Annotated in this window: 53 protein-coding genes, 1 tRNA gene and 1 rRNA gene; 24 read left to right on the forward strand and 31 right to left on the reverse strand. The window is 64.3% G+C overall.

The annotated features are described in order from the left end of the window. Positions 1 to 99: ribosomal RNA gene (gene rrf, locus P7F68_RS19975) — 5S ribosomal RNA — on the forward strand; the annotation flags it as partial. Positions 100 to 181: 82 nt separating this feature from the next. After that, the gene (locus P7F68_RS11145) at positions 182 to 763 is read left to right on the forward strand and encodes a DNA-3-methyladenine glycosylase I (protein ID WP_002937529.1); all 582 of its coding nucleotides are present in this window, start codon (positions 182 to 184) and stop codon (positions 761 to 763) included. Here P7F68_RS11145 and P7F68_RS11150 read toward each other — a convergent pair. The 9 genes from P7F68_RS11150 to amrB form a co-directional block, all read right to left on the reverse strand. After that, positions 756 to 2090 carry a M48 family metalloprotease gene (locus tag P7F68_RS11150; RefSeq protein ID WP_277833150.1) on the reverse strand — a complete coding sequence of 445 codons (1335 nt, stop codon included), beginning with the start codon at positions 2088 to 2090 and terminating at the stop codon, positions 756 to 758. The genes P7F68_RS11145 and P7F68_RS11150 overlap by 8 nt on opposite strands. Positions 2091 to 2149: 59 nt before the next feature. Continuing rightward, positions 2150 to 3115 carry a magnesium/cobalt transporter CorA gene (gene corA / locus P7F68_RS11155; RefSeq protein WP_277833152.1) on the reverse strand — a complete coding sequence of 322 codons (966 nt, stop codon included), beginning with the start codon at positions 3113 to 3115 and terminating at the stop codon, positions 2150 to 2152. Between the two features lie 21 nt (positions 3116 to 3136). After that, complete coding sequence (locus tag P7F68_RS11160; protein ID WP_277833154.1) at positions 3137 to 4906, reverse strand: putative bifunctional diguanylate cyclase/phosphodiesterase; 1770 nt, start codon at positions 4904 to 4906, stop codon at positions 3137 to 3139. 152 nt (positions 4907 to 5058) lie between these two features. Then, positions 5059 to 8511: a transcription-repair coupling factor gene (gene mfd, locus P7F68_RS11165; protein WP_277833156.1), complete on the reverse strand. Its 3453-nt coding sequence runs from the start codon at positions 8509 to 8511 to the stop codon at positions 5059 to 5061. Positions 8512 to 8621: 110 nt separating this feature from the next. Beyond that, a complete protein-coding gene (locus tag P7F68_RS11170; protein WP_277833158.1) occupies positions 8622 to 9332 on the reverse strand; it encodes a putative metalloprotease CJM1_0395 family protein in 711 nt (236 codons plus the stop codon). Between the two features lie 31 nt (positions 9333 to 9363). Then, positions 9364 to 10020, reverse strand: a complete 657-nt coding sequence (locus tag P7F68_RS11175; protein ID WP_002937515.1) for a dienelactone hydrolase family protein — start codon at positions 10018 to 10020, stop codon at positions 9364 to 9366. An 81-nt stretch (positions 10021 to 10101) separates the two neighbouring features. Next, complete coding sequence (gene amrS / locus P7F68_RS11180; protein WP_277833161.1) at positions 10102 to 11223, reverse strand: AmmeMemoRadiSam system radical SAM enzyme; 1122 nt, start codon at positions 11221 to 11223, stop codon at positions 10102 to 10104. After that, the gene (gene amrA, locus P7F68_RS11185; RefSeq protein WP_277833163.1) at positions 11220 to 11786 is read right to left on the reverse strand and encodes an AmmeMemoRadiSam system protein A; all 567 of its coding nucleotides are present in this window, start codon (positions 11784 to 11786) and stop codon (positions 11220 to 11222) included. The genes amrS and amrA overlap by 4 nt, the downstream gene beginning before the upstream one ends. Beyond that, entirely contained in the window at positions 11773 to 12597 is an 825-nt protein-coding gene (gene amrB / locus P7F68_RS11190) for an AmmeMemoRadiSam system protein B (RefSeq protein WP_277833165.1), read from the reverse strand. Before amrB ends, amrA begins: the two co-directional genes overlap by 14 nt. Before the next feature lie 85 nt (positions 12598 to 12682). Between amrB and ispD the strand changes: the two genes are divergently transcribed. The 3 genes from ispD to thpR are packed head-to-tail and all read left to right on the forward strand — an operon-like array spanning position 12683 to position 14450. Beyond that, positions 12683 to 13402, forward strand: a complete 720-nt coding sequence (ispD, locus tag P7F68_RS11195; RefSeq protein ID WP_277833167.1) for a 2-C-methyl-D-erythritol 4-phosphate cytidylyltransferase — start codon at positions 12683 to 12685, stop codon at positions 13400 to 13402. Continuing rightward, the gene (ispF, locus tag P7F68_RS11200; protein WP_277833168.1) at positions 13399 to 13890 is read left to right on the forward strand and encodes a 2-C-methyl-D-erythritol 2,4-cyclodiphosphate synthase; all 492 of its coding nucleotides are present in this window, start codon (positions 13399 to 13401) and stop codon (positions 13888 to 13890) included. Before ispD ends, ispF begins: the two co-directional genes overlap by 4 nt. A gap of 50 nt (positions 13891 to 13940) precedes the next feature. After that, entirely contained in the window at positions 13941 to 14450 is a 510-nt protein-coding gene (gene thpR / locus P7F68_RS11205) for an RNA 2',3'-cyclic phosphodiesterase (RefSeq protein WP_277833398.1), read from the forward strand. Between the two features lie 214 nt (positions 14451 to 14664). On the opposite strand, the gene P7F68_RS11210 is transcribed toward thpR, so the two are convergent. The 3 genes from P7F68_RS11210 to P7F68_RS11220 form a co-directional block, all read right to left on the reverse strand. Further along, positions 14665 to 15105: a host attachment protein gene (locus tag P7F68_RS11210; RefSeq protein ID WP_002928963.1), complete on the reverse strand. Its 441-nt coding sequence runs from the start codon at positions 15103 to 15105 to the stop codon at positions 14665 to 14667. Between the two features lie 216 nt (positions 15106 to 15321). Further along, on the reverse strand, positions 15322 to 15786 hold the full coding sequence (locus tag P7F68_RS11215; protein WP_277833171.1) for a flavodoxin family protein: 465 nt from the start codon (positions 15784 to 15786) through the stop codon (positions 15322 to 15324). Then, positions 15779 to 16561 carry a M90 family metallopeptidase gene (locus P7F68_RS11220; protein WP_277833173.1) on the reverse strand — a complete coding sequence of 261 codons (783 nt, stop codon included), beginning with the start codon at positions 16559 to 16561 and terminating at the stop codon, positions 15779 to 15781. The genes P7F68_RS11215 and P7F68_RS11220 overlap by 8 nt, the downstream gene beginning before the upstream one ends. Before the next feature lie 140 nt (positions 16562 to 16701). Between P7F68_RS11220 and P7F68_RS11225 the strand changes: the two genes are divergently transcribed. Then, positions 16702 to 18906: a RelA/SpoT family protein gene (locus P7F68_RS11225; protein ID WP_277833174.1), complete on the forward strand. Its 2205-nt coding sequence runs from the start codon at positions 16702 to 16704 to the stop codon at positions 18904 to 18906. Positions 18907 to 18911: 5 nt separating this feature from the next. Here P7F68_RS11225 and ppk1 read toward each other — a convergent pair whose 3' ends face one another. Then, positions 18912 to 20996: a polyphosphate kinase 1 gene (gene ppk1, locus P7F68_RS11230; RefSeq protein ID WP_277833176.1), complete on the reverse strand. Its 2085-nt coding sequence runs from the start codon at positions 20994 to 20996 to the stop codon at positions 18912 to 18914. 188 nt (positions 20997 to 21184) lie between these two features. Here ppk1 and ppx point away from each other — a divergent pair, with 188 nt between their 5' ends. The 8 genes from ppx (at position 21185) to P7F68_RS11270 (ending at position 29711) form a co-directional block, all read left to right on the forward strand. After that, positions 21185 to 22687 carry an exopolyphosphatase gene (ppx, locus tag P7F68_RS11235; RefSeq protein ID WP_002928970.1) on the forward strand — a complete coding sequence of 501 codons (1503 nt, stop codon included), beginning with the start codon at positions 21185 to 21187 and terminating at the stop codon, positions 22685 to 22687. A gap of 6 nt (positions 22688 to 22693) precedes the next feature. Beyond that, positions 22694 to 23824 (forward strand): MlaE family ABC transporter permease, encoded by a 1131-nt coding sequence (locus tag P7F68_RS11240; protein WP_277833179.1) that lies wholly within the window; start codon positions 22694 to 22696, stop codon positions 23822 to 23824. After that, positions 23821 to 24615: an ABC transporter ATP-binding protein gene (locus P7F68_RS11245; RefSeq protein ID WP_277833181.1), complete on the forward strand. Its 795-nt coding sequence runs from the start codon at positions 23821 to 23823 to the stop codon at positions 24613 to 24615. Before P7F68_RS11240 ends, P7F68_RS11245 begins: the two co-directional genes overlap by 4 nt. 1 nt (position 24616) lies before the next feature. Continuing rightward, positions 24617 to 25558 carry an MlaD family protein gene (locus P7F68_RS11250; RefSeq protein ID WP_277833182.1) on the forward strand — a complete coding sequence of 314 codons (942 nt, stop codon included), beginning with the start codon at positions 24617 to 24619 and terminating at the stop codon, positions 25556 to 25558. Between the two features lie 164 nt (positions 25559 to 25722). After that, entirely contained in the window at positions 25723 to 26253 is a 531-nt protein-coding gene (locus tag P7F68_RS11255; protein WP_277833184.1) for an ABC-type transport auxiliary lipoprotein family protein, read from the forward strand. Between the two features lie 56 nt (positions 26254 to 26309). Then, complete coding sequence (locus P7F68_RS11260; RefSeq protein WP_002937492.1) at positions 26310 to 27962, forward strand: acyl-CoA synthetase; 1653 nt, start codon at positions 26310 to 26312, stop codon at positions 27960 to 27962. A gap of 147 nt (positions 27963 to 28109) precedes the next feature. Continuing rightward, positions 28110 to 28910: an enoyl-CoA hydratase gene (locus P7F68_RS11265; protein ID WP_002928989.1), complete on the forward strand. Its 801-nt coding sequence runs from the start codon at positions 28110 to 28112 to the stop codon at positions 28908 to 28910. 30 nt (positions 28911 to 28940) lie between these two features. Continuing rightward, positions 28941 to 29711, forward strand: a complete 771-nt coding sequence (locus P7F68_RS11270) for a TatD family hydrolase (protein WP_277833188.1) — start codon at positions 28941 to 28943, stop codon at positions 29709 to 29711. A gap of 26 nt (positions 29712 to 29737) precedes the next feature. Here the strand turns inward: P7F68_RS11270 and P7F68_RS11275 are convergent, their stop codons facing one another. Then, complete coding sequence (locus P7F68_RS11275) at positions 29738 to 30328, reverse strand: TetR/AcrR family transcriptional regulator (protein WP_002937490.1); 591 nt, start codon at positions 30326 to 30328, stop codon at positions 29738 to 29740. 173 nt (positions 30329 to 30501) lie between these two features. On the opposite strand from P7F68_RS11275, the gene P7F68_RS11280 reads away from it, so the two are divergent. Genes P7F68_RS11280 through P7F68_RS11295 form a run of 4 tightly spaced genes read left to right on the forward strand, consistent with a single transcriptional unit; the run spans position 30502 to position 34719 of the window. Next, positions 30502 to 31251, forward strand: coding sequence for an electron transfer flavoprotein subunit beta/FixA family protein (locus tag P7F68_RS11280; RefSeq protein WP_002928997.1), 750 nt, complete (start codon positions 30502 to 30504; stop codon positions 31249 to 31251). A gap of 2 nt (positions 31252 to 31253) precedes the next feature. Further along, positions 31254 to 32183, forward strand: coding sequence for an electron transfer flavoprotein subunit alpha/FixB family protein (locus tag P7F68_RS11285; RefSeq protein ID WP_002937489.1), 930 nt, complete (start codon positions 31254 to 31256; stop codon positions 32181 to 32183). 27 nt (positions 32184 to 32210) lie between these two features. Next, positions 32211 to 32876: an energy-coupling factor ABC transporter permease gene (locus P7F68_RS11290; protein WP_083485756.1), complete on the forward strand. Its 666-nt coding sequence runs from the start codon at positions 32211 to 32213 to the stop codon at positions 32874 to 32876. A 46-nt stretch (positions 32877 to 32922) separates the two neighbouring features. After that, positions 32923 to 34719 (forward strand): acyl-CoA dehydrogenase, encoded by a 1797-nt coding sequence (locus P7F68_RS11295; RefSeq protein WP_002937487.1) that lies wholly within the window; start codon positions 32923 to 32925, stop codon positions 34717 to 34719. A 137-nt stretch (positions 34720 to 34856) separates the two neighbouring features. Here P7F68_RS11295 and P7F68_RS11300 read toward each other — a convergent pair whose 3' ends face one another. The 6 genes from P7F68_RS11300 to ompR are packed head-to-tail and all read right to left on the reverse strand — an operon-like array spanning position 34857 to position 39037. Then, positions 34857 to 35639: a peptidylprolyl isomerase gene (locus P7F68_RS11300; protein WP_002929003.1), complete on the reverse strand. Its 783-nt coding sequence runs from the start codon at positions 35637 to 35639 to the stop codon at positions 34857 to 34859. A 10-nt stretch (positions 35640 to 35649) separates the two neighbouring features. Next, positions 35650 to 35937: a BolA family protein gene (locus P7F68_RS11305; protein WP_002929004.1), complete on the reverse strand. Its 288-nt coding sequence runs from the start codon at positions 35935 to 35937 to the stop codon at positions 35650 to 35652. Then, on the reverse strand, positions 35934 to 36233 hold the full coding sequence (locus tag P7F68_RS11310) for a YciI family protein (protein ID WP_002929005.1): 300 nt from the start codon (positions 36231 to 36233) through the stop codon (positions 35934 to 35936). The genes P7F68_RS11305 and P7F68_RS11310 overlap by 4 nt, the downstream gene beginning before the upstream one ends. Then, positions 36233 to 36841, reverse strand: a complete 609-nt coding sequence (locus P7F68_RS11315; RefSeq protein WP_002937484.1) for a septation protein A — start codon at positions 36839 to 36841, stop codon at positions 36233 to 36235. The genes P7F68_RS11310 and P7F68_RS11315 overlap by 1 nt, the downstream gene beginning before the upstream one ends. Further along, positions 36838 to 38268 carry a sensor histidine kinase gene (locus P7F68_RS11320; RefSeq protein ID WP_277833192.1) on the reverse strand — a complete coding sequence of 477 codons (1431 nt, stop codon included), beginning with the start codon at positions 38266 to 38268 and terminating at the stop codon, positions 36838 to 36840. Before P7F68_RS11320 ends, P7F68_RS11315 begins: the two co-directional genes overlap by 4 nt. Positions 38269 to 38275: 7 nt before the next feature. After that, complete coding sequence (ompR, locus tag P7F68_RS11325; protein ID WP_002937482.1) at positions 38276 to 39037, reverse strand: osmolarity response regulator transcription factor OmpR; 762 nt, start codon at positions 39035 to 39037, stop codon at positions 38276 to 38278. A 335-nt stretch (positions 39038 to 39372) separates the two neighbouring features. Here ompR and P7F68_RS11330 point away from each other — a divergent pair, with 335 nt between their 5' ends. The 4 genes from P7F68_RS11330 to P7F68_RS11345 all read left to right on the forward strand — a co-directional run bounded on the left by P7F68_RS11330 (position 39373) and on the right by P7F68_RS11345 (position 41702). Next, positions 39373 to 39642: a hypothetical protein gene (locus P7F68_RS11330; RefSeq protein WP_002929012.1), complete on the forward strand. Its 270-nt coding sequence runs from the start codon at positions 39373 to 39375 to the stop codon at positions 39640 to 39642. Between the two features lie 66 nt (positions 39643 to 39708). After that, positions 39709 to 40401: a tRNA (adenosine(37)-N6)-threonylcarbamoyltransferase complex dimerization subunit type 1 TsaB gene (gene tsaB / locus P7F68_RS11335; RefSeq protein ID WP_002937479.1), complete on the forward strand. Its 693-nt coding sequence runs from the start codon at positions 39709 to 39711 to the stop codon at positions 40399 to 40401. 3 nt (positions 40402 to 40404) lie between these two features. Continuing rightward, entirely contained in the window at positions 40405 to 40851 is a 447-nt protein-coding gene (rimI, locus tag P7F68_RS11340) for a ribosomal protein S18-alanine N-acetyltransferase (RefSeq protein ID WP_277833193.1), read from the forward strand. 44 nt (positions 40852 to 40895) lie between these two features. Then, positions 40896 to 41702, forward strand: a complete 807-nt coding sequence (locus P7F68_RS11345) for a uracil-DNA glycosylase (protein WP_277833194.1) — start codon at positions 40896 to 40898, stop codon at positions 41700 to 41702. Between the two features lie 18 nt (positions 41703 to 41720). On the opposite strand, the gene lplT is transcribed toward P7F68_RS11345, so the two are convergent. Then, positions 41721 to 42971 (reverse strand): lysophospholipid transporter LplT, encoded by a 1251-nt coding sequence (gene lplT / locus P7F68_RS11350; protein WP_002937460.1) that lies wholly within the window; start codon positions 42969 to 42971, stop codon positions 41721 to 41723. A 185-nt stretch (positions 42972 to 43156) separates the two neighbouring features. Between lplT and P7F68_RS11355 the strand changes: the two genes are divergently transcribed. Together P7F68_RS11355 and radA are read left to right on the forward strand one after the other, a co-directional pair. Then, positions 43157 to 44074, forward strand: coding sequence for a LysR family transcriptional regulator (locus P7F68_RS11355; RefSeq protein WP_083485757.1), 918 nt, complete (start codon positions 43157 to 43159; stop codon positions 44072 to 44074). Between the two features lie 48 nt (positions 44075 to 44122). Continuing rightward, positions 44123 to 45532, forward strand: a complete 1410-nt coding sequence (radA, locus tag P7F68_RS11360; RefSeq protein ID WP_277833195.1) for a DNA repair protein RadA — start codon at positions 44123 to 44125, stop codon at positions 45530 to 45532. 8 nt (positions 45533 to 45540) lie between these two features. Here radA and P7F68_RS11365 read toward each other — a convergent pair whose 3' ends face one another. The 10 genes from P7F68_RS11365 to rfbB all read right to left on the reverse strand — a co-directional run bounded on the left by P7F68_RS11365 (position 45541) and on the right by rfbB (position 56274). Continuing rightward, positions 45541 to 46017 (reverse strand): hydrogenase maturation protease, encoded by a 477-nt coding sequence (locus P7F68_RS11365; RefSeq protein WP_037982429.1) that lies wholly within the window; start codon positions 46015 to 46017, stop codon positions 45541 to 45543. Between the two features lie 23 nt (positions 46018 to 46040). Further along, positions 46041 to 47507, reverse strand: a complete 1467-nt coding sequence (locus P7F68_RS11370) for a Ni/Fe hydrogenase subunit alpha (RefSeq protein ID WP_277833196.1) — start codon at positions 47505 to 47507, stop codon at positions 46041 to 46043. 55 nt (positions 47508 to 47562) lie between these two features. Continuing rightward, positions 47563 to 48105: an NADH-quinone oxidoreductase subunit B family protein gene (locus tag P7F68_RS11375; RefSeq protein WP_002937453.1), complete on the reverse strand. Its 543-nt coding sequence runs from the start codon at positions 48103 to 48105 to the stop codon at positions 47563 to 47565. Beyond that, the gene (locus P7F68_RS11380) at positions 48105 to 48827 is read right to left on the reverse strand and encodes a 2Fe-2S iron-sulfur cluster-binding protein (protein WP_002937452.1); all 723 of its coding nucleotides are present in this window, start codon (positions 48825 to 48827) and stop codon (positions 48105 to 48107) included. Before P7F68_RS11380 ends, P7F68_RS11375 begins: the two co-directional genes overlap by 1 nt. Further along, complete coding sequence (locus tag P7F68_RS11385; RefSeq protein WP_277833197.1) at positions 48824 to 50698, reverse strand: NAD(P)H-dependent oxidoreductase subunit E; 1875 nt, start codon at positions 50696 to 50698, stop codon at positions 48824 to 48826. Before P7F68_RS11385 ends, P7F68_RS11380 begins: the two co-directional genes overlap by 4 nt. A 148-nt stretch (positions 50699 to 50846) precedes the next feature. Next, the gene (locus tag P7F68_RS11390) at positions 50847 to 51032 is read right to left on the reverse strand and encodes a hypothetical protein (protein ID WP_277833198.1); all 186 of its coding nucleotides are present in this window, start codon (positions 51030 to 51032) and stop codon (positions 50847 to 50849) included. Between the two features lie 1648 nt (positions 51033 to 52680). Continuing rightward, a tRNA-Leu gene (locus P7F68_RS11395) sits at positions 52681 to 52765 on the reverse strand. A 78-nt stretch (positions 52766 to 52843) separates the two neighbouring features. Further along, entirely contained in the window at positions 52844 to 54292 is a 1449-nt protein-coding gene (locus tag P7F68_RS11400) for a mannose-1-phosphate guanylyltransferase/mannose-6-phosphate isomerase (protein ID WP_277833199.1), read from the reverse strand. Positions 54293 to 54310: 18 nt separating this feature from the next. Continuing rightward, on the reverse strand, positions 54311 to 55201 hold the full coding sequence (gene rfbD, locus P7F68_RS11405; RefSeq protein WP_277833200.1) for a dTDP-4-dehydrorhamnose reductase: 891 nt from the start codon (positions 55199 to 55201) through the stop codon (positions 54311 to 54313). Then, positions 55198 to 56274 (reverse strand): dTDP-glucose 4,6-dehydratase, encoded by a 1077-nt coding sequence (gene rfbB / locus P7F68_RS11410; protein ID WP_277833201.1) that lies wholly within the window; start codon positions 56272 to 56274, stop codon positions 55198 to 55200. Before rfbB ends, rfbD begins: the two co-directional genes overlap by 4 nt. Positions 56275 to 56441 lie beyond the last annotated feature (167 nt).

Here is a 56441-nt window from a genome sequence, read left to right on the forward strand (position 1 = left end):
TGTGTGGAACCACCCCTTCCCTTCCCGAACAGGACCGTGAAACGCACATGCGCCGATGATAGTGAGGTCCGCCCTCGTGAAAGTAGGTCATCGTCAGACTAACCCACAAAACAAAGCCCTGCTCTCAAAAGAAAGCAGGGCTTTGGCGCGTCAACGCGTAGTTGAGCCACAGGAGACCCCTATGACCGAGCGCTGTGCCTGGTGTGGCAACGATCCCATGTACGTCGCCTATCATGACACTGAGTGGGGCGTCCCCAGCCACGACGACCGCCACCTGTTCGAGATGCTGGTACTCGAAGGGGCACAGGCGGGGTTGAGCTGGATCACCATCCTGCGCAAGCGGGAGCATTACCGCCACGTGTTTGCCGATTTTGACGCGGAGCGGGTTGCACGTTACACCGACAACGACGTGATGCGATTGCTTGCCGACCCGGGCATTGTGCGTAATCGGCTCAAGGTGGCGTCTGCGATTGCGAATGCGCGCGCGGTGCTCGATGCGCGCGAACGCTTCGGCTCACTCGATGCCCTGGTGTGGCAGTTCGTCGATGGGGTGCCGCGCAATGACGTGCGCCGATCATTGGCCGACGTGCCCGCCGAGACAGCCGCGTCGCGAGCGATGAGCCGCGAGCTCAAGCGCCTAGGCTTCCGCTTTGTGGGGCCGACGGTGTGCTATGCCTTCATGCAGGCGGTGGGGATGGTGAACGACCACGTCGAGGGTTGCTTTCGCCAGCGCGAGATCGCCGCCGGGGGCAGCATCACTTGACCACGCCCCAGGCCTTGAGCCGGCTGTAGGAGTACTGCGCTGCATTGCCTTGCTGACTCTGGCGAAGGTAGGCGAGGTAATGCTGAGCTGCAGCCTGGCGGTTGCCAATGCCCTCTAGCGCGATGCCCTTGAGGAAAGTGGTGCCTGCATCGCCAGGCAGCAGGCGGTCGAAACGGTCAAGGTGCTCGAAGGCGCTGCCTGGATCGCGTTGCTGCAGCGCGAGCACCCCGGAGAGTTTGTGCGCCTGGGCCTCTTGCGGGTAGATCTCGCGGGCGACGCTGGCGTAGGTGCCGGCTCTGCCCGTCTCGCCCTGCGCCTGCAGGCACTGAGCCATGCGCAGGTTGCTGGCGTAGTCGCGCGGGGTCTTGGCGATTGCCGATTCGAACTCGACTTGGGCCATCGTGTATTGCTTGGCTGCCATCGCGGTTTCGCCGTTCTTGCAGGCGTTGATGGTGGGGCGGATGCGGCGCAGGCTGGCGGTGCTGTCCATGAAGCGTTCGCGCCGGGCGTCCTGGCTGTTGCTGACGTGGTACTGGTTGTCGGCGGCGGCCTGTGCGGCCTGCATGCGCTCGTGGCTCATCGGGTGGGTTGAGAACATGGTACGCAGTAGCGAGGGTGCAGCCTTTTCCTCATCAACCAGCAACTGGTGCAGGCGGACCATTCCGGTGGCCGGGTAGCCGGCCTTGACGAGGTAGGCCTGGCCCAGCGCATCGGCTTCGCGTTCGTGTTCGCGCGAGTAGCTGGCGAGCAGGGCGCTGGCGCCGATCTGTCCCCCAATGGCCATCACCCCGCCCCAGTTGGAGTCCTGCGCCGCGACGTTGAGCCCGGCGAGCGCAGCTTGCGCGATCAGGCTCTGGCCCTGGCGTTGGGCGGCATGGCGGGCGTTGACGTGGCCAAGTTCGTGGCCCAGAAGTGCGGCGAGCTGGGCCTCGTCGTCGAGCTCGGCAAGGATGCCACGGGTGATGCCCATGGCGCCGCCGGGGAAAGTGTAGGCGTTGACGTAGTTGGCGTTGAGTACCCGGTAGGAATAGGGCATCAGCGGACGGTGGGTCAACCCTCCCATGCGCTTGCCGAGTTCGGCCACGTAGCGGTTGACCGTTTCGTCCTGGATGGCGCCGAGGTCCTGGGAGAACTGGTGCGGCGCGACCTGGGCGTCGGCCAGTTTTTCCTGGGCCTCACTCATGCCGACCAGGATGGTCTTGCCGGTGACCGGCGATGCTGCGCAACCGGACAGCGCGGCCGTGCCGGCACCAAGCAGCCAGAGCGCCTGGCGTCGGGTGATGCGGTTGCGTTCAAGACTGCGAGCGAGGGCGTCGAAGCGGCTCATGACGTTTCGTCTGTGGAGTGGGGCGGGATTGGGTGGTCTGGCGCAGGTCGGGTCGCCGTCTATAGCCAGCCCGCCTTGCGGAAGCGCCACCACAGGAAGCTTGCGGCGCTGGCGATGACGCCCAGGCCGAAGAGGTAGCCGTACTCCCAAGTCAGTTCGGGCATGTGATTGAAGTTCATGCCCCAGATGCCGGCAAAGGCGGTGGCGACGGCAAAGATGCCCGCCCATGCGGCGAGGCGCTTGCTGATCTCGGTCTGGTCGATGGTAACCATGGAGAGGTTCACCTGGATGGCAGTGCCGATGGTGTCGCGGATGCCGTCGAGCGAGGCGTTGATGCGGGCGAGATGGTCATAGACGTCGCGGAAATAGTGTCGGCTCTTGGCGCAGACCTCGGGGACGCGGCCGCTGTGCAGCTTGCCGGCAGCTTCCATCAACGGCAGAACGGCATGGCGAAGCAGCGTGACCTTGCGCTTCAGGCGGTACAGGCGGCGGATGTTGGAGCGCGCCGCGCCGCGGGTGAAGATGCGTTCTTCCAGCGCCTCGACCTCGGTCTCGAGTTTTTCGATGAGCGGGAAGTAGCCATCCACCACGGCGTCCATGAGCGCGTAGAGCACATAGCCCGGGCCCTTGGCGAGCATCTTCGGCTCGCGCTCGCAGCGTGCGCGTACGCCGAGGAAGTCTCGTTCGTGGTTGTTGCGCACCGACAGGATGTAGTTCGCGCCGACGAAGACGTGCACTTCGCCCACCTGGAGCTTGCCTTCGCGCTCTTCGACGAGGTGCATGACAGCGAAGAGCTCATCCTCGTACTCCTCAACCTTGGGGCGTTGGTGGCGGTGGTTGGCATCCTCGATGGCGAGCTCGTGCAGGTCGAACTCGTTCTTCATCACCGCCAGTTCGTTGGCTGAGGGGTCCTTGAGTGCGACCCAGACGAAGGTGTCGGGTTGCTGCAAGGTGTCGCGGATGGCCTCGACCGGAATATCGGCCAGCTTGCGGCCGTGCTGGTAGGCGGTGCAGTTGATGAGCATCGTGTTGAGGCTGGGCGCAGTTCAGGCTGTGGCGATGCACTCAGCTTGCGAGGCGTCGATCGCCTTGGGGCCGGTGTCGGGAATGAAGTGACCAGGGTGGTTGATATCCTGCAGGATCAGCATTTCCGCCTGGGTCGCGGTGACCGGGCGCGAATACATGAAGCCTTGTACATGGCTCGCGCCAAGCGCGCGCAGTAAGGCCTCCTGCTCGATGCGCTCGACCCCTTCGCAGATGACCTCGAGTTTGAGCTGTTTGGCAAGGCTCAGGATGGTCTCGACAAAACTGCGGTCAGTCGGCCGGGTGTCGATGTGCTCGATGAAGGAGCGGTCGATCTTCAGCGCATCGATCGGCAAGCGGTGCAGATAGGACAGGGACGAATAGCCGGTGCCAAAATCGTCGAGCAAGAGCTTCAAGCGGGAGCGTTTGAGCGCTACGAAAAGCTCGATCGCCCGCTCGGCATCGTCCATCATCGCGCTCTCGGTGATCTCCAGCTTCAGATGGCGCGGGGCGAGACCGCTCTGACGCAGGCTCTGGCGGATGTCCTTGAGCAGGTTTGGATAGGCGATCTGGCGGGCGGCGAGGTTTACGCTGACGGTCAGTGCCGGTCGGCGAGGGTGGGTGTTTTGCCAGCGCTTCAGGTCGGTACAAGCCCGCTCCAGGATCCAGCGTCCGATCGGAACGATGAGGCCGCTTTCCTCGGCCAGCGGGATGAAGCGGGCGGGGGATATGAGGCCGCGTTCGGGGTGATTCCAGCGTGCCAGGGCCTCGAAGCCGACCAGCCGCCGGTCCCTGATCCGCACGAAAGGCTGGTAGTAAACCTCGATCTGGTTGCGTTCCAGGGCCCGCCGCAGATCGAGTTCGAGATCGAGCCGGTTGAATGCTTCCTCGTGCAGTTTGCGATCGAAGATGACATGAGCGCCGCCACCTTGAGTCTTTGCGCGCTTGAGGGCCATGCCCGCATCGCGCAGCATGGCATCGGCTTCGTCGTAGTCCGGTGTCGAGAGCGTCATGCCTGCCGACAGGCTCATAACGACCTCCTGCTCATGGAGCTCGAAGGGCAGGGTGCAATGTGCTTGCAGGCGCTTGATGACACGGATCGGCGAGGTTTCGTCACGGATATCCTCGAGCAGGATGCCGAACTCGTCGCCGCCGAGGCGCGCCACCATGTCGGTCGGTCGCGTCGAGCGGCGCAGCAAGTTGGCAAGCTCGACCAGCAGCAGATCGCCGATGCGGTTGCCGAGGCTGTGGTTGATGACGCTGAAGCGGTCGATGCCACAATGGATGACGGCAAATCGCAGCTCCGGATTGCGCCGTGCGCGCTGAATGGCGTGACCGATGCGGTCGACGAAGAGCCCGCGATTGGGCAGGCCGGTGAGGCCGTCGATCAAGACTTCCGGAAGTCCGCCCGCGTCGGTGCGCAGACGGACACCTGTTTCATGCGCGGAGACATAGTAGAGGTGATGCTCGCGGTCCAGATTGACGTTCCAGGCCAGCCCCACGTAGTGGCCGTCCGCGTGGCGGCATCGGCATGAGAACCTCAGGGTGCTCTTGTCTTCGCCGAGTTGTGCGAGGCGGTCGCGCACGCTGCTGCGATCGTCGTCGTGTATGAATGCGGCAAAGGGGCGCCAGCGCAGTGCTGCTTGGCCGACACCGAGGACATCTTGCCAGGCCTCGCTCATCATCTGGACGTTCCAGTCTTCATCCAGGACCATCAGCAAGGTGCCGGGCAACCTGAAGAAGGCGCTCTCTGTCGGGAAGGCTTGAGGTGGCTTGCGGTAAACCTTGATCATCGGGCGTGCCCAGATTCGTAGTGAGGCTGTAACGGCGGGATGTTAAGCGCTTCCTGTGGTGTCGGGCTAGTTGATGAGAGCGCGTAGAGGCGCAGCGATGACCGACACGCGCCGAGATGGCACTCGCCGCCGAGACGTCCGTGTCGGCCTCGCTATCCAGCCTTCACCGCATCGAGCAGGTCCTTCACGGCCTTCACCCTGTCCTTGAGATTGGGCAGGCTCACGCGGCGCACAAGCTTCTCGGGCCCGGCCATCTTGGTGCTGCGGTCCTTCTGGATCAGGAAGATGACCTTGACCGGGTCGATAGGGGCGTCCTTGGCGAACTGCACGCTGATCTGCGCGTCGGAGGCGTCGAGCTTGTTCACCCCGTAGTCTTTAACAAGCATGCGCAGGCGGTGGGTTTCGACGAGCGCTGCAGTTTGCGGCGGTACCTCGCCGAAACGGTCGATGAGTTCTTCCTGCAGCGCGCGCAGGTCTTCCTCCATCTCGCAGTTGGCCAGCCGCTTGTACAGCGTCAGGCGCTCCTGCACGTCGGGGCAGTAGTCAGTGGGCAGCAATGCGGGGGTGTGCAGGTTGATCTCGGACACGACCTCGAGCGGCTGCGACAGGTCGGGCTCCTTGCCGGCCTGGAGGTCCTTGACTGCGCGCTTGAGCATCTCGGTGTACAGGCTGAAGCCAACCTGCTGGATCTCGCCCGACTGATTCTCGCCCAGCACCTCGCCGGCGCCGCGGATCTCCAGGTCGTGCATGGCCAGGTAGAAGCCGGAGCCGAGATCCTCCATCATCGCAATCGCTTCGAGCCGCTTCTGTGCCTGCGCGGTGGGCTTTGCGCCGGGCATGGTCAGCAGGTAGGCGTAGGCCTGGTGGTGGCTGCGGCCGACACGGCCGCGCAACTGGTGCAGCTGCGCCAGTCCGAAGCGGTCGGCACGGTTGATGATGATGGTGTTGGCGGTGGGGATGTTGATACCGGTCTCGATGATGGTGGTGCACAGCAGCAGGTTGGCGCGCTGCTGGGTGAAGTCGCGCATCACGCGCTCGAGCTCGCGCTCGGGCAACTGGCCATGGCCGACGACGATGCGGGCCTCGGGCAGCAGCTCTTCGAGGTCGTTGCGCATGTTGTCGATGGTGTCGACCTCGTTGTGGAGGAAGTACACCTGGCCACCGCGCTTGAACTCTCGCAGCACCGCCTCGCGGATCACGCCGCGGCTGAAAGGCTGGACGAAGGTCTTGATCGCCAGGCGCTTCTGCGGTGCGGTGGCGATCACCGAGAACTCGCGCAGGCCTTCCATCGCCAGGCCGAGCGTTCGCGGGATCGGCGTGGCGGTCAGCGTCAGAATGTCGACTTCGGAGCGTAGCTGCTTGAGCGACTCCTTCTGGCGCACACCGAAGCGGTGCTCCTCGTCGATGATCACCAGCCCCAGGCGTTTGAACACCACATCCTTCTGCAGCAGGCGATGCGTGCCGATGATGATGTCGACCTTGCCCTCCGACAGTTGCTGCAGGGCATCGGCCTGCTCCTTGGCTGACTTGAAGCGCGACAGCTCGGCGATCCTGATCGGCCAGTCGGCGAAGCGGTCGGCGAAGGTCTGGTAATGCTGCTCGGCGAGCAGGGTGGTCGGACACAGCACCACCACCTGCTTGCCATCGGCCACGGCGATGAAGGCGGCACGCAGCGCGACCTCGGTTTTGCCAAAGCCGACGTCGCCGCACACCAGGCGGTCCATCGGCCGGCCGGACTTCATGTCGCCGACCACAGCGTCGATCGCGGCCTGCTGGTCGGGCGTGGTCTCGAAGCCGAAGCCTTCGGCAAAGGCTTCCAGGTCGTGCTGCTTAAAGTCGAAGCGGTGGCCGGGACGTGCGGCGCGCTGGGCGTAGAGGGCCAGCAGCTCGGCCGCAGTATCGCGCACCTGCATCGCCGCCTTCTTCTTGGCCTTCTCCCACTGGCCCGAGCCGAGGCGGTGAAGGTCGACTGCCTCGGGGTCGGCACCCGCGTAACGGGTGATGACATGCAGCTGCGACACCGGCACGTAGAGCTTGTCGCCACCGTTGTACTCCAGGTGCAGAAACTCGGTGTCGCCCTCACCCAGGTTCATGTGGATGAGCCCAAGGTAGCGGCCGATGCCGTGGGACACATGCACCACCGGGTCGCCGATCTTGAGTTCGGACAGGTCGCGCAGCCAACCTTCCATGGTTGCGGCCTTGCGCGCATCACGACGGACTCGGCTGCGCGCGGTGGCGGCATAGAGTTCGGTCTCGGTGAGCACCGCCAGCTTCGCCGCGGGCAGCACGAAGCCGCGCGCGAGCGGCGCAACGCCCAGCGCGAGGCGGGCATCGGTATCGAGGAAGGCGCCAAAGTCAGCGCTGGCCTCCGGCTTGACGCCGTACTCGGCGAAAAATTCGGCCATGGTCTCGCGTCGGCCAGGCGAGTCCGACAGCAGCAGCACGCGGCCGTCGAAGCTGTCGAGGAAGGCCTTGAGCTTGTGCAACGGGTCGGTGGCCTTGCGCTCGACAGCGACCTCGGGCGGCGGCAGGGCCAGTGCGCCGGCGGTGTCGGCGCAGGCTTCGACACCAATCAAGAGCTTCGGAAGGTTCTTCAGTGCGATGAAGAAGGCTTCGTCGCTCAGGAAAAGTTGGTCGGGTGCTAGCACCGGACGAGTGCGGTCGCCCTTCAGAAGGTCGTAGCGCGAGCGCGTGTCCTTCCAGAACTCCGCGATCGCCGCCGGCACGTCGCGGTGCAGCAGCACCGGTGTGTCGGCAGGCAGGTAGTCGAGCAGGGTCGCGGTGTCGTCGAAAAACAGCGGCAGGTAGTACTCGATACCGGCAGGCGCAATGCCGTTGGAGACGTCCTTGTAGATCGACGCGCGCGTCGGGTCGCCCTCGAAGGTCTCGCGGAAGCGGCTGCGAAAGCGCGTGCGGCCCTTGTCGTCGAGAGGAAACTCGCGCGCCGGCAGCAAGCGGATCTCCTTGGTCGGATACACCGTGCGCTGGGTGTCCGGGTCGAAGGTCTTGATGCTCTCGACCTCGTCGTCGAAGAGGTCGATGCGAAAGGGCAGCGGCGAGCCCATCGGGAACAGGTCGACCAGCCCGCCACGCACCGAGAACTCGCCCGGGCTCACAACCTGAGTGACATGCGCATAGCCGGCGAGCGCCATCTGTGCCTTGAACTGCTCGACATCGAGCCTCTCGCCCTGCTTGAGGAAGAAGGTGTAGGCGGCCAGGTAGGCAGGTGGCGCCATGCGATACAGCACGGTCGAGGCTGGCACCAGCACGAGGTCGGTCTCTCCGCGGCTGATCGCGTACAGCGTCGAAAGGCGCTCGGAGATGAGATCCTGGTGCGGCGAGAAGTTGTCGTAGGGCAGGGTTTCCCAGTCGGGCAGCAGGTGCGCGCGCAGGCCAGGGGCGACCCAGGCGATCTCGTCCTGAAGGCGCTGGGCGTCGAGCGGGTTGGCGGTGATCACCACCAGCATGCGGCCGCGGCCGGCGAGCTGGGCGATGGCAAGCGCGTCGGCCGAGCCGGCCAGTGCACCGGTCTCCAGCCGCGTGCCGGGCTTGGGAAGCACGAGCGTGGAAAGCGGGCGGAGCAGAGCGTCGAGGGATGTGGGCATGATGTTGTTGTTCGGTTGCTGCTTGAGGCGATTGGGGCGAGGCGGGGCCAGAAAACGCCAGCCATTGGCGCAGGCCGGCATTATCCCCGCAAAAATGCCTGTTGTTGTATTCAGGCCATCAGATCCAGTCCGGGCGGTCGTGCGGCCAGCGCCGACCCTGCCACGGTCTCGTAGGCCGAACGCGCCTGGCGCACGAGATAGGCGGACGGCGAGTCGGCCGCTGTTGCGGCTGCGGCGGCAGGCCTGCCGCCATCGACACCGTCGCCAGCCTCTTCAGGGGGGCTTGCTTCGCGCTCGAAGACCTGGCGGGCAAGCTCCATACGCGCCTCCATGGCCATGCGGGTGGCCTGTGCCGCGACCTGTCGATCTTGTGGCGAGGGGTCGGCCGGGGCGAGTGCGGCGGCACGGATCTGCTCGGCCTTGGCAAGCGTTTCCTCGGGTGTCCGTCCGGGCGAGGTATCGATGCTGACCTCGCCGCCGACTGCATAACGCTGTCCGTCGGGGCCCGTCTGGTAGGTGTAGCTTGCGCCTCGTGTGACCAGGCCGGCGCCTGCGGCGACGTGGGCCATCTCGTGTGCCCTGACCTCGCGGTCGCGCTGCTGGAGTTGCTGGAGTAGGCGCTGTTCCTGATCGGTAAGCGCAGATTCATCACGTGCGTAAGCGCCGCGACCGCCCTCGAGCGCGGTCTGCGGGTCGTCTGGCGTCACCTCGGCTGCGGTCGAGCCCGCGGCTTGGCTTCGATCCTGGCGGGTGGTGGTGGGCGCCGGGTAAATGGCCTGAGTGGATGCCCAGGCGGCAACGCCGGCAGCGGGAATGGCCATGCTGCAGGAATGCCTTGATTGAAAACGCCTTCTATTCTAGTGCAGCACTTTCCGTGGTGCCCAGATGTTGCGCCAGCCAGGCGCAGGCCGCCCGTGCCTGCAGACGTTCGTCTTCGCGCTCGTCGGCACCATCCGGTAGAGCCAGCCAGTGGCGGGGGCCTTTGAGCAAGGCATAGGCTTTCTCGAGGATGGCGCTGTCCGGACTACGTGGGGTGACGATGAAGCGTACCGGGCAGCGCAGTGCGCGCAGAGGCTCGGCGCCAGCGAGATCGGGGCGGCCGTTGAGGAAGACCAGGGCGGTGAAGCGTTCTGGGTCGCGTACCACGGCACGCACGGCGGCGGCGCAGCCGGTGTCCTGTGCGACCAGGCCGAGCCTGAGTGCCCCGATCGGCGGCTGATGGGCGATCCATTCCACTGCGCTCTGGATGCGCTCGCTCAGGCGGGGAATGTTGTAGGCGGCGTCCGGGTCGCGGTGGACTTCCTGGCGTGTGAGCAGGTCAAGCGTGACGGTGGCGAAGCCATGGCGATGCAGCTCGCCTTCGAGAGCGGACTCCGGCCCGTCGAGCGCAGGGTGTCCGGTGGAGTGCAGACGCAGCACCAGCCCGCGCACGTTGGGTGCGTGACAGAGCAGTCCTTCGAGCCAGGCGCCCTGTGCGGGAATACTGATGAGTGTCTTGCGTAGCTTCACGTCGGTGCCATTGTGCAGGGTTCGGGCTGTGCTCGCGGTGGCGGGCTCGGCTAGGTGCTAGCGCGAGCACTGGCTCGGTGTTCAGGTCCGTTGAGTTCGATGCAGCGCCACTGGGATGCGACGTGCGCCGAAGGGCTTGCCGATGGCCGCTCCCACCGCGCCATATCGGCCGGCAAGCGCAGTGCCACAGCGGGGGCAGCATCCCGCGGTATCGAGCCGATAACTGCGGATCTCGTACCAGTCGCGCACGATCAGAGCTTCACCGCAGCCGGCACAGTAGCTGGTGTCGCCGTCGCTGTCATGGACGTTGCCGGTATAGACATGCTGCAGGCCGGTATCGCGTGCGATCCGGCGTGCCCGGCGCAGGGTGTCGAGTGGTGTTGCGGGCACGTCGGCCATCTTGAAGTCCGGGTGGAACGCGCTGAAGTGCAGCGGTACGTCAGCGCCCAGGGTGCTGCACACCCAGTGCGACAGCTTACGAATCTCGTCGTCGGTGTCGTTGCAACCGGTGATGAGCAGCGTGGTCAGCTCAAGCCATACCGTGGTCTCGCGCTTGAGCCAGGTGAGGGTGTCGAGAACCGGCTGAAGATGAGCACCACAGAGCTTGACGTAAAAGTCGTCGCTGAAGCCCTTGAGGTCGACATTGGCGGCATCCATGTGCGAGAAGAAGTCCTGCCGGGCACACTCGGAGATGTAGCCTGCCGTGACCGCGACCGTCTTCAGCCCGCGCGCGTGGCAGGCTTCGGCGACGTCGATGGCATACTCGGCGAATATGACCGGGTCGTTGTAGGTGAATGCAACGCTGTGGCAACCCCAGCGCTGTGCGGTGGCGGCGATCTCGTCCGCCGAGGCAGCGTCCATCAGGGTGTCGAGGTCGCGCGACTTGCTGATGTCCCAGTTCTGACAGAACTTGCAAGCAAGGTTGCAGCCCGCGGTGCCAAAGGACAGCACGCTGCTGCCTGGGAAGAAATGGTTGAGCGGCTTCTTCTCGATCGGGTCGATGCAAAAGCCTGAACTTCTGCCGTATGTGGTGAGCAACATCTCGTCGCCCGCACGCATGCGCACGAAACAGGCGCCTCGCTGATCGGGGTGCAGCTTGCATAGGCGCGGGCAGAGGTCGCACTGGTAGCGGCCGTCGTCGAGACGGTGCCAGTAGCGCGCCGGGTAGCGCGCACCGATGCTTGCACCCGCATTCGCGTTCATGTGTGCGCTCCCGTAGCTTCGCTCCACTTCTGCACGCGGTAGCGCGCAGCCATCAGGCCCGGCACTGCCCGGTCGGTAGGCAGGCCGGCCTTGCGCTTGAGTGCGGCAAGGAAGGCCTCAGGGGTGGGCAGCTGCGTCCAGACCTGGGGCAGGAAGGTGGCCGACCTGCAGCCGGAGAACAGGATCAGCCCGTCCTCGTGCGGACACAACTGCGCGAGCAGCGCGGTTTCATCGGCGAAGTCGATGAACTCGGGTTCGCTCAGCACCGACACTTCAATGCATACGGTGTCGAGTTCGTCACCAGTAAGCGGCTGAAAGCGCGGGTCCTGCGTTGCGGCTGCGATGGCGTTGGCGATGACGTCCTCGCCGAGCGGACGGGAGCGCCTGAGGCTGCCGATGCAGCCTCGCAGGTCGCCATTCTCGGTGAGCGTCACGAAGCTGGCGCCGCGTTCGTGCAGGCGTTCGTCTTCGGGCAGGGAGGGGCGCGGGCCGCAACCGAGATTGTGGGCGATCGCCGTGCGGGCGAGGCGGAGGAGAATGGGACCGAGCTCAGTGTCGTGCATGGCTTGGGGGGTCCGCTTCGCAGAAGGCAACGCTGGCGTAGCCCACGACGCTGGCACGATCGCCGGCCGTGTCACCGGAGTTGCGCAGGTCGAGCAGGCGGGCATGAAGATGATGGTTCTGTGCCGCGAGCAGCAGGCCGTTGATGGGTGTGGCGCCGCAGGCCTGCTCGTGGTTGAGGCCGGGACGCAGCGCCAGGATCTCCTCGACCGCGGCACGGTCGGACCATTGAGCCGCGTGGTAGCTCAGGTAGTGAGACAGGTCGGAGCTGACCAGGAGCAGCGTCTCCGGCCCACCCCATAGATCCTCGAGCAGATTCGCCACGGCTTGCGGGCGCGCATCGCCGACCAGGATAGGCACGATCTCGAAGCGTTCGAGCAGACTTTGCAGGAAAGGCAGCTGCACTTCCAGGCAATGCTCCAGCGCATGGGGGCGGTCATCGACGACGATGTCGTCGCGCGCCTGCAGGCGCAACCAGTCGGCCCGCGCAAGAGGGACCTCGCCGAGCGGGGTGGCGAACGCCTGCGCTGCGGGCAGCGCAAAGCCGCGCACCGCAACTCGGTGGGTAGGGCCGAGCATGACGACGCGGCGGATACGGTCGCGCATCGGGGTGAGCTGGGCGTAAGCGGTCGCGGCAATCGGGCCGGAGTAGATGTAGCCGGCGTGCGGCACGATGATGGCCTTGGGCCAGCGCGCGTGCTCCATTGCTACGGCGGTGGACATCAGCTCGGCGAGCTGCGTCCGCAGCACGCGTTCATCGCGTGGGTAAAACTGCCCGGCCACCGCGGCCGGGCGGATCGAAGCGAGTGCCATGGACGTGAGCCCCGGGGATGCCTGCGGCACAGGCGAACAATTAAATTATAGGCCTTCGCCACAGCCGCTGCAGGGCGCAGCTAGAATGCGCGCCATGCAGAAATCCCGCTCCCGCCATTATGCGATCGTGCCTGCGGCCGGCACGGGTTCGCGCATGGGCGCCGCCCAGCCCAAGCAGTACCTGCCTCTGCTCGGGCGGCCACTCATCCACCACGCCTTGTCCGTACTGTGCGCTGCACCCGAGATCGACGCCGTGTTCGTCGTGCTGTCGGTCGATGACCGCGAATGGGCGCGCCACGATTGGTCCGGCCTCGGCCCCAAGCTCAAGCCGCTGTTCTGTGGCGGTGCGACACGCGCCGACAGCGTGCTGGGCGGCCTGCGCGCGATCGCGCATGAAGCGGAGCAAAGCGACTGGGTGCTGGTGCATGATGCGGCGCGCCCGTGCCTTGCACCTTGGCATGTTGACAAGCTGACTCGCGAGCTTGCGCACGACGAGGTCGGTGGTCTGCTTGCCGTACCGGTGGCCGACACGCTAAAGCGCGCTGATCACCATCGCCATGTCGTCGAGACCGTGGCGCGCGATAGCCTGTGGCAGGCACAGACGCCGCAGATGTTCCGTTACGTGATGCTCAGGCGGGCGCTGGAGGGGGCGCGTAACGTCACCGACGAGGCGAGCGCGATCGAGGCCGCGGGCCTGCGCCCCCGGTTGGTGCAGGGCGATGCGACCAACCTCAAGGTGACCTATCCGCTCGATCTTCATCTGGCCGAGTGGATTCTTCAGAACAGGGAGGGTGTGCAGCAATGAGTTTTCCGTTCCGTATCGGCCAGGGCTTCGATGTCCATGCCCTCGTTCCTGGGCGCGCATTGATCGTCGGTGGAGTGGATATCCCCTTTGATCGTGGCCTGCTCGGGCACTCGGATGCCGACGTGTTGCTGCATGCGCTGACTGATGCGCTGCTCGGCGCGGCAGGCCTCGGCGACATCGGTCGCCTGTTCCCGGACACGGACCCGGCCCACGCCGGGGCTGACAGCCGGGTGCTTCTGCGCGAAGCCTTTGCGCGTGTTCGCAGCGCAGGTTGGGAGGTCGTGAATGTGGATGCCACCTTGATCTGCAAGGCGCCGCGAATCCTGCCCCATGCGCCAGAGATGGTTGCGAATATTGCCGCAGACCTCGAGATCGACCCAGCGGCAATCAACATCAAGGGCAAAACGACCGAGAAACTGGGCTTTACCGGTCGCGGCGAAGGTATTGCGGCCCAGGTCGTAGCCATGCTGGCGCGCGCCCAGCCCTGACTGCGATGTGCGGGGGCAAAGCGCCGCCGGACGATCACGAACACTTGCGCGTGTTCTTCGCGTTATGGCCCGACGCTGCGACGGCTAACCGTCTTCATGCGCTGGCGCGCGCCTTGCAGCTGCCCTGCGGTGGGCGTGTGATGCGTCGTGACACGCTCCACCTCACGCTCGCCTTTCTGGGGGAGGTCCCGACTGTTGCGCTTGAGTCTCTGCTGCGGCTCGGACGGCAGATCAGGGGTGAAGCCTTCGCCCTGACTGTGGATGTGGTCGGAAGCTGGCATGGCAACCGCGTCGTGTGGGCTGCGCCATCGACCCCACCGGGTGCCTTGCAGGCGCTGGCGGCGCAGCTTTGCACCGGTGTCCGTAATGCCGGCCTGGCGCTCGATGAGCGGGCCTTCAATCCTCATGTGACCTTGCTTCGCAAGGCACATGACGCGCCACCATCAGGCCCTGTGGCGCCCGTGCACTGGCAGGTGGCGAGTTTCGCGCTGGTGGCTTCCGAGCGCACGGCACAGGGCGCTTCGTATCGGACTCTGGCGCGCTGGCGGTTGCACCAATGAGAACGGGACGCTGAGCGTCCCGTTCTCATTGAAGGTGGCATATCAGCCATTCTAGTGTCCCATTAGGGAGACACATCTTTCGCTTGGGTTCCTGCTTTCGATACGGAAACTACGATTTTCTCACCAGGATCAAATGCGTCCTCCTTTGTCTGCAGGCCGTCGGCCCTCGACGAGTGACAGATCGGGTACGGCGAAAGCGCGAAAACACCCTCCTTCAGAGAAAAATCGCGGAACCAAGACGTTCGCTGAGTTCGTTCTGCGTGGTCTTGGTGTAGTCCTTTTCAAAACGGTCGGTGACCATTTGCGCCGTGGGTGCATCGATGACGCTGTTGAGCATGCCCATGAAGGCCGGCGGAGCGACCAGGATCGCCCTCTTGAAGGCGTTCTTGGCCCTTCCCTGGTACAACTCCTGAGCGATCTCCTGTGCAAAGACCTTGGCTTCGTGCTGCTTGGGCAGCGTCTGGGGTTGCATCGAACCGCCTCCCGAACCGTTCGCGGCCATGGCGCCCGAGCGGTCGGTGACGAGTTCGGCATTCTTCTGACGGCTTTCCGGGTGGATCAGTTCCTTCACCAGTGTCAGGCCCTTGTTGGGCCCCAGGTTGGCATAGAGTTTGGCGAGACTGGCGTTGGCAACAAGAATCCAGGTTATGGCCATGAGACACCCTCCGTTGCTACGAAAAAGGGCGTTGCCTCGAGCACCGGGCCGGGCCCGAAGGGCATACGCGCTTTCAGCTTAGGACACGAAATCGGGGTCTGCCAAATGGAGTTGTTACCGTTTGATGAATGCGGCTTTCACTTTGCGAAAACGTCACCCTTGCCCGCTGGAATGGCGAACGTCATATCCGTGGCGGTGCGCCGTCGGGCCGCCGTTTCAGAACACGCCCATCGACAGGCCTGCGGCCATGGCTTCGCCGAGTTCCTCGGCGTCGGTCAGTGCCTGTGGCGTGATCGACTTGCGCACGATCAGCGCTTCGGCGACCTGCTTCCAGCCGTAGCCGTTGGCGATGCGCCCTATTTCACGCACCGCGCCGGTGCCATCGTTGCCTGCGCTGACGAAGACGGCGTAGGGCAGACCGGTGAGCTTGCCTTCGCACGGGTAGTAGGTGCGGTCGAAGAAATCCTTGAGCGCGCCGGACATGTAGCCGAAGTTCTCCGGGGTACCAAGCAACAGACCGTCGCAGCGGAGCAGATCTTCGGTGCCGGCGTCGAAGGCCCGCATCAGCACGGTATCGACCTCGGCGACCTGGCCTGCCCCGCGCAGCACGGCTTGCGCAAGCTGGCCGGTATTGCCGCTCTGGGTGTGATAGACGATCAGCAGGTGCTTGTGTTCAGTCATGCTGGCTTTGTCCGGCCGCGCGCTCGCCGGCCGCAGGGTCGAGCTGGTACAGCTGCCTGAGCTGCTCATAGACCGCTGGGAAGCGCGCCTGCAACACACAAGGGGTTTCGAAGAAAGCCTCGGAAACCACGGCGAAGAACTCCCCCGGGCTGTCGGCACCATAGGGGTCGACGGCGCAAGGGCGACCAAGATCGACGTCTGCGCAGAAGTCTTCATAGGCCTTCGAGAAGGCGTCCGCCCAGACTGCGCGCGACATGCCGGGCCGCAGCTGGGGCAGGCCGTCAACGCCGCCGTTCTCCATGTCCAGCTTGTGGGCGAACTCGTGGATCACCACATTGATGCCGGCAGGCTGTTCGCCATGCTCGAACCAGGCGATCAGCACCGGCCCTCCTTCCCAGGCCTCGCCCAGGACCTCGTCGTCGTACTCGTGCAGGACGCCGGCATCGTCAAACTCACTGCGTGGGATGAGAATGTCGCCTGGATAAATGACGACACCCACCCAGTTGGCGTAGGCCTGGAGCCCGGTGTTGAGGATCGGCAGGCAGGCCTGCAGTGCGATCGCGAGCAAGGTATCGTCGTCCAGTTGCAGGCCATGGGCGCCGTGGAACTCCTTCGTCGCCAGAAAGTCGAGCGCGAGCGAGCGCAGGCGCTCGCGCTCTGCAGCGGGCAGGAAGCCGAGGAAGGGAAGGCGGGCCTCGACACTCGCCCACTGTGCGGGCTGGATGGCACGCTGTTTGTGTCGGAGTCCGAACAGGCTGCGGATGCGGTCGAGCATCGAAGTGTGTCTGCCGAGTGGGTCGGGCGCTTGTCGTGGTGCGCCGATGATGGCACAGCCGCGGCGCCGATTGAAAGGAAGGGGGCAGAGCGCTGCCGCTTCTGCATCTGCAGCCAGCCGATGTGGGATAATCCGACGCCATGGTTTCCGTCACTCACGCCATCGCCCCGGGCGACACCGCGGCTCCCCTCGACATGCTCGCCACCGGCCTGGATGAGGCTGGCCGCGGCCAGATCCAGTCTGCGCTCGACTGGATTGCCGACCTTTACGAAGACAAGGTGCTGGGCACCGGAGAATCCACCTGGACGCATGCGATCGGTGCGGCGCTGATCACCGCGTCGCTGCGCATGGATCTCGAGACGCGACTGGCTGCGCTGCTGTTTGCGGTGTGGGAGGAGCTCGAGGACCCGGTCGAGGAGGTCGGCGCCCGCTTCGGCAGTGAGGTTTCCGCCCTCGTCCGCGGACTGCATCGCCTCAACGGCCTGCGCGTACTCACACGCATGACGGCAACCGCGTCAGCGCCCGAGATCCGCGCCCAGACCGAAGTACTGCGCAAGATGCTGCTGGCCATGGTGGAGGACATCCGCGTGGTGATGGTGCGGCTCGCGTCGCGCACGCAGACGCTGCGCTACTACACCGAGCTGCCTGGCGAGGCGCGTGTGGACGTTGCCCGCGAGAGCCTCGACATTTACGCACCGCTCGCCAATCGCCTGGGCGTCTGGCAGATCAAGTGGGAACTCGAGGACCTTTCGTTCCGCTTCATCGAGCCCGACACCTACAAGCGCATCGCGAAGATGCTGGACGAACGCCGGGTCGAGCGCGAGCAGTTCATCCAGGACGCCATCGAGCGGCTCAAGCGCGAGTTGTCTGCCGTTGGCATCGAGGCCGAGATTACCGGTCGAGCCAAGCACATCTACAGCATTTACAACAAGATGCGCAAGAAGCGGCTCGATTTCTCGCAGGTGTTCGACATCAGGGCGCTACGGGTGCTCGTGAATGACGTGCGCGACTGCTACACCGTGCTCGGTTTCGTCCACCAGATATGGCAGCCGATTGCGCAGGAGTTCGACGACTACATCACCAAGCCCAAGGGCAACAATTATCAGTCGCTGCATACGGCGGTACTGGCCGGTGACGGGCGCGCGCTCGAGGTGCAGATTCGCACCCACGATATGCACAAGCACGCCGAACTGGGCGTTGCAGCCCATTGGCGCTACAAGGAAGGGGCGCGCGACGGCGGCGACTACGACGAGAAGATTGCGCTGTTGCGGAACCTGTTGTCCTGGCGCGACGAGGTCACCGATTCCGCGCAATGGATGGAGCAGTTCAAGCGCGCGTCGCTTGACGACACGCTGTATGTACTGACACCCCAGGGCAAGGTGGTCGACCTGCCGCGTGGGGCGACGCCGGTCGATTTCGCCTACCGGCTGCATACCGACCTAGGGCACCGTTGCCGCGGCGCCAAGGTGGACGGCCACCTGGTGCCGCTCAACACGGCGCTCGAGAGCGGTCAGACCGTGGAAATCGTGTCGGCGCGCGAGGGCGGGCCGTCACGCGACTGGCTCGACGCCCGCCAGGCCTATGTGGCCACCTCGCGCGCGCGCTCCAAGATCAAGCAGTACTTCGCTCAGCTCGATGAAGAAGACTTGCTGGCGCGCGGCCGCAGTTTCGTGACCAAGGAGATGCAGCGCGATGGCCACGCCCAGGCCAACATCGACGGGCTGGCCGAGCGCATGGGCTTCAAGAACGCTGAGGCGCTCTTCCTGGCGGCAGGTCGGGGCGAGGTCGGACCGCGTGCAGTGCAGACTGCGCTGCGCGAGGGCACGGCACCTGTGGCTGCGCCCAGCGAGGAGGAAGCATTCGTCGTCAGCCGCAGTCGCTCGGGCGACAACCAGGACAAGATCCTGATCGTCGGGGTCGGCAAGCTCATGACTTCGCTGTCACGCTGCTGCAAACCGGCGCCGCCCGATGCGATCGAGGGTTTCGTCACCCGCGGTCGGGGCATTTCGATCCATCGTGTCGATTGTCACGATTTCCAGCAACTTGCGGCCAAGCACCCCGAGCGCGTCATCGCCGCCGACTGGGGCGAGCGTGCAAACGATAGCCGTACGGCGCTCTATCAGGTGGATATCGTCGTGCAGGCAATCGACCGCCAGGGCTTGCTGCGCGACATCTCCGAAGTGCTGTCACGCGAGAAGCTCAACGTGATTGCCGTCAATACCCTGACCAAGAAGGGTACGGCCTACATGCGCTTCACGATGGAGGTGGGCGGCGTAAAGCAGATGCAGCGCGCGACCACCCTGATCCGTGAGGTGTCCGGGGTGATCGACGCGCAACGCAAGTAGGCCGCTCAGCTGCTGGCTGCGAGTTCATTGAGCAGGATGAGCTGGGCCGCACGGCGTACGCTGCGCGGATGCTTGCGCCGGTAGCTGCCGCTGGGCTGCATTTCCCAGGCCTGGCAATTGTCGCCGAGGTAGGGGCGCAGGCCTTCCTTCATCACGCGGCGCTTCAGGCGCGGGTCCAGCACCGGGAAGGCGATCTCGATGCGACGGAAGAAGTTGCGGTCCATCCAGTCGGCGCTGGACAGGTACACCAGGTCTTCGCCGTCGGCGTGGAAGTGGAAGATGCGGTGGTGCTCCAGGAAACGCCCGACGACCGAGCGCACGCGTATGTTCTCCGACAAGCCGGGCACGCCGGGGCGCAGCGCGCAGGGGCCACGGATGATCAGGTCCACCTCGACACCGGCTTGCGACGCTTCGTAGAGCGCCTCGATCGTTTCCGGCTCGAGCAGTGCGTTCATCTTGGTGATGATGCGTCCGCGCCGGCCGGCGCGGGCGATCTCGGCTTCTCGGCGAATCGCGGCCACCACGTTGGGTTGGAGCGAAAACGGTGCTTGCCAGAGGTGGCGCAGTTCCGTGGCGCGCCCAAGTCCGGTCAGCTGGGTAAAGACCGCTGCGACGTCCTCGCCGATCTCCTTGTTGCAGGTCATGAGGCCGAAGTCGGTATAGAAGCGGGTGGTGCGCGGATGGTAGTTGCCTGTGCCCAGATGTACGTAGTGGCGCAGACCGTCTTCCTCGCGTCGCACGACCATCAGCAGCTTGGCATGGGTCTTGTAGCCGAAGACGCCATACACCACATGGGCGCCGACTTCCTCGAGGCGGTTGGCCAAGGTGATGTTAGCCTCTTCGTCGAAGCGCGCCATGAGTTCGAGCACGACGGTGACTTCCTTGCCCTTTTGCGCCGCACGCGCCAGGTGCTCCATGAGCACCGAATCCGTCCCGGTCCGGTACACCGTCATCTTGATCGCCAGCACCTGGGGGTCGTCAGCCGCAGCGCGCAGCATTTCAATGACCGGGGCGAAGCTCTGGAAAGGGTGATGGAGCAGGATGTCGCCGTTGCGGATCGCCGTGAAGATCTGGCGGCGCTTGTCGAGACCTCTCGGAAGACCGGGCACGAAGGCGTGGTACTTGAGGTCGGCGCGCTCGACCCAGTCGGGCACCTGCATCAGGCGGACGAGGTTGACGATGCCGGGCGCGCGATAAAGGTCGCTGGGCGTGAGATGAAAATGCTGCAGCAGGAAGCTGGCCATTTCATCCGAGCAGTTGTCGGCCACCTCAAGGCGCACCGCGTCGCCGAAATGACGCTGCTGGAGTTCGCCCTTGAGCGATGCGCGCAGATCCTTCACCTCTTCCTCATCCACGAACAGGTCGGAATTGCGGGTGACGCGGAACTGGTAGCAGCCGAGCACCTGCATGCCTGCAAACAACTTGGCGACGTGGGCATGCAGCACCGAGGACAGGAATACGAAGGTGTACTCTTGCGTTGAAATTTCTCGCGGCAGCCTGATCACGCGCGGCAGCGCACGCGGCGCCTGCACGATGGCGGCACCCGAGTCGCGGCCGAAGGCGTCGCGACCTTCGAGCTCGACCGCGAAGTTCAGGCTCTTGTTGAGCACACGCGGGAACGGGTGGGCAGGATCGAGACCGACCGGGGTCAGGACCGGCATCACCTCGCGCACGAAGTAGTCCTCGATCCAGTCACGCTGGGCCTCGGTCCATAGGCTGCGGCGCAGAAAGACCACGCCTTCGTTTTCGAGTGCGGGCAGGATGTCGTCGTTGAGCAGTTCGTACTGCTCGGAGATGATCTCGTGCACCTCGTCGCTGACGCGTGCGAGCAGGTCGGATGGCGTGATGCCGTCCTCGCCCGACTGCCGGCTGCCGATACGGATCTGTTCCTTGATGCCGGAGACGCGGATCTCGAAGAACTCATCGAGATTGCTCGACACGATGCACAGGAAACGCAGGCGTTCGAGCAGGGGAACGGTCGGGTCGGCCGCCTGCGCCAGGACGCGGCGCTGGAATTGCAGCAGGGACAGTTCGCGGTTGAGGAAATGATCGGCCGGGTACTGCATGGAGGTGCGATTGAACTGGGGCATGGGGCGTCCTGAACGAGATGCGGCATTCATGATTATGTGACACTTTCGTTGCGGGAACATGACAACGCGCAGCCCTTGTGCGGCATGGTTTGCGCCATGTGTTGGGGCGAAACGAATGGCCCCTGATGCAACGCGGCGCGGTGCTAGAATCCGCACTTCCGGCGCCGGTGGCGTCAGTTTCCTAAAGCATGATGCAAGATCTCATCGCGGCAATCGACCTGGGTTCCAACAGTTTCCGGCTGCAGGTGGGCCGCATCGTCAATGACCAGATCTATCCGCTGGACGGCCTCAAGGAGGCCGTGCGCCTGGCCGCCGGCCTTTCTCCCGACAAGAAGCTTGATCTCGCTTCTCAGCAGCGTGGCGTCGCGGCGCTGCAACGCTTCCACGAGCGCCTGCGTGATTTTCCACCTACCCGGGTGCGTGCGGTCGCCACCAACACCTTGCGCGTGGCGAAGAACGCGACCGATTTCCTCATCCGTGCCGAAGCGGCACTCGGCTTTCCGATCGAGGTGATCGCGGGCCGCGAGGAAGCGCGCCTGATCTATGTCGGGGTTGCGCATACCTTGCCCGACCCGCACAAGCAGCAGCTGGTCGTAGATATCGGTGGTGGTTCCACCGAGTTCATCATCGGCAAGAGCTTCGAGCCGGCCTTGCTCGAGTCGCGCTACATGGGCTGTGTCGGCTATAGCCTGCGTTTTTTCCCTGATGGCCAGATCGACAAGCGTGCGTTCCGCGAGGCCGAACTGGCAGCGCGGCGCGAATTGCAGACCATCTCCCAGACCTATCGCGACACCGGCTGGGAGGAGGCCGTGGGCTCAAGCGGTACCGCGAAGGCGCTGGTTGAGATCCTGGAGCAGAACGGCTTCTCTTCGGGGGGGATTACTCGCGACGGCCTCGAGCAGCTCAAGGCCGTGCTCTTGCGCGCAGGTCGCCTCGATGCGATCGACCTCGCAGGCCTCAAGGGCGACCGCCTGCCAGTGATCCTGGGCGGATTTGCCATCATGAGCGCTGTGTTCAAGGAGTTCGAGCTCGAGCACATGCTGTTCTCCGAGGGGGCCCTGCGTCTCGGCGTGCTGTATGACCTGCTTGGCCGTTACCACCACCATGACCTGCGCGACGCGACGATCAGCGCCTTCGTGCGTCGTTACGGCGTCGATCTGCGCCAGGCCCAGCAGGTGGCAGATACCGCCTGCCACCTGCTGGGCCAGCTCGAGCCGGCAATGACGGACCCAGAGCACCCGGACCGACGTTTCCTGCGCTGGGCCGCGCTGGTGCACGAGATCGGGATCTCGGTCGCGCACTCGAGCTATCACAAGCACAGCGCCTACATCGTGGCCAATGCCGACATGCCTGGTTTTTCGCGCATGGACCAGGCACGCCTGGCGCGCCTGGTGCTGGCGCACCGAGGCAAGCTCGAACGGGTGGCTTCAATCGATGCAGGCAGTTCGGACTGGATGCTGATTGCCTGCCTGCGCCTGGCCGTTGTCATCCATCGCGCCCGCGACGCCCGTGGTCTGCCGCCGATCACCATGAAGCGGGAGGGCAGGGGGTTCTCGGTGACGGCAGCGCCAGGGTGGCTGCAGAAGCTGCCATTGACCGCGGCCGCGCTCAACGAGGAGCAGCGCCAATGGATGGGGCTTGGGCGCGGGCTTTACGTGCGCGCACTGAGCGTACGCGGCGCCACCGCATAAGCGCTCATGAGTCCCGGTGGCCAGGCAGAAGCGCGACAAGGCGGCAGCCTGGTGCTGACGCCCGCCTCGGCCCGGTTGAGCGGTGACTGGACCTTGCGTGCGCTGGGGCCGCAGTTGCCCGGACTGCGCCGGCAGTTGCGCATGGCGTCCGCCGATGCGGCCTGGAGTCTCGAAGCGGTCGAACGGCTGGACAGCTTTGGGGCGACCCTGCTTTGGCAGGCCTGGGGGCGGCGCTGGCCGACGCAACTCAGCCTGCGCCCGGCGCATCGTCAAACCCTGGAGCGCGTCGCACGCAGCGCGGAACGGCCGCTGCCGCAACGGTCGGTTTTCACGCCAATCGATGCGGTGGTGGCGCTCGGCAGTGCACTGATCGCGTTCCTGGCGCATGTGCGGGACTTCGTTGTCCTGCTCGGACAGATCTTCCTCGACCTGCTGCACGTCTTGCGCCACCCGCGCGACTGGCCTTGGCTCGAGATCTCCGCAAACGTGCACAAGGTCGGCGTCAAGGCCATGCCGGTGACTGCGCTGGTGGGCTTCCTGATCGGCGTTGTGTTGTCCTATCTGTCTTCACTCCAGCTCAAGGTGTTCGGCGCGGACGTGTTCATCGTTAATATCCTGGGCCTGGGAATCATTCGAGAACTGGGGCCGGTGCTGGTTTCGGTGCTCGTGGCGGGCCGCTCGGGGTCGGCGATGACCGCACAGTTGGGGGTGATGCGGGTGACCGAGGAGATCGATGCGCTCGCCGCCATGGGGGTGTCGTGCTCGCTGCGCCTGGTGTTGCCCAAGGTGATCGCGCTCGGCCTTGTGATGCCGCTGCTGGTACTGTGGACCTCGACCATTGCGCTGTTGGGCGGCTGGGTGTCGGCCTGGGTGGAACTCGACCTGAGCTTGCGTTACTTCGTAGACGCGCTACCTGATGCCGTGCCGGTCGCGAATGTCTATATAGGCCTCTCCAAGGGCGCGGTGTTCGGTGTCTTGATCGCCCTTGTCGCCTGCCACTTCGGGCTGCGCGTAAAGCCCAATACCGAGAGCCTGTCGGCGAACACCACGGCTTCGGTTGTGACGGCGATCACGGCGGTAATCCTGGTTGACGCGCTGTTCGCAATCGCCACCAAGTCGATCGGGATCCCAGGATGAACCCGCCAGCAAGCTCGCCCGCCACAGTCGTTTCCCTGCGTGGAATTACAACCCGCTTCGGTCGCAACGTTGTGCACGAAGGGCTGGATCTCGACGTGGCCCGAGGCGAGATCGTCGCCCTGGTGGGAGGCTCGGGCAGTGGCAAGACGACCTTGCTGCGCCACATCATAGGCCTGACCCGGCCCGCAGCCGGTACGGTGCAACTGTTCGGCGAACTGCTGCAAGCAGGCGACAGGAGCGCGCGACTTGCGCGCCAGCGTCGGTTCGGGGTTCTGTTCCAACAGGGCGCATTGTTTTCGGCCTTCACGGTTGGCGAAAACATCGCCTTTCCGATGCGCGAGCTGGGCGTCATGAGTGCTGCAGAGATCGACGATCTCGTCGCGCTCAAGCTCGCCATGGTGGAGATGGAGCCCGAGCATTCCGTGCTGATGCCGGCTGAGCTCTCCGGTGGCATGGTCAAGCGTGCTGCGCTCGCGCGTGCGTTGGCGCTCGAGCCTGAGCTGCTGCTGCTCGACGAGCCGACTGCAGGGCTCGATCCTGAGCGCAGCGCCTCATTCGTGCGCCTGATCCGGGCGCTGCATGGCGATCTGGGGCTGACCGTGGTGCTGATCACACACGATCTCGATACCCTGGCAGCGATGGCGAGCAAGGTTGCGGTACTTGCCGATCGGCGCATACTGAGCTATGCCCCGCTGGAGGAGACGCTGCGCGTGGATCACCCCTTCATCGAGCGCTTTTTCCGCGGTGCGCAAGGACAGCGGGCCTTGGCGCGCGCGACTGGAGCAAATTGACATGGAGAATCGTGCGCATGCACTGGCTGCCGGGCTGTTCGCGCTGATCCTCGGGGCAGGTATCGCATTGGCACTGTGGTGGTTCTCCCAGGAGCGCGAACCGGTGCGCGAACTGGTGCTGGTTGCGCAAGGCGACATCAACGGCCTGGGGGCGCAGTCCAGGGTGCGCTTTCGCGGCTTGGCGGTAGGGGCGGTCAGCAGTGTTCATATAGACCCCGATGACTCGCGCAACGTGCTGGTGCACGTGCGCGTTACACGCGATCTGCCGCTGACGCGGGGAGCACGGGCAAGCTTGGGCACGCTCGGTGTCACCGGATTGGCGTATGTCCAGCTCGATGACCGCGGCGGTGAGCCGCTGCCTTTGGTGGAGGCTTCCGGCTTGCCGCCACGCATCGAATTGCAGCCAGGGCTGCTTGACGTGCTCGCCGAGCGCGCGCTCGAGATGGTCGGGCAGTTTCAACGGGTGAGCGAGCGCATGGCGGTCCTTCTTGATGATGACACGCTTGGTCGAGTGCGCGCCGCACTGTCCAGCATCGAGAGCGCTGCCTCTGGCTTCGACCGCAGCCTGGCCGAGATGCCGCAGACGCTGCACAGCGTCCGCAGCGCCTTCAGCCCGGCCAACCTGGCTGCGCTGTCCGGCCTGCTGGCAAGCCTTGAACGGACCAGTGCAGAAGTCGCACCTACGCTCGGCGAACTCCGCCAGCTTCTCCGTCGGCTGGATACCATGGCGGTACGCGTCGATCAGGCGGCGGTCGCGGCCAGCGACGGCTTGCTCGAAGGGACGCTGCCCCAACTCAACGAGCTGCTGCGCGACTTGAGTGCAACCTCGCGGCGGATCAGCAGATTGGTCGAGGAGGTCGACAGTACGCCGCAGGTGCTGCTGACGGGACGTCCCGCCACCGAGCCGGGGCCCGGAGAAGCGGGCTTTTCCAACGGGCGTTGATTGGGAACAAGAACATGCGAGGGCCGGGCCTTGACGATGGGGATCTTGACTTGAGGTATGCAGCATTCTTTTCGTGCATCGTGCCTGATGGCCGCTGTTGGCTTGCCGGCCTACTGCTGCTGGCGCTTGCCGGGTGTGGAGGATTCTCTTTGCAGCCGAGGCCGATGGCGCTCTACGAGCTTGGCCTCGGGGCGTCTGCCGCGGTCAGACCTGCGCTCGTGCCTGCGCGGATCGAGGTGGCGAGTCCCCCATGGCTCGAGACGACAGCAATGCAGTACCGCCTGGCCTGGAACGATCCGGGGCGTCGGCGTGCCTATGCCGAGAGCCGCTGGGTATCGCCACCGGCAGCCATGCTGGGTCTGAACCTGCAGCGCGCGCTGCAGCCCGCGGCAGCGCCAGGGCGTTGTCGCCTGCATGTCGATGTGGACGAGTTCATCCAGGAATTCGCGACCACGGAGCGCAGCCATGCGCGCATCGTCCTGCGTGCTGCGCTCTATCCATCTCGCAGCGAGACAGCGGTCGCGATGCGCGAGTTCAGCGGGAGCGCCGATGCGTCGCGGGCAGATGCCAGCGCCGGCGCCGAGGCCTTACGCGTCGCCACCGACAGGGTGGTGGCCGAGATTGTCGCCTGGCTCGCGGCGCTTGACCGCGGCGAGGACGGAGCGTTGAATGCGGCAGGCCGCTGCAGCGCTTGAGTAACGGCAACCCGCGCCTGGCTGAGCAGGGCGGGGAACCACCATAAGGAGACGAGATGAGCGAGACGAGACTGTCGCCCTACGCACAAGGGCTTGAGAAGACCGTGGCGAACTACGTGCCGCTGACGCCGCTAACCTTCATCGAGCGCAGTGCCTACGTCTATCCCGAGCGCGTCGCGGTCATCCACGGCGCGCGCCGCTACACCTGGCGCGAGAGCTATGTGCGCTGCCGCCGCCTGGCGTCGGCCCTGAAGCAATTGGGCATCGGTAAGGGCGACACCGTTGCTGCGATCCTCAACAACACCCCCGAGATGTTCGAATGCCATTTTGGCGTGCCGGCTTGTGGGGCGGTGCTCAATACGATCAACACCCGCCTGGACGCAGAGGCGGTCGCGTTCATCCTCAATCACGCCGAAGCGAGGGTCCTGATCACCGACCGCGAGTATTCGCGCATGGTGAAGAAGGCGGTGGAACTGGCCGGACGGGCAGACCTGGTGGTGATCGATGTGGACGATCCGGAGTACACAGGGCCGGGCGAATGCCTCGGGCGCATGAACTATGAGGCACTGATTGCAGGCGGTAGCGCCGATTTCGTGTTCGAGCAGCCTGCAGACGAGTGGGACGCCATTTCGCTCAACTACACCTCGGGCACGACCGGCAACCCGAAGGGGGTGGTGTATCACCACCGCGGGGCCTACCTGAATGCGATGTCCAACATCGTGTCCTGGGGCATGCCGCCGCATGCGGTCTATCTGTGGACCCTGCCCATGTTCCACTGCAACGGCTGGTGTTTTGCATGGACGATGGCGGCCAACGCGGGCGTCAACGTGTGCCTGCGCCGAGTCGATCCGCGACTCATCTTCGACGCCATCCGCGAGCACGGCGTCACGCATTACTGCGGTGCGCCGATCGTGCACTCGATGCTTGCCAATGCGCCCGAGGAATGGCGCAAGGGCATCAACCACAAGGTGTCCGGCCTGGTGGCGGCGGCGCCGCCGCCAGCTGCGGTGATCGAGGGGATGGCGAAGATCGGCTTCGACATCACCCATGTGTATGGGCTGACGGAAACCTACGGGCCTGCCGCAGTGTGCGCCAAGCACGATGAGTGGCGCGAACTACCGCTGGCCGAGCAGGTGTCGCTCAATGGCCGGCAGGGCGTGCGCTACCACGCCCAGGAAGGAATCACGGTCATGGACCCAGCTACCATGGAGCCCGTGCCCTGGGATGGTGAAACGATGGGCGAGATCATGTTCCGCGGCAACCTGGTCATGAAGGGCTATCTCAAGAATCCCGATGCGACGGCGGAGTCTTTCCGCGGCGGCTGGTACCACACCGGCGATCTGGCGGTGATGCAGCCAGATGGCTACGTCAAGATCAAGGATCGCTCCAAGGACATCATCATCTCCGGTGGTGAGAACATCTCGTCGATCGAGGTCGAGGATGCGTTGTACAAGCACCCTGCGGTCATGGCTGCTGCGGTGGTGGCACTGCCCGACGACAAATGGGGGGAAGTACCGTGCGCCTTCGTGGAGCTTCGCGAAGGGGCGGAGGTGGCCGCCGACACGCTCGTTGCCCACTGCCGTGAACACCTCGCTGGCTTCAAGGTACCCAAGCGCATCATCTTCGGCGAACTGCCCAAGACATCCACGGGCAAGATCCAGAAATTCGTGCTGCGCGACCAGGCGCGCTCGACGGCGTCCTTCGGGTAGCACAGGGGCGGGCACGGATGCAGAGCGCATCCATGCCCGCTCGCGTTTGACGATGGCCTTGGGACACAGTGCGCGGTAGTATTGGTGTACGTTGACGTTAACGTAAATAACGATGACTGTTCCCCATTCTGATTACGGAGGCGAGACATGAGCGCAGTACCCGTTCCCGATGACCAGCCGATGCTGTTGCGTGAAGACCGCAACGGCGTGACCACCCTCACGCTGAACCGGCCTGCGCAGTTCAACTCGCTGTCGTTCGCGATGCTCGAGACCCTGATCGCGGCTGTGGATGAGATCGCGCGTGACGAGAGCGTTCGTGTTGTCGTTCTGGCAGGCGAGGGCAAGGCGTTCTGCGCCGGGCACGATCTCAAGGAGATGCGTGCCAACCACGCGCTCGAGTTCCAGCAACGCCTGTTTCGCCTGTGCGGCAAGTTCATGATGAAGCTGACGGAAATGCCGCAGCCCGTGATTGCCCGTGTCCATGGCATCGCTACGGCGGCAGGTTGCCAACTGGTGTCGATGTGCGACCTCGCGGTCGCGGCTGACGTGGCGCGCTTTGCCGTGAGTGGTATCAATGTGGGGCTGTTCTGCGCTACGCCGGGTGTCGGCCTGTCGCGCAACATGGGGCGCAAGGAGGCCTTCGAGATGCTGGTGACCGGTGACTTCATCGACGCTCGGGAGGCTCAGCGCCGCGGCCTGGTGAACCGTGTCGTCCCGATCGAGCAACTCGATGATGAGATTGCTGCCCTTGCTGCGTCGATCGTTGCCAAGTCGCCGGTTGCCATCCGCATGGGCAAGCAGCTGTTCTACAAGCAACTTGAAATGGGAATCGACGCCGCCTACCAGGTTGCGGCCGAGACGATGGCGTGCAACGCGATGTGCGAAGACGCTGCCGAGGGCATCGACGCCTTCATCGCCAAGCGCAAGCCAGCGTTCAAGGGGCGCTGACGCGAGCGGCCGCGCCGGGAACTGCCGCACATGCTCATCGACACCCATGTCCATCTCGACGCAGCGGAGTTCGACGGCGACCGCGAGGCGCTGATCTCACAGGCACGCGCCGCAGGGGTCGCAGGTTTCGTGGTGCCGGCCGTTGCCGCGGCTAACTTCGCCGCGGTCCGCGCGCTTGCAGGTGCGCGGACCGACACCTGCTGTGCGCTGGGTATTCACCCGCTTTACGTCATGCAGGCGCAGATGTCGGACCTTGATGTGCTGGACGACGAGTTGCAGCGCGGTGGGGTGGTCGCAGTCGGCGAGATCGGGCTGGACAACCATGTCACCGACGTCGATCCGGTCCGCCAGCACGAGTTCTTCGTCGCTCAGCTCAGACTGGCGCGTCGGCATGCCTTGCCAGTGATCCTTCATGTGCGTCGAGCGATCGACCCCATCCTTGCCCAGTTGCGCCGCTTCGAATTGCGTGGCGGTATTGCCCACGCCTTCAATGGTAGCCGTCAGCAGGCCGAGCAGTTCATTGCACTCGGCTTCAAACTGGGATTCGGGGGGGCAATGACCTTCGATGGTTCCACCCGTATCCGCGACCTGGCGCGTTGCCTCCCGCTCGATGTCATCGTGCTCGAGACCGATGCCCCGGATATCCCTCCGGCGTGGGGGCAGGGCAGCCGCAATCTGCCGTGCAACCTCAAACGCTATGCAGAAGTGCTTGCAGGATTACGCGGTATTGGGGTCGATGAGGTGGTGGCGGTTACGGGCCGCAACGCAAGCGCAGCGCTGGGCGGGTGGCAGCCTGGATGAGCCGCAGGCACGATTGCCCCGCGGGCTCAGGCTCGCGGACTCGACGACCGGGCGATGAGATCTGCAATGTCGCGCTTCAGGCGTGGGATGTCGCTGTCGAACTTGTCGTAGATCATCAGCGAAACGCCAAATACGTACGCATAGAGCAGCATGCATCGGCTCGAAGCTTCTTCGAGTGGTACACCACAGGCGAGAAAGAGCTCGCGCGCGCAGCGCAGGCGGACGTCATCGACTTCGGCGACGATTGCGCTTGCCTCCGCGTCGCGACGCGCCCAGTCGCGCACTGCAAGCTCGATCATCATGCCGCGCCGGCTTCGATTCGCGCTGTACACGTCGATGACGTGGTAGATCTGCTCAAGCTCGCGCCCCGGCTGGGCTCGCGTCTGTTTGATGATGTCGCGGATGCGCCCTTCCTTCCAGTGCTGCAGAACGCCGAGGAGCAGGTCGCGGCGATCGGTGAAGTGCCAGTAGAAGCTGCCCTTGGTGACCTTGAGGCGCTTGGCCAGGACTTCTACCCGTAGGCCGGCAATGCCTTCTTCGGCCAGGACTTCGATTGCGCCGACAACCCAGGCGTCGCGGTCGAGCTGGGTGCGGGGTTTCTTTGCTGTGGTTTCCATACGGCGTAGTATTGACGATTCTGCCTCCATACGCTACCGTATGCGCAATACCAATCCGTATGGCTTCTGTGCGGCAGTGCAGCAGTGCCTTCCGGTGAGGGCGGTGACATAATTCATGAGTCCCTGTACGCGGTGCAGGGACTCAATCAGTAATAACAGAGGAGCGCGGCAGAGTGAAGATTCTGGTACCCGTCAAACGCGTTGTCGATTACAACGTCAAGGTTCGCGTCAAGGCCGACGGCAGTGGTGTGGACATCGCCAACGTCAAGATGAGCATGAACCCCTTCGACGAGATCGCAGTGGAAGAAGCTGTGCGCCTGAAGGAGGCCGGTGTGGCCACCGAAGTCGTTGCGGTAAGTTGCGGCATCGGTGCTTGCCAGGAAACCTTGCGCGCGGCGATGGCTATCGGTGCCGATCGCGGCGTCCTGGTAGAGACCGACGTCGAGCTGCAGCCCCTGGCCGTTGCCAAGCTGCTCAAGGCGGTGTGCGACAAAGAGCAGCCTAACCTGGTGATCTGCGGCAAGCAGGCCATCGATGATGACGCCAACCAGACCGGCCAGATGCTTTCTGCGCTGATGGGCTGGCCGCAGGCAACGTTTGCGTCGAAGGTGGCGCTTGCCGACGGCAAGGCGGCGGTGACGCGCGAGATCGACGGCGGCCTCGAGACGCTGTCCGTCTCGCTGCCGGCGGTGGTGACCACCGATCTGCGCCTGAACGAGCCGCGCTACGCCACGCTGCCCAACATCATGAAGGCCAAGAAAAAGCCGCTCGACACCGTCAAGCCTGCCGATCTGGGCGTCGATGTTGCTCCGCGCCTGACCACCCTCAAGGTCTCCGAGCCGCCCAAGCGCAGTGCAGGTGAACGCGTGGCTGATGTTGCGCAGCTGGTCGACAAACTCAAGAACGTTGCGAAGGTGATCTGAACATGGCCATTCTCGTCATTGCTGAACACGACAATCAGTCCATCAAGGCCGCCACGCTCAATACCGTCACCGCAGCAGGCAAGCTTGGCGGCGACGTACACGTGCTTGTTGCAGGCGCCGGTTGCAGCGCCGCGGCAGAGGCGGCGGCCAAGGTCGCCGGCGTGGCCAAGGTGCTGGTGTGCGACGCGCCCCACTACGAGGCCCAGACCGCCGAGAACGTTGCCGAGTTGGTGAAGGGTCTGGCGCAGGGCTACAGTCACGTGCTTGCGCCCGCCACCTCGGCTGGCAAGAACATGCTGCCGCGCGTGGCCGCGCTGCTCGACGTCGCACAGATCAGCGATATCGTCGCTGTTGAGGCGCCCGACACCTTCGTGCGCCCGATCTACGCCGGCAATGCGCTGGCGACCGTCAAGAGTGCGGATGCCATCAAGTTGATTACCGTGCGTACCACAGCCTTCGATGCCGCAGGCGACGGCAATGCCGCGCCGGTCGAGGCGGTTGCCGCAGGCGCTGATCTGGGCACGACCGCGCTGGTTGGCCGCGAGATCACGAAGAGCGCGCGTCCCGAGCTCGGGGCGGCCAAGATCATCGTTTCCGGTGGTCGTGGTCTTGGCAGCGGTGACAACTACCATCAGTTGCTCGAACCGCTCGCCGACAAGCTCGGTGCGGCGCTGGGTGCATCGCGCGCCGCGGTCGACGCGGGCTATGTGCCGAACGACTACCAGGTCGGTCAGACTGGCAAGATCGTTGCGCCGCAGCTCTATATCGCCATCGGTATCTCGGGGGCGATCCAGCACCTGGCAGGCATGAAGGATTCCAAGGTGATCGTGGCGATCAACAAGGACCCCGAAGCGCCGATCTTCCAGGTTGCCGACTACGGTCTCGTAGGCGACCTGTTCCAGGTCGTGCCCGAGCTGACCGGCGCGGTCTGATCGGTCAGTACCGGCGCGGTCGCCAGCGTGAACCTTCCTGCATCGCTGTATTCCACGGCGTGGCATGGGGTGATGCTGGCGATCACGCTGGCGGCTTTATACGGTATCGCGCGCCGCGCTCCCTGGGCACGGCTGCGTGACGGCAGTCAGGTCAATCTCTTGCTGGGTTTCGCCGTCGGCGTGATGCTGATGTGGAGCCTGAAGGCCGGGGTGCAACCCGGCTTGAACCTGCACATGCTGGGAGCGATGGCTGCAACGCTGGCGCTCGGTCCGTGGCTTGCCCTGGTGGCGCTCGCGCTGGCATTGACCGGTGTAACCTTGAATGGCGCCGTGGAGTGGGTGGCATGGCCGCTCAACTTCGTGCTGATGGCCGTGGTGCCGGTAGGCCTCGCCTACGCGATTCAGCGTGCGATCGAGCGCTGGTTGCCGGCGCACTTCTTCGTGTTCGTATTCCTCACCAGCTTCGCGGGTGCCGCGCTGACGGTGATCTTGCAGGGAACGGTGAGCTCGCTCTCGTTGGTGCTTGCTGGCGCATACAGTGCCGGTTTCCTCCTTGGCGAGTATTTGCCGTTCTTCCTGCTGCTCGGTTTTTCTGAGGCCTGGATCAGCGGGGCAGTCATCACGCTGATGGTGGTCTATCGACCCGACTGGGTGGCGGCATTCGACGATCGCCGTTACCTGATCGGCAAGTAACAAATCCGTATCGGCTTAATACACCTTCCCTGGAGCGACGACCCTGATGAGCAACTACAACGCCCCTCTCCGTGACATGCAGTTCGTCATGAACGAACTCGCCGACCTCGATGCCGTGATCCAACTGCCGGGCAACGAGGAAGTGTCTGCCGACCTCGTGGACGCAATTCTCGAGGAGGCCGACAAGTTTGCGTCCGGCGTGCTGGCCCCGCTGAACTGGACTGGTGACCAGGAGGGTGCCAAATGGAGCGACGGTGAAGTCGCGACCGCACCAGGCTGGAAGGACGCCTACAAGCAATTCACCGAATCCGGGTGGACGGCGCTTCCTTGCGACCCCGAATACGGTGGTCAGGGCCTGCCCAAGCTGCTGGCGACTGGCGTGATGGAGATGTGGAAGTCGGCCAACATGGCCTTCTCGCTGTGCCCGATGCTGACCAGTGGTGCAATCGAGGCGCTCATGCTGCGCGGCACGGATGAGCAGAAGAGCATGTATCTGCCGAAGATGGTCTCCGGCGAATGGACCGGCACCATGAACCTGACGGAGCCGCAGGCCGGTTCCGACCTGGCCGCCGTGCGTACCAAGGCCGAGCCGCAGGGTGATGGCACCTACAAGATCTTCGGTCAGAAGATCTTCATCACTTATGGCGAGCACGACCTCACCGACAACATCATTCATCTCGTGCTGGCCCGCCTGCCGGATGCACCCGAAGGCGTGAAGGGCATCTCGCTGTTCGTGGTGCCGAAGTTCCTCGTCAATGCCGATGGCAGCCTGGGCGCACGCAACGACGTGCACTGCGTGTCGATCGAACACAAGCTCGGCATCCACGCAAGCCCGACCGCCGTGCTCGCCTTCGGCGACAAGGGCGGCGCGATCGGTACTCTGGTCGGCGAGCCGAACCGCGGCCTCGAGTACATGTTCATCATGATGAACGAAGCCCGCTTTGCAGTCGGCATGGAAGGCCTGGCCCTGTCCGAGCGCGCCTACCAGCATGCGCTGCAGTACGCCAAGGATCGCGTGCAGGGTACGGACGCCGGCGTGCGTGGCGGCCCCAAGGTCAACATCCTGCATCATGCCGATGTGCGCCGCCTGCTCATGAACATGAAGAGCAAGACCGAAGCCATGCGTGCGCTGGCCTACGTCGTCGGCGCGGCCTTCGACAAGGCGCACAACCATGCTGACGAAGCCGTGCGCGTACAGAACCAGGCTTTTGTCGACCTGATGATCCCTGTGGTCAAGGGTTGGTGCACGGAGAACGCGATCGACGTCACTTCCGATGGCGTGCAGGTGCACGGCGGCATGGGCTTCATCGAGGAGACGGGTGCAGCGCAGCACTTCCGTGACGCTCGCATCACGACCATCTACGAGGGCACGACTGCGATCCAGGCCAATGACCTGATCGGCCGCAAGATCGCCCGCGAGAACGGCGTGACCATTGCCGGCGTGGTGGCTCAGATGCGTGCAGTCGAGGCCGAACTCGCCGCCGTCGATGGCGAGGCCTTTGCTGCCATCCGCAAGGCACTGGGTGCCGGCATCGCTGCTGTGGAGGAGGCGGTTGCCTATATCCTCGCCACGTACGCCAAGGACATCAAGGCGGCCTCGGTTGGCTCGGTGCCTTTCCTGAAGCTGCTTGGCATCGTCGCCGGTGGCTGGCAGATGGCGCGCGCGGCACTGGTGTCCCGGCGCAAGCTGGAAGCTGGCGAGGGCGAGGCGAGTTTCTACAAGACCAAGATCGTCACCGCACGCTTCTATGCCGATCACGTCCTGGCGCAGGCACCTGGCCTCGCCTACACGGTGGTCAATGGTGCAGCCGGTGCTCTGGAACTCGCCGAAGAGAACTTCTGAGCCCCGACCCGGAGGCCGCTGCCTACTGAGGCGGCGGCAAGCGGAGCAAAAAGGCCCGACCGGCGCATGCCGGATCGGGCCTTTTGATGTAGGCGCGCCTGACTTGGCAGACGCAGTGCAGGCGCGCCGTCAGTGCGTCACTCCACCTTCGCCTTCTCGCGCAGCTCGAGCACATGGCGTTCGACCATCTGCTGCTGCAGGCGCTGTTGAAGCTGGGGCTTCACCTCTTCGAACGGAGGGGCCTGGACAGCGCGCACATCATCGAGCTGGATGACGTGATAGCCAAAATCGCTCTTGACCGGCGTACGGGTGTACTTGCCCTTCTCGAGGCCCACCATTGCATCGGCAAAGGGCTTCACGAACATGCCGGGGTTGCTCCAGCCGAGTTCGCCACCACGCTCACGAGAGCCCGGATCACGGGATTCCTTGGCGACTTCTGCAAACGGCGTACCGTTCTGCAGGCGGGCGATGATCGCCTTGGCCTCAATCTCGGTCTCCACGAGGACATGGCGCGGGAGGTATTCCTTGTCGCCCATGCGCCCCTTGATGGCATCGTATTCCTTCTGCAGTTCGGCGTCGCTCACGGCGTTGGTGCGTACGTACTCCTGCAGGTAGGCGCGGATCAGGATGGCTTGGCGCGCCATGTCCATCTGAGCCTGCACATCAGCCTTCTTGTCCAGCCCCTTCTTGGCGGCTTCCTGCGCCAGCACTTCGCGGCGCACGAGTTCCTCGCGGATCGCACCCTGCAGTTGTTCGCTCTCGGGAACGCCCTGGGCACGCTGCTCGGCCATCATGGCTTCTGCACGCGCAGCCGGAATGGCAACGCCATTGACCTTGGCGAGCGAGTCGGCAGCGAGTGCGGGGAGGGCGAGGAAGCCGGCCAGCAGCGTGACGGCGAGGCGGCTCGGGAACTGTTTCATGGAGATTCCTTCAGTTTTCATGTGTGGTGGCCTCTGTGGCCGAAAGCGCGCGAATGGCAAGCGCATGGATGTCCTTCTTCATCATGTCGCCAAGCGCGGTGTAGATCATACGCTGTCGCTGCACTCTGCTGCAGCCTTCGAAAGCATCGGAAACGATGTAAAGCCGATAGTGCCCACCGCCTTCTCGGGCGCCGGCGTGGCCGGCATGCAGGGCACTCTCGTCCTCGATCTCGAGTACCCGGGTCTGGAAGCCCTGGGCAAGGATTGCGCGCATGCGCTCGACGGTCTGCGCGCTCACGGCAAGGTCTTGCGGAAAGGACGCACGGTCACCTGCGCGAACACGCCGGCCCGGGTGTAGGGGTCTTCGCGTGCCCACGCTTCAGCGCTGGCGAGCGAGTCGAACTCGGCCACAATCAAGCTGCCCAGGAAGCCCGCAGGCCCCGGGTCGGGTGAGTCGATTGCGGGCATCGGACCCGCCAGCAACAGCCGCCCCTCGTTGCGCAGCAGCTCCAGGCGAGCGACGTGTTCGGGACGGACGGCAAGTCTCGTATCGAGCGTGCCCGGTGCGTCCTCGCCGATCAATGCGTAGTACATCAGTTGGTTTCCTCTTCCATGTGGCGTGACAGATAGAAGCCTTGAGCCAGAACGAATGCGAGCATCAGGCCAAGGCCGCCGAACATCTTGAAGTTGACCCATGCTTCTTCGCTGAAGTTGTAGGCGACATAGAGGTTGAGCAGACCCATGGCAACGAAGAAGCACGCCCATGCGGCGTTGAGCCGTCCCCACACCTGATCGGGCAGTTGGATCTGCGCTTCAAGCATCTTGCGGATGAGGTTGCGCTTGAGGATCAGGGCGGATCCAAGCAACACGAAGCCGAACAACCAATAAAGTGCCGTCGGCTTCCACTTGATGAAGGTGGGGTTGTGAAAGAACAGTGTGGCACCGCCGAACACGACAATGATGCCAAGGCTAACCCACAGCATGTTGTCGACCTTGCGATGACGGAGCCATACAAGCGCGATCTGCAAGCCTGTGGCGACGATGGCGACGAACGTGGCGATGAGGATGGGCGCCTGCGACGGCGCGATGTCACCCCCGAGCCAGCCGGAGGCCAATGCATGGGCGGCATCCGGGTTTGCACCGCCGAGCTTGTAGGCGGCAAAGAACAGGATGACGGGGAGGAGATCGAAGAGGATTTTCATGGTTCGTGGCCGAAGCCCAAGTCTGATTGATTGATTCTATCGCGCCCGCCGTCACTTGCGCCGGCGGGCAGGCAGAGGATGGCCCTCAGGCCACCGCCTGTGCGTGGCAGCAGCTCGAGTCGTCCGTGGTGGGATGCCATGATGCGTTCAACGATCGCCAGGCCAAGGCCTGCTCCCTTCGTGTTCGAGCGCGCCTTTTCGAGGCGGGTGAAGGGCTGGCGCATGCGCTCGACTTCTGTCTCCGGGATGCCGGGGCCACGATCTGCAACTTCGATGCACGCCTCATCGTCACTCACGCTGACGACAATATCGAGCGGGCACTCGTCACCCGCGTAACGGAGAGCATTGTCTATCAGGTTGGCCAGCGCCCGTCGTAGCGACAGTGCACGAACTGCTACGACCAGATGATCCGGAGTGCTGAGGCGTATGTCGACACCACGCAGGCGGTAAGGGTCGGACACCTCGCGGCAAAGTGTGACGAGGTCGAGCAGCGCAAAAGCCTCCTGCGGTGTCCCGCGCCCGAAGTCAAGGAACTGCCCGATGATGCGGTCCATCTCCTCGATGTCGGTCACCATTGCAGCGACGTCGTCGTCAGGTGCGCCGGACATTTCGATGCCGAGTCGAAGTCTGGCCAATGGCGTGCGCAGGTCATGCGACACACCAGCGAGAATCAGGGCACGATCAGCATCCATGCGCGCAAGGTCGCTCGTCATCTGGTTGAAGGCACGGGCGACCACGGCGATCTCTTGCGGGCCGGATTCTTCCTGCGGCGGCGGCGTGACCCCACTGCCCAACTGCCGTGCCGCACGTGCGAGCTGGCGAAGTGGGGCGCTTACCCGAGACACGATCAGGAAGGCGCCAAGCAGGGCCGCAAGCAGGGCGCCACCGCCCCAGCCCAGCCAGCCAAAGCTGTCCGGATTCTCGATGCGCTCCGGGGGCAGCATGACCCAGTATTCATCGTTGGCGTCTTCGGGGTCGAGGCGGAAACTCACCCAGAAACCGTTCAGCGTCTTCCAGCGCGTGGCGAAGCGTGTGTGCTCACCCAGCTGACGCCTGACATCGTTCACCAGCAAGCGATGAGGTCGGGTGTCGGGCAAGGGCTCAAGCTCATCGCTTTGCTCGGCCGGATAGATACGGATGCCCTCGAGCGCAGCCATGTCGATGAGCAGGTCCACCCTGCGGTCGATATCGGCGTTGATCAGCGCGGTACGCGTCAAGTTCACCACGGATACGACCATCTGTGCTACGTCACGAGCGCGCGCAGGCTCCTGTACGTAGCGAAAGATCTGCGACCACGCGCCCAGCGCCACGATGAGCAGCAGCGCGACGAGCAGAAACGTCTGCCACAACAGGGTATGCGGCAACAGGCGAGCAGCCAGGGGTGTCCTGGCCGCCCGCTCCAGTGTGCGCAGTGGCGCCTCGGTCATCCAGGGCTCAGGTGGCCGCGTCCGGCTTGGCGTCTTCCTCGCCGCCACCCTTCTGCCCGTCGGGTACGAACACATAGCCGAAGCCCCACACGGTCTGAAGGTAGCGCGGCTTGGCGGGGTCGTCCTCAACCAGCTTGCGCAGGCGAGACACCTGGACATCGATGGCGCGATCGAACACGCCGTACTCGCGCCCGCGCGCGAGTTCCATGAGCTTGTCGCGCGACAGCGGCTGACGCGGATGTGTCAGCAGCACCTTGAGCAGGGAGAACTCCCCCGTGGTGAGCTGGATCTCCTCTTCATCCCGGGTCAACGAGCGCGTGCCGAGATTCACCTTCACGCGGCCGAAGGCGACGACCTCGTCCTCAGCGGTCGGGGCGCCGGGCAGCGTTTGCGGCTGCCTGCGCATGACCGCCTGGATGCGCGCCACGAGCTCGCGTGGATTGAAGGGCTTGGCGATGTAGTCGTCGGCTCCCATCTCAAGGCCGACGATGCGGTCTACGTCGTCGCCCTTGGCTGTCAGCATGATGATGGGGATCGTGTTCTCAGCGCCGCGAAGCCGTCGACAGATGGCGAGACCATCTTCGCCCGGCAGCATCAAGTCGAGCACTACCAGATCGTAGTGCTCACGATGCAGCGCCCGATCCATCATCGGTGCGTCACCCACGGCCTTGACGGCGAATCCCTGCTCCTGCAGGTAGCGGGACAGGAGTTCGCGCAGACGTGCGTCGTCATCGACGACGAGAATGCGATAGCGTGTCTTCAGGTTCATGTGAGGAATGCTAGCCTGAGTCTCGAGCGCTTGCCAGTAGGCTCGTCGGCGGGCACTGAATTTGCCGGGTAACCCTTCGTAAGCGCCTAGGGCAGAGGCAATATCACCTTACAAAACGCCCGTGGCTTTGACCTGGCGCACTACACATCGATGGTCATTTGCCGTAAGGTCCGTAGCCTGAAGCCTCATATTCGGTGGGCCGCGTTGACGGACTCGCCGTCCAGACAGACCAGATGAATCAGACTCCCAGATCAGCCTCTTCCGCAGTGAGCGTCCTACGCTCGCAGCCGAGGACGTCGCACCGGCTGCACGCGATTTCGGGCGTGGTGGCCTGCATGCTTGCCACGCTCCTGCCGTCCGCCGAGGCAATGGCGCAGGGCGTGAGCGAGGCTGTCACGGGCGAGGCGCATGCCGTGAAGCCTGTCGTCCAGCGGGCCACGAAAGACTGGCGGCAGACCCTCGAGGATTCCGGCAAGGACAGTAACACCACGCCGCAGCGCCGCAGCATCAGTGCAGAGGAGCGCGGGCATCTGCGCCGACACGTCAGCGATGCGGCACGCGGGGCCTACCAGGACGACAAGGTCTCCGGGCGGGGCAAACGCTGAGCCTTGCCCGCGAGGGCTTTACGACGCCTGTCGGGGGGCGCCCCGAGCCGGTAGAATGGCGCCACCATGAACGTCCTATCGATCGAGACCGCCACCGAGCATGGCAGCGTCGCCTTGCTTGCGGGCGGAGCGTTGCTCAGCCGCCGTATTCACGGTGCCGCAAATCATTCCGAAGCGGTGTTGCGAGACGTACGCGCAGTGTTGGCCGAGGCGGGCCTTGCAGCAACACAACTGGATGCGGTTGCGTTTGGCGCAGGCCCTGGTGCGTTTACCGGCTTGCGCCTGGGTTGCGGTGTCGCACAGGGCATTGCACTGGGCGCCGACCTGGGGGTTGCTGCCGTGTGCAGTCTGCAGGCTCTGGCTTTGCAGGTACCTGCACCCCGCGTGCTGGTGGCTACCGATGCGCGCATGGGCGAGATGTATCACGCCACTTACGAGCTTGACGGGGACGGCCTGCCCGTCGCCCTCAACGGTCCGTGCTGTGACGCACCTGGCGCATTCGAACTGCCGCCGGGCGACTGGTTTGCTGCAGGGTCTGCTTTTGCGGCATGGCCCGAGGAACTCGAGGCGCGTACGCTCGGCCGACTCACCGGGTGCAGGCCCGACCTTGTGCCGCGTGCGGACGAAGTCGCTCGCCTGGGCGCTGCGATGGCGTTGAGGAAGGAGTTGGTCGCCGCTGAGTACGCGCTGCCGCTTTATGTGCGCGACAAGGTCGCGTTCACGACGGCCGAACGACTCGCTCGGGGTGGACGGGCCTGATTCATGAACGCCTGCGTGATCACGCCGATGACGGCGAACGACCTCGACTGGGTGTGCGCTGAGGAAGCTTGCCTTCATGCACACCCCTGGACGCGCCGTAACTTCGAGGATGCGCTGGCCGCCGGCAACGATGCCTGGGTGATGCACGCTGGTGGCGAAGCGTTAGCGTACGCGGTTGTTCTGCGCGTCCTCGATGAGGCGCACCTGCTCGACATCGGCGTGAGTCTTCGGGCGCAGGGCAGGGGGTATGGACGACAGTTGTTGGACTGGATTGCGCATTTCGCCCGTGATCAGGGCGCAGTCGCGTTCTTTCTCGAGGTGCGCGTTTCGAACGCGATTGCCCTGGCGCTTTATGAGCGCTCGGGTTTCAGCGAGATTGGCCGTCGTCGTGGCTACTATCCGGCAGTCGAAGGGCGCGAGGATGCGATCGTGATGAGGCGGGACCTATGATCGCGGGTACGCAAACATCCCGCCGTGATGCGTTGCTGAGGGAAATGGGCCTTGGGCCGGTCTGGCGGTTGCGCAGGACTGCCGATGAGGCCCAGGACGACATAGGCGTGGCAGCCCAGGCCGTTGAGTCGTCACCTCAGCTGCCGCGGGACGAGCGTGCGCCGTCGCGGCCCGACATACGGGGGCGCGCGCGCGTCGAGCCGCCTGCCAAGCCTCTACGCGAAGATGTCGCGCCGCCGTCCGCCGATGACGCGATCAGCAGCGTGCGCGCCCAGCGGATTGCCAGCCTTCAGTGGGACGCCCTCGAGGAAGACATGCGCGCCTGCCGCGCTTGTGGTCTTTGCGAGCAGCGCAGGCAGGCCGTACCTGGTGTTGGTGACCGCAATGCACGCTGGATGTTCGTCGGCGAAGGGCCGGGCAGCGAGGAGGATCTTCGAGGCGAACCTTTCGTTGGTCCGGCGGGCCGCCTGCTCGACAACATGTTGGGCGCCATCGGCCTGGACAGGAGCCAGGACGTTTTCATTGCCAATGCGGTCAAGTGCCGGCCGCCGCACAACCGCACGCCTCAGGGGGCCGAGTTGGACGCCTGTCTGCCCTATCTGCAGCGCCAGATCGAGTTGGTCAGGCCGCGGCTGCTGATTGCGCTCGGCCGTCCCGCCGCACAAGCGTTGCTGAATCGTGAGATCGCAATCTCTGCCGCACGCGGCAGGCGTTTCGAGCGCAATGGCGTGCCAGTGATAGTGACTTATCATCCGGCTTATCTGCTGCGCAATCCGCAGGACAAGGCCAAAGCCTGGGAGGATCTGTGCTTTGGCCGTCGCTTGATGGCCGGCGCCTGCGCGTCGGACTGAGCATGCTTGGGGTGCTGCTCAGTGCGTGCGGTCCTCGAGCAGGGCGACATTGTCGAATTCGCGCTGGTTTGCCTCGTGGCGGCGTTTGACGACGAGCATTGTGCCGGCGACGAAGATGCCGAAGAGCGCGATCACGGTGTTGATCGACAGCCCGAACATGATCAGCAAGGCATAGGTGCCGGTCATGACGAGGATCGACAGGTTCTCGTTGAAGTTCTGCACTGCGATTGAGTGGCCAGCGCCCATCAGAATATGGCCGCGGTGCTGCAGCAGTGCATTCATCGGCACCACGAAGAAGCCCGCGAGTCCTCCCACGACCACCATGAGCGCCATCGCGATCCACGCCTCTGTCACGCCGATCATCAAGGTGACAACGATCCCCATCGCGATGCCAAGCGGGATCACCCTCACGGACTGACGCAGTGAGATGTAGCGCGCGGCAAGGATCGAGCCGGCGGCGATTCCGAGCGCCACCACGCCTTGCAGCATGGAGGCTTCGGAGAGGCTCATACCCAGGTTGTGTTCGGCCCACTTGATGACGATGAACTGCAAGGTTGCCCCGGCGCCCCAGAACAGCGTGGTGACGGCGAGCGAGATCTGACCGAGCTTGTCGCGCCACAGCAGGCGCAGACAGTGGTTGAAATCATGAAACAGGTAGATCGGGTTGTTCTTGAGCGGCTTGTGGTCGACACCGGTGTCGGGGATGAACATGTTGAACACGGCCGCGGCGAGATAGAGCGAGCCGACGACGAACACTGCCGCCTCGAAGGCGTTGTCGGCAAAGGGCAGCCCCAGGCCCATCAGGGCCGCAGAGACGTCGTCGCGGATCATTATGCCGCCCATCACGGTACCGATGATGATTGCCCCCACCGTGAGCCCCTCGATCCATCCGTTGGCGACCACCAGCAGGCGGTGAGGGAGGTACTCGGTGAGGATGCCGTACTTGGCGGGCGAGTAAGCGGCCGCACCGAGTCCTATCACGGCGTAGGCCAGCAGCGGGTGGCTGCCCAGAAACAGCATCAGGCAGCCGCCGATCTTGATCGTGTTGCTGATCAGCATCACCCGCCACTTGGGCATCGAGTCGGCGAAGGCGCCGACGAATGCGGCCAAGCCGACGTAGGACAGGGTGAAGAACAGCTTGAGCAGCGGCTCGAACTCGGACGGTGCGGCCATGTCCCGGAGCATTGCGATCGAGATGATGAGCAAGGCATTGTCGGCGAGCGCAGAGAAGAACTGCGCAGCCATGATGATGTAGAAGCCGAGCGGCATCGTGCGGTAGCAGGCTCACGGTAGCAGGAGCGCGGTTTATATCACGAAGGCGTGTGCATGGTGATGACGCCGATCAATGCCCGAAATCAGCGCCAGCTTTGGCACCAAACCCCGGCGTATGTGGGATCGCCGAACGCCTGCATTTGTGCTTTAATTCGAGTTGATAAACCATCCTTATCCGGATCATGGCAGATCGCAGACTTCAGGTTTTCCACGCGGTAGCGAAGCACGGCTCGTTCACGCGCGCGGCAGAACACCTTCACATGACGCAGCCAGCCGTCACCTTCCAGATCAAGCAGCTGGAAGAGCACTTCGACACCCGGTTGCTCGATCGCGGGCATGGCAAGATCTCCCTGACACCTGCGGGCGAACTTGTACTGGCCTACGCCGAGCGGATTCTCGGACTCTCCGCCGAGCTGGACTCGCGCGTGTCCGAGCTTACCGACGAGCTTGCGGGCCAGATCAAGATCGGCACCAGCACAACGATCGCCGCTTACTGGCTACCGCACATCCTTGAAGGCTTCAAGCGCCGCTACCCACGCGTGTTGCCGCGTGTGGTGGTCGGCAACTCGAAACTGACCGAAGATGCCGTTGCTGCGCGTGATCTGGACATCGGCCTCATCGAGATCGTTACCGAGCAACACGCCATTGAGCGCCGCAGTGCTGCACGCGACGAGCTGTTCGTGATCTGCAGTCCCGACAACCCGCTTGCGGCGTTCAAGAGTCTGCGAGCGAAGGACCTGGTCGGCCACCCCTTCATTGATCGTGACCCGGGTAACGGCATCCGTCAGATTGCCGACGAGTTCTTCGAGGCTGCCGGCATTGCCGGTAGTGAGATCACCCTGTGCGCCGAGATCGGCAGTCTGGCGACAATCAAGCACCTTGCGGCTGCGGGGCTGGGCTTTGCCATCGCGTCCAAACGCGCGATCCAGCGAGACCTGGAGGATGGCCGTCTGGTTGCGATTGCGCTCGAGCCGAGGATCTACACCCCGCTCGAAGTCATCCTGCCCCGTGACAAGTTCCGCTCGCGACTGATCACCGCCTTTGCAGACTTTGCCTGCGAGGAATTCGCGCGGATGGCCGATCGCGACAGCGCGGCCTGACCCGATGTCAGACGGCCGATTTCCGACTGCCCGCACCGTAACTGACTGATGGCACGCGCGAAGACTGCGTTCGTGTGCACCGAGTGCGGTGCACAGGCGGTGCGCTGGCAGGGTCAGTGCCCGCAGTGTCAGGCCTGGAACACGCTGGTCGAAACCGTCCTTGAGCCGGCAACGTCGTCGGCCGGCAACCGCTTTGCGGCCCTGGCCGGCGATACCGCACGACTGCGCCCCCTGTCTGCGCTGCAGCCCAAGGAGGAACCTCGCCAGCCAACCGGACTGGACGAATTCGACCGTGTGCTCGGCGGCGGACTGGTGAGCGGCGGTGTCGTGCTGATCGGTGGCGATCCGGGGATCGGCAAGTCGACGCTGCTGTTGCAGGCCCTGTCCAACCTTGCGACGCTGCAGCAGGGGGCAGGCGCGGGCGCAGACGATGTGCGCACGACCGCAGTCTATGTGAGCGGCGAGGAGTCGGGCGAACAGGTCGCGCTGCGTGCCCAGCGCCTGCAGCTGCCTGCGACGCCCTTGCAGATGCTGGCCGAGATCAACCTTGAGCGCATCCTGCACACACTGCGTGAGGCGAGGCCGCGGGTGGCGGTCATCGACTCGATCCAGACCGTCTATTCCGAAACCCTGCAGTCGGCCCCGGGTTCGGTGGCGCAGGTGCGCGAATGCGCGGCCCAGCTCACGCGCTTTGCCAAGCAGAGCGGCACCTGCCTGATCCTCGTTGGCCATGTCACCAAGGACGGGGCGCTCGCCGGTCCGCGGGTGCTCGAACACATCGTCGATACCGTGCTGTACTTCGAGGGCGACACGCATTCGAGCTTCCGTCTCATCCGTGCTTTCAAGAACCGCTTCGGTGCGGTCAATGAGCTCGGCGTGTTCGCGATGACCGAGCGTGGGCTGCGCGGCGTGTCCAACCCGTCGGCGATCTTCCTGTCGCAGCACTCCCAGCAGGTGCCGGGCAGCTGCGTGCTGATCACCCAGGAGGGAACGCGTCCGCTGCTGGTCGAGGTGCAGGCGCTTGTCGATGCGTCGCAGAGCCCCAACCCGCGCCGGCTTTCGGTCGGCCTCGAGCAGACGCGGCTGGCCATGCTGCTGGCGGTGATGCATCGCCACGCCGGCATTGTGTGCTTCGACCAGGACGTGTTCGTGAATGCGGTGGGCGGGGTGAAGATCACCGAGCCGGCTGCCGATCTGGCGATCCTGTTCGCGATCGTGTCCTCGCTGCGCGATCGCCCCTTGCGTCGTGGCCTGGCCGTGTTCGGCGAGGTCGGCCTTGCCGGTGAGATTCGCCCCGCGCCGCGCGGCCAGGAGCGCCTGAAGGAAGCAGCCAAACTCGGCTTCGACGCCGCCATCGTGCCGCGCGCGAATGCGCCCAAGCAGGCCATCGACGGATTGCGGGTGATCGCCGTGGAGCGCGTCGACGAGGCGCTGGAGGCCTTGCGCGAACTCGAGTGAGGCCGCGCTCAGCCGGCTCCGGGCGCCGGCGGGCCGGTTGTGCACCACGCCAGCGCCCAGTCCAGGGCCGCTGCGAGCCGGGCCATTGCCTGCGGCGACGGCTCGGTACCCAGCGCCCACTGCTCACCGCGGATGGCGAGGAGCGTTGAAGGGGGCGGCGGGCATCGCTCCAGGTCCTCGAACACACTCAGCACCACCTGCGGCGACACCGCATGCGTGGTGAAGCTGGTGTCGCGCGCCGGCAGGACTGTGCTGACCTCGAAAGGGTGCCCGGCGTCGACCGAAGCATCGACGAAGAGCACGCGCTGCCGGTCGCGCAGGTCGAGTGCATGTTCGACCTGGAGCTGGAAGTCGGTCAGGCACTCGACACCGGGCAGCGCGCGACCGGCGAGGGCGTCGATGAAAAGGGGGCCGAGTGCGTCGTCACCGCGGCTGGGGTTGCCCCAGCCGAACACGAGAATCGGCGGTGGCGTCCGTATGCTCATGTCAGCATGCGCTGTGCCCGGGCTCACTGACGGCAGCGGCGGTCGAGCTCCTCACCCGCGGCGTCGACCAGCCGTACCTCGAGCGGCATCTTGCCCAGGGCGTGGGTCGCGCACGACAGGCAGGGGTCGTAAGCGCGAATGGCAACCTCGATGTGATTGAGCAGCCCTTCGGTGAGTTCGCGGCCGTCCAGGTAGCGCCTGGCCACCTCGCGCACCGCGGCATTCATCGCCTGATTGTTGTTGGTGGTCGACACAATGAGGTTGGCCATGGTGACGAGGTCGTCGTCTCCGACCTGGTAGTGGTGGAACAGGGTGCCGCGCGGCGCCTCGATGACACCGACGCCCTCGCGCCGGCGGGACCCGGTCACCATCAGCTCGTCACCCTCGATATCGTCGTCGTGGAGGAGATCCTTGATCGTCTCCGCGGCAAACAGCATCTCGATCATGCGCGCCCAGTGATAGCCCAGCGTGGCGTGCATCGGGCGCTCGCCGGCGTAGGCAAGCAGCGTCCGCCGCTCATGGTCGGCAAACGGCGTGGGGATGCTGTCGCAGTTCTGCACTCGCGCCAGCGGTCCGACCCGGTACCAGCCGTGCTCGGGGCCGAGTGCGGCGAGGTAGGGGAACTTCATGTAGGTCCAGGGTTTGACCTCTTCCATGATCAGGCTGTCGTAAGTCTGATAGTCGACCTGGTCGAAGAGGATGCGCCCGTCTGCGTCACGAGCACGCAGCGCGCCGTCGTAGAGATCGAGGCTACCGTCGGGGGCGACCATGCCCATGAAATTCGACTCGAAGCTGCCGAAACTGTCGTAGAGCGTGGGGTCCTGTTCATGGATGCGGCGGACGATCTCGACCGCCTCTCGGCTCCAGGCGATCATCTGGTAGGCGTCCCTGAGTAGCAACTGGCGCTCGGCACTGCTCAGCGAGCGATTGACGCCACCTGGCACAGCACCGGTGCCATGGACGCGCTTGCCTGCGGTGAGCCGGATCACCTCCTGTCCGTATTTGCGCAGCAGGATGCCCTTGCGGGCAATGTCGGGAAACTGCTCCGCCACGCCCACGATGTTGCGGCGACCGGGCTCGGACTCGAAGCCGAACAGCAGGTCGGGCGAGGACAGATGAAAGAAGTGAAGCGCATGCGACTGCAGGATCTGGCCATAGTGCATGAGCCGGCGCATTCTGTCGGCCGTTGGTGTCAGGGTCGTGGCGCCGACGATCAGGTCGAGCGCCTTGCACGCCGCGAGGTGATGGGACACCGGGCAGATACCGCACAGACGCTGCACCATCACCGGCACTTCCCAGTAAGGTCGGCCCTGGATGAAGCGCTCGAAGCCGCGGAACTCGACGATGTGCAGGCGCACCTGATGCACCTTGTTGTCCTCGTCGAGCAGGATGGTGACCTTGCCGTGGCCCTCCACGCGCGTGACCGGGTCGATGGCGACGCGGCGTAGTCTGTCGCGTGCAACGGTTGCGGTTTCGAGATCCAAGCTCATGGCGTCTGTCCTTTGCGGCATATCCGTGTTGAGCGCATGGTGCCTATGTACCGTCTCAGTCGTACTGCAGCAGGCCGTGGCCGAGCTTGGGCGCACGACCTTCGATGAGATCGTTCAGGAATGACCAGATCGCATCGGCCGAGGGCGGGCAGCCAGGCAGGAAGTAGTCGATCCGCACCACCTCGTGCACCGGATGCACCTGGTTCAGCGGCAGTGGCAGTTCGGGATCGTCGGGTACGGCGCTGCCCGGCGCCAGCCCGTGCCCGGTGCGATACACCATCTGCAGGATCTCGCCGACGTCGAGCGCATTGCGCTGCGCCGGCAGGCCGCCATTGACCGCGCAGGCGCCGAGTGCGACCAGCACCTTGCAGTTGGCGCGGAACTCGCGCAGCACGTGCACATTCTCGGCATTGCACACGCCACCCTCGATCAGTCCGATGTCGCAGGGGCCGCAGTGCTTGATGTCGGTAATCGGTGAGCGGTCGAACTCCACCCTTTCGAGTAACGTCAGCAGGCGTTCGTCGATATCCAGCAACGACATGTGGCAACCGAAGCAACCTGCCAGCGACACGGTCGAGACCTTGAGCTTGCCCGCCATCACCCTGGCTCCTTGTCGGTGTGCACGGTGTCTGCCTGGACGGCCCCGATCGGTTCGCGATCATAGGTGCGCTTGCCGATCGGCACGGCGAAGCCCACGCGCTTGCGCAGGATCACGCCCACCGGACAGATCGTGGCCGCACGATCGCTGGCGGCAAAGCGCGTTTCCGCCAGCTGGCCGGAGACGCTGTTGACGATGAGATGCGAACGTGTGCCGCGCCCGGACAGGGCAAACACGTCCTTGCCATCAACGTCGCGGCTGGCCTGCACGCACAGCTCGCACATGATGCAGCGGTTGAAGTCGAGGAGTACGTCCGGGTGCGAGGCATCGACGGCCCGGTCGGGATAGAAGTGGTCGAAGTGGGGGCTGAGCATGCCCAGCCTGTAAGCCGTGGCCTGCAGCACGCAATCGCCGCTCTTCTCGCAGGAGGGGCAGAAGTGGTTGCCCTCGACGAACAGCAACTGCAGCAGGGTACGACGCTTGTCTGCCAGTTCCTCGGTCTCGCTTTCCACTGATTGGCCCGCCGCCGCACGCACGGTACAGGCGGTCGCCAGCCGGCCGTCGATCCTCACCGTACACAGCTTGCAGGATCCGTGCGCAGCAAAGTCCGGATGCCAGCACAGGTGCGGGATGTACTTGCCAGCAGCAGTTGCTGCCTGCATCACCGTCTGGCCTGGCGTGAAGGCCACTTCTTCGCCATCGAGCAGGAAGGTGTCCTTCATGGCTGTTCATCCTCCGCAGGGCTTGGCGTAGCGGGGAAGGGCGCGTATGCCGCATCACCCCAATCGGGCGGATGTCGATGGGTGTCGATAGCGCTAAGGTTGCTGCCCAGGTGAGCGCCCGGATCGTCCCGTCCGGTCATCTGGCGCGCCCGCGACAATGCGGCATCCAGATCGAAGGCGGGCTCGTATTCGCTTGACTGGAGCCGGCTCTCGAATACCGAAGGGAAGCGGGAGAGCATGTCGTTGACTGCGATGGTCGCGGTATTGCCAAGTCCGCAATGGCTCGCCCCTTGCATGAGAACGTGCATCTTCGCCATCTCCTCAAGGTCGTAGGGCGAGCCACGCCCGGCAGCCAGCTTATCAATCAGGCGGGCAACCACCGCGGTGCCGACCCGGCACGGTGTGCAGAAACCGCAGCTCTCATGGGCGAAGAAGTGAGCGAAGTTGCGCGCGACCTCAAGCATGTCGCGGCTGCGGTCGAACACCATGATCGAGCCGCCTGTGGCCACGTCCTCGAAGGCAATCCGGCGCCCGAACTCGTGCTCATCCAGACAATGACCTGCCGCGCCCGCACTGGTGACGGCCAGGGTGTCGCGGGCGCCCGCAGCCTGCAGCACGTCGGCCACGGTGACCCCGAAAGGAAACTCGTAGATCCCCGGACGGGCGACGTCGCCCGACACCGACAGCAATTTTGTGCCGGTAGAGGCGGGCGTGCCGATCGTGCGAAACCACTCGCCGCCACGGACGGCAATGAGTGCTGCGAGGGCGAGCGTCTCAACGTTATTCACCGTGGTGGGCTGGCCCCGGTAGCCGTTGGTGACAGGGAAGGGCGGTCGGATGCGCGGCTTACCCGGTTTGCCCTCGAGCGATTCGATGAGTGCCGACTCCTCGCCGCAGATATAGGCGCCGGCACCAAGGTGAATATCGATGTCGAAGCTGAAGCCGCGGCCCATGATGTTGCGCCCCAGCAGGCCTTGTTCGCGGCGTTGCGCCAGGCGTGCCTGGAGGCGGTCGAGCAGGTAGCGGTATTCGCCGCGCAGGTAGATGAAACCCTTGCTCGAGCCAATCGCGAGGCCGGCGATGCACATGCCATCGACGACGAGGTCGAAGTAGCTGTTGAGCAGGACACGATCCTTGAAAGTACCTGGCTCGCCTTCGTCGGCATTGCAGATAACGTAGTGCGCGTCGCCCCAGGCGTCGCGGCACGAGCGCCATTTGATGTCGCTGCCGAAGCCTGCGCCCCCCCGACCACGCAGGGACGACCGCTCGATCTCGGCAAGCAGCCCGGCTGCGCCACGGTCGAGCGCCGCTGCGAGCGCTTCGCCCGGGCTCAACCGATGATCGAGCAGGACGTCACGACGCTGGATGTTGTCCGCCACCTCGAACCATTCGGGTGGCCAATCGCCGATGGGTACGCGGCTGCGAACGAGGTGCGCCATCTCGTCGATCCGGTCGACATTCAGGCGGGTGATCGCACGCCCGTTTGCGAGCAGGGCTGGACCCTGGTCGCACATGCCGGTGCACGATGTCGTGTCCACGCGCACCAAGCCATCCTCGGAAAGCCGGCCTGGTTCGAGCCAGAGTTGCTCGCACAGTGCGCTCATCAGCCCGGTGTTGCCGAGCATACGGTCAGTGATGTTGTCCGAGAACAGCAGCCGGTATTCGCCTGCAGGCTGGGTGTGGAGAAAACTGTAGAAGCTCGCCGTGCTCTCGACCCGCACACGCGGCACGGCTAGCGCCGACGCAATGGCGCTGATGACGTCCGGCGGCAACCATCCCGACTGTTCCTGCACATCGATAAGGATCTGCAGAAGTTGAGAGGGCTCTCGGCGATGTTGCACGAGAATGCGATCGAGCTCCGATGCGTCCACAGCGTACTCCCGGCCATTGCGTGCTCTTGCTCCTGCATTATGGCGGGAAGCGTGGAGTATCAGTTATCAAGTTTCCAATGGCGTGATCAACTCGTTAAGTTTACATAACGCAGATTATCGTGGTTTCTGGACCAAACTGCGCAAGCGCCTAGCCGCGTTCCTCGAGAAACTGCAACGCGCGATTCCAGGCTGGGGAATGCTCAGCACAGCGTAACAACTGACACACCGCGTGAAGCTCGAACACATCAACGCCTGCAGCCAGCAGGCGTTTTTTTTCGGCCGCGATCCAGCGGCGCAGCGTACGCGGTGACGGTCGGCCAAAGTGACGGGTCATGCGCAGGCGCCAGTACAAGAAGCGAAGGCGGTCCGACCAAGGCGGGATGGCTGAAGGCAAGGAGGAACCCAAACGTGCAGGAATTGAGCTTGACTGAGATTGGGCAAAACGCCCTTCGCTTTCGCGAAGAGCAGCCCAACTCAGCCCCCTTCGGGGGTTCCGTCACCCTAACGGGTGACTCCATCAAGCAGAAAGCACGAAGGAACCAGGGGGCCGGAAAGGATCGCGCGCAGGCCGGGTGAGCCGGCCTGTGAAACAACATCGAAGCGGAGCGGATTACACCATTCGCGCGCCAGGTCGTAAAGCGTGCCACGGCTACGGATGGCCTGGCTGTTGGCGTCCGACCTCGCAAGCGAGGCCAGACACCAACCCCGAGTAAATCACGCTCGTCCCGTCCTGCGGCCGGGCCAACCGCTCAACTCGGCCCTACCGGGGCCAGGTTCGACACTGAACGGCCGATTCGGTCAGCAGATAGACGGCGGGACTTTGGGTCTAAGCAAACTCTCACGCGGCCGCTGCTTAAGTGACAGTCACAGGAACAAAACGCCAGATGTAACCGGCACGTACCCGATCAAAACGGAAAAGCTTCATACGCAAGCGCCAATGGTGATCGAGATCAGCAACGCGAAGCGCACAAGCAGAAATCTTCGGCTGAAACTTCTGTCGCTTCGAGGCCAGAACGGATCGACGAAAATCAGGACGCCCGTGGTAGCAGACATACGAAATACGGCGAAGAGCCTGAGCAGCCATAAAACCTCCTCTGTTAAAAGTGACAGTCACATCTAATCTTCCTTCCAAGCGGTCAGGTCAACGCGGTCGACGTACTTCACACCTGCATCCACCAAGAGCCGAAATGCAGTCTCAACACGGCTGAAAACCCTCCTCTGCTGCGACTTCTCGGTGTGGAGCCACAAAGGACCCGTGCGCAGATGAACCAGCAGAGAAAAGCCCTTCTCGACGCCCACCAGGTGGATCTGCTGAACAACGCCCTGAGAGACGAAAGCACGAAGGCGATCGACCGTAAGGCTAGGATCTGATGAGGCAAGATGAGGTGAAAAGCGGCGGCGCATAGGGCTTGAACAGAAATGAGGATTTGCAGCGCAAAATGTACAATTTGCGGAGAATTCCCGCAAGAGGTATTTTTTGCGAGCAAAAACCCCGGTTTGCCGAAATCAAAACCGGGGCTTGAAAGATCGGCCGAAAGGCCGAAAAGCCGCGCCGTTAAAGGGAAGGAGATGGCGGTAGATCAAACCGAAGCCTCAACTGTGCAACCGTTGCACAAAGTCCGGGTGTTACAAAGGAACCCGGACCAAGGGAGGGGGCGCGCAGTCTGTCCGCATGCGCGTCCATCCCCTCGCGCCCTTGGCTCCATTGAATTCAAAATGAATACCCTGCCCTAGCCGATGTCGATTTCTTAGGGACAGAGGAACAGGAAAGCCGCGCAAAGAATGGCGTTACAGACTGTGAGTTTCCGGTAACGCAGATTATCGTGGTTTTATGATCGCAGAGGGGGGGGGGGAAGAGTCACTCTGCAGGCTGTCTCGCTATTCGGCAGTTTGGGCACTACTGCACCAATACTGCCCACATGCATCCGCGAATGCGGTCAGGCTACGTCGCGGCCTGACTTAAAAAGTCTTTTAAAACAATGTGGTGCGGGGAAAGAGACTCGAACTCTCACGCCTTGCGGCGCTGGAACCTAAATCCAGTGCGTCTACCAATTCCGCCATCCCCGCGGGTGTCACGTCTGAAGCGGAGCGCATTATACACAGCACCTGCCCGATCGGCCGTCAGGTGCCGTGCCATGCGTCCCGTCAGCTGGCGGTGCGGCCGTAGTTGTCCTCGAAACGCACGATGTCATCCTCGCCAAGATAGCTGCCAGATTGCACCTCGATGATCTCCAGCGGCAGCTTGCCCGGGTTGGCGAGGCGATGCGTGTGTCCCAGCGGGATGTAGGTGGATTCGTTCTCGCCGAGCAGGAAGGTCCGGTCGCCATTGGTGACCTCGGCCGTACCCTTCACCACGATCCAGTGTTCGGCGCGGTGATGATGCATCTGCAGGCTGAGCTTGGCGCCGGGATTGACGACGATGCGCTTGACCTGAAAACGCTCGCCGGCATCGATCGAGTCGTACCAACCCCAGGGCCGGTACACCTTGCGATGGCTCTGCGTCAGGCTGCGGCCTTCGGCCTTCAGGCGCGCCACGACCTTCTTGACGTCCTGCGTTCGCTCCTTGTGCGCGACCATCACCGCATCCGGCGTCTCGACCACGATCATGTCCTCGCAGCCGATCGCGGCGACCAAACGGCTGCCGGCATGCACCAGAGTGTTCCGGCTCGATTCGAACAACACCTCGCCGCGCGCGGCGTTACCGTCTGCATCCTTGTCCGAGACGGCCCATAGCGCATCCCAGGCACCAACGTCCGACCAGCCGGCGGATAAGGGTACGACCACCCCCTGCCCCAGCTCCGGCGCTTCGGCGATGCGTTCCATGACCGCGTAGTCGATCGAATCGCTCGGGCTGGCCTCGAAGGCGGGGGCGTCAAGGCGGATGAAGTCCGCATCCGTGCTGCGGGCGGTAAAAGCGCGCGCGCAGGCGGCTTCCATGTCGGGATTGAAACGCGCGATCGCCTGACGCCACACCGAGGCCTTCATCATGAAGATGCCGCTGTTCCAGAAGTAGGCCCCGCTCGCGACATAGCGCTCGGCAGTGGCGCGGTCCGGCTTCTCGACGAACTCGGCCAGGCCACGTGCCGTGCCGGTGTCGGCAACCGGTGCCCCGGCTCGGATGTAGCCGTAGCCGGTCTCAGGCCGGTCCGGCACGATGCCGAAGGTCACCAGCGCACCGCCAGCGGCGGCTCGCGCGCCTTCTGCGATCGCCTGCTGGAAGGCCGTGACATCGCTGATCACGTGGTCGGCTGGCATCACCAGCAGCACCGGATCACCCTCCTCCAGTGCAGCCAATGCCGCCAGCGTGAGCGCTGGCGCCGTATTGCGACCGACCGGCTCGAGCACGATCTGCGGCGCTCGTACGCCGATCTGGCGCAATTGCTCGGCGATGATGAAGCGGTATTCCTCGTTGGTAACGACCAGCGGCCGAGGATCGACCTCGGCGCCAGCAAAACCCTTCAGGCGGACCGCGGTCTCCTGCAGCAGGGACAGTTCGCCGGTCAGCGGCAGCAACTGCTTGGGGTAACTTTCACGCGAGGCAGGCCACAGGCGGGTGCCCGAGCCGCCGGAAAGGATCACGCTCTTGATGGTCATGGTCGGGAGTGTCCTTGGTCAGGTCTGCAGTTCGCGCAACATGCGCGCGACGCCGTCGCGCCAGTCTGGCAGGTGGAGCCCGAAGGTATGGCGCAGCTTGGTGGTGTCGAGGCGGGAATTGAGCGGACGCACGGCCGCGGTGGGATAGTCGGCGCTACCGATCCTGGCGATCTCGCGTACCTTGAGAGCGCGCCCGAGGTTGCGCGCTTCGTCAATGACGAACTGTGCATACCCGTGCCAACTCGTCACGCCTGCTGCGGCGAGGTGGTAGGTGCCATCAAGCTCCGGCCGGCTCAGGCAGGCGCGCAGGGCGTGGGCGCTGACGTCTGCAATGAGTTCGGCGCCGGTGGGGGCGCCGAACTGATCGGCGATCACGCTCAGCACCTCGCGTTCGGCCGCCAGCCGCAGCATGGTGCGCGCAAAGTTCCCACCGCGCGCGGCATGGACCCAGGATGTCCGCAGGATCAGATGCCGGCAAGCACTTTCGCGGATCGCCTGCTCGCCCTCAAGCTTGGTACGCCCATACACCGATAGCGGTCCGGTTGCATCGGCCTCCGTCCACGCCCGCTCGCCACTGCCGTCGAAGACATAGTCGGTTGAGTAATGCACCAGCAGGGCGCCCGCATCACGGGCTGCACCGGCGAGTGCCCCCACCGCCTCGGCGTTGATGAGACGGGCCTGGGCGGCCTCGGTCTCCGCCTTGTCCACCGCGGTGTAGGCTGCGGCATTGACGATCACCGTGGGTGCCACACGGCCTACGGTGCTGGCCAGTTCGTCCGGGCGAGAGAGGTCTCCGCACAGGCCTGCGTCTGCATGGCGATCGAGCGCGACCAGCTCGCCGAGCGGCGCGAGTGCGCGCTGCAACTCCCAGCCCACCTGGCCGTTGCGGCCCAGCAGCAGTACCCTCATGCGCCCTGCCCTGCGTCACTGCCGCCATACTGGGTCGCCACCCAGTCGCGGTAAGCGCCGCTCTGCACATTGGCTATCCAGCCGGGGTTGTCGAGATACCAGCGCACTGTCTTGCGGATACCGGTTTCGAAGGTCTCCGCCGGCTTCCAGCCCAGTTCGCGCTCGATCTTGCGCGCATCGATGGCGTAACGGCGGTCGTGGCCAGGGCGATCCTTGACATAGCTGATCAGGCGCTCATGCGGCCCGGCCGGGTCGGGACGCATCTCGTCGAGCAGACGGCACAAGGTGCGCACGATGTCGATGTTGGCGATCTCGTTCCAGCCACCGATGTTGTAGGTCTCGCCAGTGCGTCCGCGCGCCAGCACCTCACGGATCGCGCTGCAATGGTCACCGACGTAGAGCCAGTCACGCACATTGAGTCCATCGCCGTACACCGGCAGCGGCTTGCCTGCGAGCGCGTTGACGATCATGAGCGGGATGAGCTTTTCCGGAAACTGGTAGGGGCCGTAATTGTTCGAACAGTTCGTGGTCAGCACCGGCAAGCCATAGGTGTGGTGCCAGGCGCGCACGAGATGGTCGCTCGCCGCCTTGCTCGCCGAATACGGGCTGTTGGGCTCGTAAGTCTTGGTTTCGGCAAACGGCGGATCCTGTGGCCCGAGCGAGCCATAGACCTCGTCGGTGCTGACGTGGAGGAAGCGAAACGCCTCGCGATCGCCGGCCGGCAGTCCGGACCAATACGTGCGCGCGGCTTCGAGCAGTGTGAACGTGCCTTCGACGTTGGTACGCACAAAGGTGCCCGGCCCGTGGATGGACCGGTCGACATGGCTCTCGGCAGCGAAGTGGATGATCGCGCGCGGCCTGTGCTCGGCCAGCAGGCCATCGACCAGTGCACGATCGCAGATGTCGCCGTGGATGAAGCGGTGCGCCGCGGTGCGCTCCAGACTGGCCAAGGTCTCGAGATTGCCCGCATAGGTGAGCGCATCGAGGTTGAGCACGGCCTCATCGCCGCCAGCAAGCCAGTCGAGCACGAAATTTGCGCCGATGAAGCCGGCGCCGCCCGTGACAAGGATCAAGATACGGCTCCCGTCCTGATTGCAAAGGCTGGATTATGGCATCGGGAAGCGGCCGGGCACAGTCCGGATGTGGCAGCTGGCACCTGCGGCACCGTGGTCGGGCCCTGGCGGGTCTTTCGAGGTGGGGCCCGGGGCGCCAAGAGACATGATTGCGTCGCTCCAGCGGC

It is taken from the genome of Thauera mechernichensis (assembly GCF_029588855.1).
Classification (GTDB): domain Bacteria; phylum Pseudomonadota; class Gammaproteobacteria; order Burkholderiales; family Rhodocyclaceae; genus Thauera; species Thauera mechernichensis.

Bases quoted from the DNA above. Each gene is read 5' to 3' on its own strand.
- P7F68_RS11145 (WP_002937529.1), top strand. From the start codon at position 182: ATGACCGAGCGCTGTGCCTGGTGTGGCAACGATCCCATGTACGTCGCC.
- P7F68_RS11150 (WP_277833150.1), bottom strand. From the start codon at position 2,090: ATGAGCCGCTTCGACGCCCTCGCTCGCAGTCTTGAACGCAACCGCATC.
- corA (WP_277833152.1), bottom strand. From the start codon at position 3,115: ATGCTCATCAACTGCACCGCCTACCAGCACGGCCGCAAGCTGGCCGAT.
- P7F68_RS11160 (WP_277833154.1), bottom strand. From the start codon at position 4,906: ATGATCAAGGTTTACCGCAAGCCACCTCAAGCCTTCCCGACAGAGAGC.
- mfd (WP_277833156.1), bottom strand. From the start codon at position 8,511: ATGCCCACATCCCTCGACGCTCTGCTCCGCCCGCTTTCCACGCTCGTG.
- P7F68_RS11170 (WP_277833158.1), bottom strand. From the start codon at position 9,332: ATGGCCATTCCCGCTGCCGGCGTTGCCGCCTGGGCATCCACTCAGGCC.
- amrS (WP_277833161.1), bottom strand. From the start codon at position 11,223: ATGAACGCGAATGCGGGTGCAAGCATCGGTGCGCGCTACCCGGCGCGC.
- amrA (WP_277833163.1), bottom strand. From the start codon at position 11,786: ATGCACGACACTGAGCTCGGTCCCATTCTCCTCCGCCTCGCCCGCACG.
- amrB (WP_277833165.1), bottom strand. From the start codon at position 12,597: ATGGCACTCGCTTCGATCCGCCCGGCCGCGGTGGCCGGGCAGTTTTAC.
- ispD (WP_277833167.1), top strand. From the start codon at position 12,683: ATGCGCGCCATGCAGAAATCCCGCTCCCGCCATTATGCGATCGTGCCT.
- ispF (WP_277833168.1), top strand. From the start codon at position 13,399: ATGAGTTTTCCGTTCCGTATCGGCCAGGGCTTCGATGTCCATGCCCTC.
- P7F68_RS11210 (WP_002928963.1), bottom strand. From the start codon at position 15,105: ATGGCCATAACCTGGATTCTTGTTGCCAACGCCAGTCTCGCCAAACTC.
- P7F68_RS11215 (WP_277833171.1), bottom strand. From the start codon at position 15,786: ATGACTGAACACAAGCACCTGCTGATCGTCTATCACACCCAGAGCGGC.
- P7F68_RS11220 (WP_277833173.1), bottom strand. From the start codon at position 16,561: ATGCTCGACCGCATCCGCAGCCTGTTCGGACTCCGACACAAACAGCGT.
- P7F68_RS11225 (WP_277833174.1), top strand. From the start codon at position 16,702: ATGGTTTCCGTCACTCACGCCATCGCCCCGGGCGACACCGCGGCTCCC.
- ppk1 (WP_277833176.1), bottom strand. From the start codon at position 20,996: ATGCCCCAGTTCAATCGCACCTCCATGCAGTACCCGGCCGATCATTTC.
- ppx (WP_002928970.1), top strand. From the start codon at position 21,185: ATGATGCAAGATCTCATCGCGGCAATCGACCTGGGTTCCAACAGTTTC.
- P7F68_RS11240 (WP_277833179.1), top strand. From the start codon at position 22,694: ATGAGTCCCGGTGGCCAGGCAGAAGCGCGACAAGGCGGCAGCCTGGTG.
- P7F68_RS11245 (WP_277833181.1), top strand. From the start codon at position 23,821: ATGAACCCGCCAGCAAGCTCGCCCGCCACAGTCGTTTCCCTGCGTGGA.
- P7F68_RS11250 (WP_277833182.1), top strand. From the start codon at position 24,617: ATGGAGAATCGTGCGCATGCACTGGCTGCCGGGCTGTTCGCGCTGATC.
- P7F68_RS11255 (WP_277833184.1), top strand. From the start codon at position 25,723: ATGGCGCTCTACGAGCTTGGCCTCGGGGCGTCTGCCGCGGTCAGACCT.
- P7F68_RS11260 (WP_002937492.1), top strand. From the start codon at position 26,310: ATGAGCGAGACGAGACTGTCGCCCTACGCACAAGGGCTTGAGAAGACC.
- P7F68_RS11265 (WP_002928989.1), top strand. From the start codon at position 28,110: ATGAGCGCAGTACCCGTTCCCGATGACCAGCCGATGCTGTTGCGTGAA.
- P7F68_RS11270 (WP_277833188.1), top strand. From the start codon at position 28,941: ATGCTCATCGACACCCATGTCCATCTCGACGCAGCGGAGTTCGACGGC.
- P7F68_RS11275 (WP_002937490.1), bottom strand. From the start codon at position 30,328: ATGGAAACCACAGCAAAGAAACCCCGCACCCAGCTCGACCGCGACGCC.
- P7F68_RS11285 (WP_002937489.1), top strand. From the start codon at position 31,254: ATGGCCATTCTCGTCATTGCTGAACACGACAATCAGTCCATCAAGGCC.
- P7F68_RS11295 (WP_002937487.1), top strand. From the start codon at position 32,923: ATGAGCAACTACAACGCCCCTCTCCGTGACATGCAGTTCGTCATGAAC.
- P7F68_RS11300 (WP_002929003.1), bottom strand. From the start codon at position 35,639: ATGAAACAGTTCCCGAGCCGCCTCGCCGTCACGCTGCTGGCCGGCTTC.
- P7F68_RS11310 (WP_002929005.1), bottom strand. From the start codon at position 36,233: ATGTACTACGCATTGATCGGCGAGGACGCACCGGGCACGCTCGATACG.
- P7F68_RS11315 (WP_002937484.1), bottom strand. From the start codon at position 36,841: ATGAAAATCCTCTTCGATCTCCTCCCCGTCATCCTGTTCTTTGCCGCC.
- P7F68_RS11320 (WP_277833192.1), bottom strand. From the start codon at position 38,268: ATGACCGAGGCGCCACTGCGCACACTGGAGCGGGCGGCCAGGACACCC.
- ompR (WP_002937482.1), bottom strand. From the start codon at position 39,037: ATGAACCTGAAGACACGCTATCGCATTCTCGTCGTCGATGACGACGCA.
- P7F68_RS11330 (WP_002929012.1), top strand. From the start codon at position 39,373: ATGCTTGCCACGCTCCTGCCGTCCGCCGAGGCAATGGCGCAGGGCGTG.
- tsaB (WP_002937479.1), top strand. From the start codon at position 39,709: ATGAACGTCCTATCGATCGAGACCGCCACCGAGCATGGCAGCGTCGCC.
- rimI (WP_277833193.1), top strand. From the start codon at position 40,405: ATGAACGCCTGCGTGATCACGCCGATGACGGCGAACGACCTCGACTGG.
- P7F68_RS11345 (WP_277833194.1), top strand. From the start codon at position 40,896: ATGGGCCTTGGGCCGGTCTGGCGGTTGCGCAGGACTGCCGATGAGGCC.
- lplT (WP_002937460.1), bottom strand. From the start codon at position 42,971: ATGCCGCTCGGCTTCTACATCATCATGGCTGCGCAGTTCTTCTCTGCG.
- P7F68_RS11355 (WP_083485757.1), top strand. From the start codon at position 43,157: ATGGCAGATCGCAGACTTCAGGTTTTCCACGCGGTAGCGAAGCACGGC.
- radA (WP_277833195.1), top strand. From the start codon at position 44,123: ATGGCACGCGCGAAGACTGCGTTCGTGTGCACCGAGTGCGGTGCACAG.
- P7F68_RS11365 (WP_037982429.1), bottom strand. From the start codon at position 46,017: ATGAGCATACGGACGCCACCGCCGATTCTCGTGTTCGGCTGGGGCAAC.
- P7F68_RS11370 (WP_277833196.1), bottom strand. From the start codon at position 47,507: ATGAGCTTGGATCTCGAAACCGCAACCGTTGCACGCGACAGACTACGC.
- P7F68_RS11375 (WP_002937453.1), bottom strand. From the start codon at position 48,105: ATGGCGGGCAAGCTCAAGGTCTCGACCGTGTCGCTGGCAGGTTGCTTC.
- P7F68_RS11380 (WP_002937452.1), bottom strand. From the start codon at position 48,827: ATGAAGGACACCTTCCTGCTCGATGGCGAAGAAGTGGCCTTCACGCCA.
- P7F68_RS11390 (WP_277833198.1), bottom strand. From the start codon at position 51,032: ATGACCCGTCACTTTGGCCGACCGTCACCGCGTACGCTGCGCCGCTGG.
- P7F68_RS11400 (WP_277833199.1), bottom strand. From the start codon at position 54,292: ATGACCATCAAGAGCGTGATCCTTTCCGGCGGCTCGGGCACCCGCCTG.
- rfbD (WP_277833200.1), bottom strand. From the start codon at position 55,201: ATGAGGGTACTGCTGCTGGGCCGCAACGGCCAGGTGGGCTGGGAGTTG.